Genomic DNA, 55,517 nt, shown 5'->3' on the forward strand with positions numbered 1-55,517 from the left:
CGGGCGCGCAGGCGGCGGCCAGCCTGCCGCCCTTGATGCGGCTGGCATGTTTGCGGATGGCGTTCATCACCCCGATCGGCGCGCCAGAGGCCAGCAGCGCCCGGTTCAGCGCCTGTTCCTCCGTCAGCGTCAGGCCGTCGGGCGGGGCGGGCAGCAGCGCCGAGCCGCCGCCGCAGACCAGCGCCACCACCAGATCACGCTCGGTCAGGCCCCGCACCGCGTCAAACAGCGCCTCTGACGCCGCCATCCCCGCCGCATCGGGCACCGGATGCGCGGCCTCCATCACCCGCAGCGTGGCACAGGGCGCGCCATAGCCGTAGCGCGTGACCACCACGCCCTCCAGCGGGCCGTCCCAGAGCTGTTCAAACGCCTGCGCCAGCTGCGCCGCCCCCTTGCCAAGGCCGATCACCACGGTGCGCCCCTCCGGACGCCCGGGCAGATGCGCCCGCAGCGCCTGCACCGGATCGGCAGCAGCCACCGCCGCGTCAAACAGCCCCGCCAGAAACTGCGTCTCCGTCACGGTCAGATCTCCAGATCGCAGACAAACACCCCCTCCGCGCCGCCATCCAGCCGCGCCACGATCTCGGCGCCAATGGCCTGATGCTCTGCATCAACCAGATAAGCGTCGCGCGCCGCCCGGTCGGCGAAGTCGATCCAGAACATGTCCAGAAAGCCCCGCACCAAGGGCAGCTCGACCGAAAGATTGCGCCTGCTCTGAAACGCCACCAGCCCGTCAAGACGTGAAGAAAGCCCTTCAAGCCGCTCATAAAGCGCGTGTTTTTCGCGTTCTGTCACCTCGTCGCGAAACCGCAGAAACACCATGTGCCGGATCATCGGCCTTCCTCCCTGTGACAGATCTCAGCCGCGGAAGCGCGGTGGATGTTTGCCGCGAAACCCGGCCAGCCCGGCCTGAAGCTCGGCGGACCCGGCGGCGATGCGCCCGGCCAGCGACTCCAGCACGCGTCCGTTTTCCTCGCCCTCGGCGGCATTGATCAGCATCTTGGCAAGCTCGGTCGCAAGCGGGCCGCGTGCCAGAACCCGCGCCGCAAGCGCCTGCCCCGCCGCAAGCCCGCCGCCCGTGGCGGCGACGGCATCGACCAGCCCCAGCGCCCGCGCTTCCTCGGCGGTGAACACCTCGCCAAACAGCGCCATGCGCCGCACGGTCTGCGCCCCGAACCGCCGGGTGCAGCGCTGCGTGCCGGACCAGCCCGGAATGATGCCCAGCCCGGTTTCCGGCAGCCCGATCTTCACATGCGCTTCGGCAATGCGGTAATCGGCGCAGGCCGCAAGCTCCAGCCCGCCCCCCAGCGCGGGGCCGTTCAGCACCGCGATCACCGGCTGGCGCAGCCGGGCCAGCGCGTCAAAGGCGCTATGCCCGTCGCGGATCCAGTGCCGCCCGAAATCCTGCGCGCTCTCTCCGCTCCAGGCGTCGATATCTCCGCCCGCGCAGAAGGCCCGCCCGCTGCCGGTCAGCAGCAGCACGTCCAGATCGTCGCGCCGTTCGATCTCGCGGCAGAGGGCTGCAAGCTCGTCCACCATCGCGGCATCCAGCGCGTTGCGCCGCGCCTCCCGGGTCAGCCGCAGCACACCCACCCGGTCCGCCACGCTGAGCGACAGCGCCCCGTTCATGCGCCCGCCGGGGTCAGCGACAGCCCCATCGGGCCGGGGCGGAACAGCCGCGCATCCATGGGCCGCAGATCCGCCGCCACCTCCAGCGCGCCGCTGCACTGATCCAGCACGTCGCGCTGCAGATCCAGCCCCGGCGCAAGCTCTGTCACCACCAGCCGCCCGCCGCGCAGACAGATCACGCAGCGTTCGGTCACATAGGTCACCTGCTGGCCCTGATCCGAAGCGCGGCTGCCGGAAAAGGACACCTGATCCACCGCATCGACAAATTTCGGAATCCGGCCCTCGCGGTCGATCACCAGCCGGCCATCGGTGATGCGCATCTTGGCCCCGGCGTTGAAATTTCCCGAAAAAACAATGCGTTTCGCCCGAGACGTAATGTCGACGAACCCGCCCGCGCCCGCTGTCCGGTGCGGCACCGCCGACAGCCGAGAGACATTGACCGACCCGTCACGGCCGACTTCCAGAAACGACAGCAGCGAAGCGTCGAAGCCGCCCGCCTGAAAATAGGCGAACTGATGCGGGGAGGCGACAAAGGCCTCGGCATTGGCGGCACAGCCGAATTTGAAATCCAGCAGCGGCACCCCGCCCACCGCGCCCTGTTCGATCATCCATGTGACGGCGCCGTGCTGGCCCTCCTCGACCAGAATGCGCGGCACATTGGCGGAAATCCCGAAGCCGATATTCACCGCCCATCCCGCCTGCAGCTCCTGCGCGACGCGGCGCGCGATGACCTTGCCCACGCCGAATTCCGGCAGGCTGAAGCTGTCAAGCGGGCGGATCAGCTCTCCGGAAATCGCCGGATCATAGGGGGTGGCCGTGGTCTGCAACTGCTCCGGGGCCTCGACCACCACATCGACAAGAATGCCCGGCACCCGCACGTCATGGGGCCGCAGCGAGCCGTTCATCGCGACGCGGCGCACCTGCGCGATGACGATGCCGCCGCTGTTGCGCGCGGCCAGCGCCAGTTCCATGGCACCAAGATAGGCGCCCTCCTGCTCGAAGCTGAGATTGCCGCGCTCGTCGGCGGTGCTGGCCCGGATGATCGCGACATCGGGCGCGATGGGTCGGAAATACAGCCAGTCCTCGCCCTCGAAATGGCGGCGCTGCACGATGGGCGCGGCGCGGGCGGCATCGTTCATCGCACCGCCTTCCAGATCCGGGTCTACAAAGGTCTGCATGCCGATCTTGGTCAGCACGCCCGGACGCCGGGCGGCACCTTCGCGCAGCATGTCGAAGATCACGCCCGAGGGCAGGTTGTAGGCGCGCAGGTCATTGGCAAGGATGCGCTGCCAGATCAGCGGCGGCTCGGCACTGCTGGGCCCCGATGGGTAGGATCCGCCGATGATGCAGGCGATCATGCCGGGCTGGGCCAGATGGTCCACGCCCTTGGTGCCGAACATGTCCCCGGCGGCGATGGGGTGCACCGTGGTCAGATCGCGCGGCGCGCCCTCGCGCGCAAACCGCGCGCCAAGCGCGGACAGAACCGCATCGGGGCAGCACAGCCCGCTCGACGAATTGACCGCCACAACGTCAGAATCCTTGACGAGCCGGACGGCCTCCTCCGCCGTCTTGACCTTGGACATCTGGCCTCCCCCCTCTTTCGCACTTCATGTAACTAACTGGTTATTTGTGACTATGGCGCGAAGGCCGCAGGGCTGCAAGTGTCTTTTCTTGCGTTAAATATAAGTAACTGTATGGTTACATTATTTGGCAAGGAGGACCAGAGATGACCATCTATTTCCAGAAGACCTACCAGCGCGGCTTCGGCACCTACCCGCTGCGCGCAGAGCCGCTGCGGCAGGCGATTCTTGCGGCCGCAGAGACCGGCTACCGCGCCTTTGACACCGCACAGATGTATGGCAACGAGGCCGAGACCGGTGCCGCCCTCGCGCAGACCGGCCTCGCGCGCGACGAATTCTGCCTGACCACCAAGGTGGATATCGCGAATTTTGGCGCGGACCGGTTCCTGCCCTCGGTGGAACAGAGCCTGCGGGATCTGCAGGTTGATGCGGTGGACGTGCTGCTGCTGCACTGGCCCGCGCCCGATGGCGATCTTGCGCCATCGCTGGATCTGCTGGAACAGGCGCGCGCGCGCGGGCTGACCCGGCATGTGGGCCTGTCGAATTTCACCGCCGCGATGATGCGCGAGGCACGGCAGCGGATGTCCTGCCCCATCGTGACCAATCAGGTCGAATTCCACCCGCTGCTGGACCAGAGCCGCCTGCTGGAGGCCGCGCGGGACACGGGGATCCCGCTGGCCTCCTACTGCTCGGTGGCGCGCGGCGAGGTGTTCAGGCACGCCATCTTTGCCGAGATCGGCGCGGCTTATGGCAAAAGCGCGGCACAGGTCGTGCTGCGCTGGATCCTGCAGACGGGCGTGTCCATCAACACCATGTCCACCAAACCCGAAAACATCGCCGCAAATTTCGACGTGATGGATTTTACCCTGTCCTCGGTCGACATGGCGCGGATCGGCGCGATGACCGCCACCGGCCACCGGGTCGTCAGCCGCGATCTTGTGCCCTATGCGCCGGAATTCGACTGACGCCACGCAAACGGGGGGCAGGCGCGCGGCCTGCCCCCCTGTCAATGCATGGGTCTTTGCCGCCGAAGGTCAGCGGTTGCCGCGGATCATGTCCGCCGCCTTTTCCGCGATCATGATGGTTGCGGCGTTGGTGTTGCTGCCCACAAGGCTGGGCATCACCGAACTGTCGCAGATGCGCAGCCCCGCCACCCCGCGCACCCGAAGCTGCGGATCGACCACCGCCATCTCGTCGCTGCCCATCTTGCAGGTGCAGGTCGGGTGATAGGAGGTCCGGCCATACCGCCGCGCATAGGCCTCGTAATCGGCCTGGCTCTGCACCGAGGCATCCGGAAAATGCACCGCGCGCAGGATCTTGCTGAGGCTCGGCTGGGCAAAGATCTCGCGGCTGATCTTCACGCCTTCGACCGAGACGCGCAGATCGTCCGGATCGCCAAGGAAATTCGGATCCACCAGCGGCTGATCCGCCGCAGTCCCCGACCGCAGCCGCACGCTGCCCCGCGACTTGGGCCGCAGCGTGTAGCTGTTCAGCGTCACGCCAGAGCTGCCTTTCGGCACGCTCGGCACCCCGGCCTCTGCCCCGGCCCCGGCAAGGAAATGGAACTGCAGGTCAGGCATGGGCGCGCTGCGGTCGGCATACCAGAAGGCGCCCCCCTCCACCACGTTGGAGGTGACAGGCCCGCTGCCGAACAGCAGGTATTGCAGCCCCGCCCAGACCATCCAGTGCGGCCTGTTGTATTTGTCCAGACTGTCATGCCCGGTCAGCTCCGCCACGATGTCGATGCCGAAATGATCCTGCAGGTTCTCGCCCACGCCGGGCAGATCCTGCACGACCGCGACCCCCGTCTCGCGCAGATGCGCGGCAGGACCAAGCCCCGAAAGCAGCATGAGCTTCGGCGATCCGATGGCCCCAGCCGCAAGGATCACCTCCTGCGTCGCGCGCGCCACGATCCGGGCGCCCTTGCGGTCATACTCCACCCCGGTGGCGCGGCCCTTCTCGATCACCACGCGATGCACGAGGCAGCCGGTCTCCACCGTCAGGTTCGCCCGCCCCAGCGCGGGCCGCAGATAACCCACCGCCGTGGAACAGCGCCGCCCGTTTCGGGTCGTGGTCTGATAGATCCCCGCGCCCTCCTGCGTCGCGCCGTTGAAATCCGGATTGTAGGGCAGGCCCAGTTCCTGACAGGCGCGGACAAAGGCGCGGGTGGTGGGCTGCGGCGTGGGCAGGTCGGACACGCCAAGTGGCCCATCGGTGCCGTGCCACGCGCCGGAAAAGCTGCCATTTCCTTCGGCGCGCAGGAAATATTTCTGGATCTCGGCAAAGGACCAGCCCTCGCAGCCCTCCTCGAAGGCCCAGCGGTCGAAATCGGCGGGCACGCCGCGCGTGAACACCTCGGCATTGATCGAACTGCCACCCCCCAGCACCCGCCCCTGCACATAGGGCAGGCTGCGGTTGTCGGCATGGATCTGCGGCGTGGTGACAAGCCCCCATGTATAGGGGCCGGAGGTCATCTTGGCGAAGCCCACCGGCATGTGGATCAGCGGATGACGGTCGCGCCCGCCCGCCTCCAGCAGCAGCACCTTTGCCGAAGGATCCTCGCTCAGCCGTGTGGCCAGCACGCAGCCCGCAGCCCCTCCTCCGACAATGATGTAGTCATATCCCTCCCGCAAGGTTCACTCCCCCCAATGCGTGCGTTTCCCGATCTCGACGTGAACGGACTTGATCTGCGTGTATTCTTCAACCCCGTAGACCCCGGCCTCCCGGCCCCAGCCCGACTGCCTGAAGCCCCCCAGCGGCAGTTCCGGCCCGCCCGCAAGCGTGGTGTTGACCCAGAACCGGCCCGCGCGCACCCGCCGGGTGACGGTCAGCGCCGTGTCGATGTTCTTGCTCCAGACGCTGGCCGCCAGCCCGTAGACGGTATCATTGGCGATCTCGATGGCCTCGTCGAGCGTGTCAAAGGGCAGGATGACCAGCACCGGGCCAAATACCTCGTCGCGGGCGATCGCCATGTCGCGGGTCACGTCGGTGAATACGGCGGGGGTGATGAACCGCCCCTCGCCGGTATCCAGCACCTCGCCGCCACAGATCAGCCGCGCGCCTTCCTTCTGACCGCTCTGGATATAGCCAAGGATGATGTCATGCTGCGCCGCCGTGGTGATCGCGCCCACCTGCGTCGTCTCGTCCAGCGGATCGCCGATGCGCAGCCTGGCCAGCTTGGCCTGCACCCGCTGCGCAAAGGCTTCGGCCACCGACCGCTCCACGATCAGCCGCGACCCGGACACGCAGCACTGCCCGGCATTGAAGGCGATGCCAAAGGCCACCCCGTCCGCCGCATCGTCAAGATCGGCGTCGGCGAACACGATCTGCGGGTTCTTGCCGCCCAGCTCCAGCCCCAGCTTCTTGAAATTGCTCCGCCCCGCCGCCTCGACGCAGCGCCGCCCGACGGCGGTCGATCCGGTGAAGGACAGCATGTCCACATCCATATGCTCGATCAGCGCCTGCCCGATGCTGCTGCCCGGCCCTGTGACCACGTTCATGCAGCCATCCGGCAGCCCCGCCTCGGTCAGGATCTCGGCCAGCAGCAGCGTGGTGGCGCTGGTGACCTCGGAGGGCTTGACCACCAGCGTGCAGCCGGAGGCAAGGATATAGGGCACGCGTTCGCACAGGATCAGGAAGGGGAAATTCCACGGCGTGATAAGCCCCACCACCCCCACCGGTTCGCGCGTGACAAGGCCGAATAGCCCGTCGCCCAGATTGTTGAAGCTGTCGCCATGCAGGCTGCGCGCCAGCCCGCTGGCATAGTCGAACATGTCGGCACAGCCCATCACCTCGCCGCGCGCCTGTGCAATGGGCTTGCCGTTCTCCAGCGTCTCGAAATAGGCGATCTCCTCGGCCCGGGCGCGGATCAGCGCGGCGGCGCGCAGCAGCACCGCCCCGCGCGCGGCCCCGTCCAGCCCCGACCAGCGCCGGTCCTCGAACGCGCGGCGCGCGGCGGCCACGGCGGTATCCAGATCCGCTGTGGTGCATTTCGGAATGCGGGTCACCGGCACGTCATGCGCGGGCGAGCGGCGTTCCGACAGATCCCGCGTGCCCGCAGGCACCACCTTGCCATCGACAAAAAAGCCGAACTCGCGCGGCACGGTCGGCAGAGAGAGGGGGGTCAGGGCTTGCGTCATCGGATGTCTCCGTTCTTTGGGACCGGCTCAGGCCATCACGATCTGTGTCTTCAGATCGGCGGGCCGGTCGGGACTGCTGTCAAAGGCCTGCTGGATCTGCTCCAGCGGATAGGCGGCGCGGGTGAAGGCGGAGGTGTCGAACCGGCCATGGCAGAGCAGGGTCAGCGCGTCATGCATGTCCTGCCCCATGCCCGCCACCGACCCCTTGACCGAGGTTTCATGCAGGATGGTGTCAAGGATACCCAGCGGCAGCACCGCGTCCGGTCCGGTCAGCCCGAAGGCCGCAAGATGCCCGCCGCGCCGCATCAGCGTCAGCGCCTCGGCATAAAGCGCCGGATGCCCGACGCTTTCGATCACCAGATCGACGCCGCGCCCTTCGGTCGCCTCCTGCACCGCCGCGCGCAGCAGGGCGGGATCGCTGATGCCCCGGTCCGCGCCGACAGCCACCGCCATGGCCACCCGGTCGGGCGACAGGTCGCTGACAAGGATCGGCGCCACGCCCAGCAGTCGCAGAAGCTGCACATGCAGGTTGCCCACCGGGCCCGCGCCGATCACCAGCGCCGACTGGCCCAGACCCACCTGCGCCTTGCGCGCGGCGCGCACCACACAGGCCACGGGCTCGGTCAGGGCCAGAACCGCATCGGGCACCCGCTCTGGCGCGGGCAGCACCAGCCGGGCGGGCACCAGCAGATATTCGGCAAAGGCGCCGTCCGCAGTGATGCCGATCTGGCGCATCTGGGGACAGTTGAGGATTTCGTTGCGGCGGCACCAGTAGCAATGGCCACAGCCGATGTTCATGTCGACCACCGCCTTGGCGCCCACTTCCAGCCCGGTGACCCCCGGCCCCAGTGCGGCGATGCGCCCGGCCAGTTCGTGCCCCGGCACCATGGGCAGGCTGTCCGCCGCGTAGCGCCCGTGGAAGATGTGCAGATCGGTGCCGCAGATCCCGACGCGGGTCACCCGGATCAGCGCCTCGCCGGGGCCGGGAACGGGAACCGGGCGGGTCTGCAGCGTGAAGCGGCCCGGCGCGGTCAGGACGGCGGCCTGCATGGTCTTGGTCATGCCCCGCCCCTCATTTCACGATCCGCATCTTGCTGCGGTCGATGGTGGCGGCGATGGCGACAATCAGGATGATGCCGAAGACCATCTGCTGCATGGTGGCATCCACCTCGAAATAAAGCATGGACGAGCGGATCACCGCCACGATCAGCGTGCCGATCAGGGTGTTGATCACGCCGCCCACCCCGCCGGTCAGCGGCGTGCCCCCGACCAGCACCGCGACGATGGCGGGCAGCAGGAAACCATTGGCCAGCGTCGGCGACCCGCCGGACAGCTTGGCCGAAAACAGCAGCCCCGCGATGGCGGCCAGCATCCCCGACAGCGCGAAGGCCAGCACCTTGATCCGGCGCACCGGCAGGCCGGAGGCGGCGGCGGCGGGCTCGCCCGCTCCCACCGCCTTCAGCGCGCGGCCAAAGACCGTGCGGCTTTGCAGGAACCATGTCAGCGCCAGCAGCGCGGCCCCCACCACGATCTCGTGCGGGATGCCGAAGCTGGACCCGATCATCCAGCCGAAGGAGGCGTCGCGCAGGGTCACATCCATATAGAGCGCCCGCTGCCCCGACAGATACTGCGCCACCGAATAGGCGATGCCCCCCACCGCAAGCGTGGAGACAAACGAGGGCACCAGCAGCCGGGTGGTGACAAAGCCGGAGACCGCCCCCATCGTCAGCCCCGCCAGAATGCAGACCAGCGCGGCGCCCAGCCCCAGCCCCGGCAGCGCGATGGTCGCCAGCACGGTGGTCATGTTGGCCACCGACTGCGACGACAGGTCGATCCCGCCGATATAGATGGCAAAGGTCATCCCCAGCGCCATGATGAACAGCGGCATGATGTCCGCAACCATGGAGATCAGGTTCGCGGGCAGCAGGAAATTCGGATGCGCCACGCCCACGACCGCCACCAGCGCCAGCAGGGTGATCCATGGGAAATGCGGTTTGAGTTGGTGGAGGGTCATCTGTCTGCCTCAGGTCATGTGATGCACGAGGTCGAAGAGCGAGGGCTTGCTGCCCGGCGCGCCGCGGAACAGATGCCGCGCCTCTCCGTCCTTCAGAACGAGGATCGTGTGCGAAAGGCCGATCGCTTCCTCCAGCGTGTCGGCCACCAGCAGGATGCCCGCGCCATCGGCGCACATCTCGCGCACCATGTCGTAGACATCTTCCTTGGCGCCGATGTCGAGCCCGCGCGTCGGATGGTCGAGCAGGATGATGTCCGACCCGCCGGAACGCCATTTGGCAAGAACCACCTTCTGCTGGTTGCCGCCCGACAGCCCGCCGCAATCCTTGAAAACATCGGGGGTCTTGATGCCAAGCCGCCGGATCCAGTCCCGCGCCAGCGCCCTTTCCTTGCCAAGATGCAGGATCCCTGCGGTGGAATAGCGCCCCATCTGGCTGAGCGTCATGTTTTCATAGACGTTCATGCCGCCCACGATGCCCTCGATCTTGCGCTCGCGCGGGACATAGCCCACCCCCGCCTCGACCGCCGCGCGGGCGCCAAAATCGCGCCGCGCCTGGCCCTTGATCCGCACCGTGCCCGAGTCCGGCTTTTCCAGCCCGAACACGGTGCGCAGGATGGCCTCGCGTCCCGCGCCTTCGGTGCCGACAAGGCACAGCACCTCGCCCGCGTGCAGATCAAAGGAAATGTCGCTGTAGCGGCCCGGCAGGCTGACGCGGTCAAGGCTGACCAGCACCCTGTCCGGATCATAGGGCTGCTGTTTCTGCTCGCGGTAATACTGCTTGTCGATGTCCCGCCCGACCATCTTGCGCTGGATGGCATCGACCCGGGCCTCGGCGCGGGGGACCATGTCCACCACCTCGCCATCTTTCATCACATAGACGCGGTCCGACAGTTCCAGCACCTCGTCCATGCGGTGCGAGACGAAGATGAACGAGGCGCGCGAGGTCAGCTCCCGCACCAGCGAGAACAGCAGCTCCACCTCGGTGCGGGACAGCACGCTGGTCGGCTCGTCAAGCAGGATCACCAGATCCCCCTCCACCCGCTCTTCCAGCGTCAGCACCTTGGCGAGTTCCACCAGCTGCCGCTGCGCGAAAGACAGCTTGGCGGTCACCGTGGCCGGATCGATGTCCAGCTTGACCTTGGCCAGCTGCTGCCGGGCCGCGCGGGCCATGGCGGTCCAGTCGATCACGCCGAAGCGGACGAACTGCCGCTCGTAACCCAGAAAGATGTTTTCCATCACCGTCAGGTTGGTGATGAGCGACTGCTCCTGAAACACCATGCCTATGCCGTGGTCCATCGCCTGTCGCGGAGACTGGAACCGCACCGGCTTGCCATCGATGGCGACGGTGCCGCCATCGGCCTGATAGGCGCCGTAGATCACCTTCATCAGCGTGGATTTGCCCGCGCCGTTTTCGCCGACAAGCCCCACGATCTCGCCGCGCTCGATCCGGAAATCCACCGCCTTCAGCGCGTGGACGCCGGGAAAGACCTTGTCGACCTTGGTCAGTTCATACATCTTGGGCGCCCTTTCACTTCACGATGCTGACGGAGCGGCGGTCGGTGGACAGCACGACCGCGATGATGACCAGCAGGCCAAGGATGCCGTCCTGCAGGTAGCCGGGCAGGCCGATCACCACCATGCCGTTGCCGATAACGCTGACGATCAGCACCCCGACCAGCGTGTTCCACACGCCGCCCGTGCCGCCCCAAAGCGCGGTGCCGCCAACCACCACTGCCGTGATGGAGGTGAACATGAACCCGTTGCCGGTGGCGGTTTCGGCAATCCCGATCCGGGCCACGGCCATCAGCGCCCCCACCGCGTAGAACACACCCGCCAGCATGAAGCCCATGATCCGCACCCGGGCGACATTCAGCCCCGAGCCATGCGCCAGATCCTCGCCGCCGCCCACGGCGTAAAGGTTGCGGCCCAGCGTAGTGCGCGACTGGATGAACCAGCCCAGCAGCAGGAACAGCCCCGCCACATAGATCATCACCGGAAAATCGAGCCAGCGCGTGGTCAGCAGCGCGCGAAAGGCCGGATCCTCGATACGGATGCGGTCGCCGCCGGTCATCAGCATGGCAAGCCCCGTGCCCACGAAGCCAAGCGCCAGCGAGGCCATGAAAGACGGGATCCGGAGCCGGACATGGACCAGCCCGTTGACCAGCCCCAGCACAGCCCCCGCCACCAGCGTCAGCGGCAGCGCCAGCCAGCCCCAGCCCCCAAGGCTACCGCCGAGCCACAGGAAGACGAAGGCGAAGGACACAGCACAGACCGACACCGCCCCCTCCATGGACAGGTCGATGGAGCCCATCAGGATGATGAAGGTCACGCCGACCGCCACCATCAGCGCGGGGGCTGCGGAAATCGCGATGCGGGCAAAGTTCCGGACCGAGAAGAAGCGGGGCTCCAGCGCGGTGAAGAACAGCATCAGGATAAGAAGGACGATCAGCGGGGCCCACCTAAGCAGGACCTCACGGTTCGGGAAGCCGGTCACGGGATCCTCCGGGCAATGTCAGTGATCTGAGGGGGCGGTGGGGGCGGTGGCCCCGGCCGACAGAACCGTCGGCCGGGGCAGATCTGTCCGTCAGTAGCGGATCGGCCCGTTGCTGGGCCCCCAGTAATCGGTCCAGTCATAGTCGGGCGCGGAGTCGAGATAGGTCGCCTTGAACTCCAGCGCGTCCTCCGGGGTGACAAGGATGGTCGGGCCGTAGAACTCGCGATGCTCGTTCGGCTCCTCCGAAGGCTTGAAGGCCCCGGTGGCGGCGTAATAGGCCAGCGCCGCCGAGATGCCGCCGCCCCAGTAGGGATTGGTGAAGACCGTGGCGAGGATCTTCTTCTCGGCCACCAACTGCACCGCCTGCGGATTGCCGTCATAGGACACGATGGGCATGTCCTCGATGCCCTCGGCCCGCAGCGCCTCAAGCACGCCATAAGCGATGGTGTCATTGGCGCAGTGCACGCCGGTGATCTCGTCCCCGAAGCGGGTCAGGAAGGCGGACATGACCTGATTGGCCTTCTGCGTGTCCCAGTCGGCGGGCTCTGCCGCCAGAAGCTCCACATCCGGGTAATCCTTCAGCGCGTTCTCCAGCCCCTGCCGCCGCTGGATCGCGGGGCTGTTGGAGGCGATGCCGCCCAGATGCACGACGCCGCCCTTGCCCCCCATCGCATCCAGCAGGATGCGCGCGGTGTCCTCGGCGGGTTTCACATCCGACCAGCTCATGTGGCTGACATAGTTGTCGCCAAAATCCCACGGATGCAGGTCGTCGGTCTTGTTCCAGATCGTCGCCACATAGGCCCCGGCCTCCGCCACCGCCTCGACCACGGGGCGGCAGTTCGGCGCGTCATTGGCATCGATGGCCAGCGCCAGATTGCCGCCCGTCTTGGCCAGCAGCGCCTTCACGTCCGACAGGCTTTTTTCCGAAGACCCCTCGTTGATGAGATGGGTCAGCGCGTCCCGCGGCAGGCCAAGGCTCTGCACGAAGCTTTCCCCGCCGGAGACGATCTCGTTCCAGTAGGGGTTGGTGCGGTTGCGGTAACCCCACGCGATGGTGGGATCGGTCAGCGCCGCCCGGGCCATGCCGGGGCCGAACAGACCGCCCGCCGCCACGCCACCCAGCCCCGCCGCCGACGCGAACAGGAAGTTCCGCCGGTTGAGGGTTTCACGCGCGATATAGTCCTTGATGAAACTCATGTGCTCCTCCCTAGAAAGCTGCCGTCGCGCCAGCGGACGGCTCTGATCCTGCTGCCGGGCCGACCCTGTCTCCTGCAGGGCTGGCCGGTGCTCCGGACCGCTAATGCACCATCTGGTTACTTCATTGATTTCGAGTTCGTCAAGTCTTTTTGCCGGTTGCGGGACAGGCCCGCTCCACGCCGCAAGTAACCAGCCTTTGACCTTGTGCCCAAAACCCGGCTATCACTGCGGGCAACATGTCTGTCCAACCGAGGAAACGAATGGCCGCCAAGGAAGCCCCCAAGCAGCGCGACGCGGAAGCGACAAAGGGCCGGATCCTGTCCGCCGCGAAGGTGGAGTTCGCAAAGAACGGCCTTGCCGGGGCGCGCGTGGACGAGATCGCCGACCGCGCCAAGGCGAACAAGCGGATGATCTACCACTATTTCGGCAACAAGGACGACCTGTTTCAGGCGGTGCTGGAAGAGGCCTATGTGGACATCCGGACCGCCGAACAGAAGCTGGAACTGGACCATCTGCCCCCGCGCGAGGCGCTGGAAAAGCTGGTGCGCTTCACATGGCAGTATTACCTGAAGAACCCGGAATTCATCACGCTGGTCAACAGCGCCAACCTGCACAAGGCGCGCCACCTGAAACATTCCAAGGTGATCGAGGTGGTAAGCCGCAAGTTCGTCACCATGGTCGGCGGGCTTTTGGACCGGGGCGTGGCCGAAGGCGTGTTCCGGCCCGGTATCGACCCCGTGCAGCTCAACATCACCATTGCGGCCATCGGCTATTACTACCTGACCAACCGCTTTACCGGCTCCATCGTCTTCGAGCGTGATCTGACCGCGCCGGAGGCGCTGGACGAGCGCCTGCAGTTCAACATCGACACGGTGCTGCGGCTGGTCTGCATCACCCCCTGAGCCGGATCAGCCCGGCGTCAGCCCCTGCGCGCGGATCGCGGTTTCGGCACAGAGGATGTCTTCGTCCTCCTGCGCGCCGGAGACCCCGAGCCCGCCGATGCAGATGCCATCCTCGAACACCGCGACCCCGCCGCCCCAAGTCATTAGCCGGGGCCGGTTGCCATGGCCCGCGCGCAGCGTGTCGCTGGCCAGCACCCGCGCGCCCCAGACGCGCGAGGATTTGCCCAGCGTCGCCGCCGTCCATGCCTTGTCACAGGCGAAATCCCCCGCCGGAGCGATGGCCCGGTCCATCCGGCGAAACGCGACCAGCTGGCCCGACGGATCGACCACCGCCGCCGCCACCTGCCAGCCGCTGTCGGCGGCATGGCGCAGGGCTGTGGCAATCAGCGCCGCCGCCGTGTCGGATGCGATGACGCGCAGTGTGATGCTGGACATGGAACTGCCTCCCGTGATGTAACCATACAGTTACACAACGGTTCCGGCATTCTGCGCGCCCTGTCAAGCGCGGCGGTGGGGTCACCCGTCGCGCAGCAGCCCGCCACCGCCACCGGTCAGCTTTGGGGACAGGCAGCGCCGGTGTCGATCCAGGCCTGAGTCAGCTGGCCAAAGATCTCCTGACTGCCCGGCGCGGGCTCGCGCCCTTCGCCCGGATGCCAGCCCCAGCCCACCAGACCATCTTCGGCATTGTGCTCGTGCAGATCGGCCAGCGTCTTGCCGCCATTGCGCTCCGGATCCTTGAGCTGCGCGCAGATCTCGGCGGCGCTCTTGCCGATCCAGCCCATGCTGATGGGGGCAAGCTGCCATGGGCTATGGCCGGGGATCGACCCTTCGCCGGTGCTGTAGGTCACGTTCTCGTCGCTGTGGCAGGTGATGCAGCGCATCCCCGGCGCACCAAAATCGGCATCGCCCCGCACCACCGGCGGCTGGTGCATCTGCATGTCCATGCCCTGACGCGGCGAGTTGTCGACCGGGTGGCAGTTCAGGCAGCGCGGATGTTCGATGACCACCAGCATCTCCTGAAACAGCGCGACCGAGCGGTCGCTTTCGCTGTCGATGCTGTCGAACTCGTCGACGGTGCGCAGCCCGTTCACGGTCTCGGCAAGGCCAAGGGCGGGGGCGGCGCAGATCAGCGCCGCCAGCAAGAAGGTCTTGGTCATGGCTCAGGCCTCCAGCGCTCTGGCAAAGGGAAGACGGGTGACATTGCGCCCGGTCAGCGCGCGCCACGCATTGGCGACGGCGGGCCCGATCGGCGGCACGCCCGGCTCGCCCACCCCGGTGGGATCGGCATCGGATTTCAGGATTTCCACCATCACCTCCGGCATCTCGTGGATGCGCAGCATGCGATAGGTGTCGAAATTGGCCTGCTCCACGGCGCCGCCTTCGGCCAGCGTGATCTCGTCATAAAGGACCGAGCCCAGCCCGAAGCCGATCCCGCCCTCCATCTGCGCGCGGATCACGTCGGGGTTCACCGCCACGCCGCAATCCACCGCGCACCAGACCCGGTGCACGCGGGGCATCCCGCCCTCGTCCGACACCTCGGCAATCTGTGCCACATAGGTGTTGAAGCTTTCATGCAGCGCCACGCCATAGGCCCGCCCCTCGCGCAGCTTGGTGCCATCCCAGCCCGCCATCTGCGCCACCTTTTCCAGCACGGCGCGGTCGCGGGCCGCATCGGCGCGCAACAGATCGAGCCGCCCCTGCACCGGATCCTTGCCCTGCGCCTCCAGCACCATGTCAAGGAACACCTCGGTGGCATAGCCGGTATGGGTATGCCCGACCGAGCGCCACCACAGCACCGGCACCGGGCTTTCCTGCGCCGCCCAGCCCACGCGCAGATCAGAGAGCGCATAGGGCATCCGGGTGGAGCCTTCATAGGCAGTGGGATCAAGCCCATCCTGCATCATCTGCGCCATGGGGCCCCCCGCCATGATCGACTGATTGACCACGACATTGTCCCAGCCGGTCAGCGCGCCCTCCACGTCCAGCCCGGCGCGCATCCGGTGCACGGTCAGCGGGCGGTAATAGCCGCCCTGCAGGTCATCCTCGCGCGTCCAGACCAGCTTGAAGGCGCCGGGGCCGCCCGCAGCCTTCGCCACCTCGGCCAGTTCGGCGGCAAAATGCGCGGTGTCCTGCGCGCGCCGCCCGAAGCTGCCGCCCGCCAGCATCACGTTCAGCTGCAGCTTCTCGGGCGCAACACCCAGCCCCTGCACCAGCGTCGGCTTGTCGAGCGCGGGAAACTGCGAGCCCATCCAGACCTCGGCCCCGTCCTCGCGCAGCTCGATCACGCCATCAAGCGGCTCCATCGGCGCATGGGCAAGATAGGGAAAGCGGAACTCCGCCTCGATCACCCGCGCCGCGCCGTCGATGCCGGAGGCCCCGCGCCCGGCCAGTTCCGCCTCCTGCCCGCCTTCGGCAGCGGCTTGGGAGAACTCTTCGAACATCTGCTCGGTGGAGCGGGTTTCGGCGCCGCTCTCGTCCCAGTCGACGGACAGCGCCGCGCGCCCCTTCAGCGCCGCATGGGTGGAGGTGGCATAGACCGCAACCCCCTGCGGGATCTGCCGCACCGCCACGACGCCCGGCACCTGCACCGCCGCGCTGTCATCAAACCCCGCGACCGTGGCGCCGAATTTGCGCGGATGGGCCACCACCACGGTCTGCATCCCCTCAAGGTAGAGATCCATGGTGAACTGCGCCGTACCATTGGATTTGGCGGCGGTGTCGAGCTTTGGCAGGTCGGTGCCGATCATGGTGAACTGGTCCGCGGATTTGACGGGCGGATCCTCGGGCGGGGTCAGCCCCGCCGCCCGCTCCGCCAGCGCCCCGAACCCCGAAGAGCGCGCGCCATGGCTGATCCGGCCCTTGGACACGGTGATCTCGGCCTCGGGCACGCCCCATTCTTGGGCGGCGGCGGCGACCAGCAGCGCGCGCGCCGCAGCGCCCGCCTTGCGCATCTGCATATAGGAATTGGCCATGGCGGTGGAGCCGCCCGTGCCCTGCATCCCGAAGGCGAGGTTCTTGTAAAGCTCGTCATTGGCGGGGGCATGTTCGGCCCGCATCTGGCTCCAGTCGGCATCCATCTCTTCGGCGACCAGCGTGGCAAGGCCGGTGAACGGCCCCTGCCCGAATTCGATATGCTTGATGAGCACGGTCACGGTGTCGTCGGGGGCGACCCGGATGAAAGCATTGGGCGCAAAGCCCGCGCTGCCGGTGGCCCCCGACTGCAGCGCAGCGGCAGCACCCGACTGCGCGCGGGCGGCCAGCGGCAGGGTCAGGCCGATGACAAGCCCGGCGGAGGAGCCCAGAAAGGCGCGGCGGGACAGGGAACGGGTCATGATCTACCCCTCCAGCTGGTCGGCGGCGTCATGGATCGCCTTGCGGATGCGGACATAGGTGGCGCAGCGGCAGATATTGCCCGCCATGGCATTGTCGATATCGGCATCGCTGGGCTGACGCACCTCCAGCAGCAGGGCGGTGGCGCTCATCACCTGACCGGACTGGCACCAGCCGCATTGCGGCACGTCAAGCGCCCCCCATGCCGCCTGCACCGCGTCATATTCCGGGCCTTCCATGCCCTCGATCGTGGTGACGAAACCGCCTTCGACCATGGACAGCGGCGTGACGCAGGACCGCCGCGTCATGCCGTTCAGCATCACCGTGCAGGCGCCGCATTGCGCCACGCCGCAGCCGAATTTGGTGCCGGTCAGGCGCAGATCGTCGCGCAGCACCCAGAGCAGCGGGGTGTCGTCGGGCAGATCGACCGTCACCTCCCGACCGTTGAGTTCGAATGACGCCATGATGGTCCTCCTCGGCTGCGACAACGTGGCTGGATGGGCGGCGCAGATGATAGCGCTGCCGCAGGCCCCGTCCATGGCTGGCCCGAGCATTCGGCACAAGAAATCCCGCAGGCCGGTTCTGCCCCGGCCCCCCTTTCGGGAAATTTTGCAGTTGACTGCGCAGACCGCCCCGCATTCGGGCTGAACCTTCTCGCTCAGATGCTTGACTTAAGATCATTTACGCCCGATTGCTGGATGATCCCGGCCGCGCGCCCGCCCCGCCTTACCGCATAATTTCCGGAAAGGGGAAATCTTGCACACTGTCTCAGAGGCCTTTTCGCTGGCGCTGGCGCTGATCCTGACCGGGGGTTCCGATCTTTACCAGATCGTCGGCCTGTCGCTGCAGGTCAGCCTTGGCGCCACGCTGGTCGCCTGTGCCCTTGGCCTGCCGCTGGGGGCGCTGGTCGCCATCGCGCGGTTCCGGGGCCGCAACCTGCTGCTGATCGTGATGAACGCGCTGATGGGCCTGCCGCCCGTGGTTGTCGGCCTGCTGGTCTATCTGCATCTGTCGCGCTCGGGGCCGCTGGGGTTTCTGGGGCTGCTTTACACCCCCACCGCCATGGTGATCGCGCAGACCATCCTGATCACGCCGATCATCGCGGCGCTGTCGCGGCAGGTGCTGGAGGATCTGCATGGCGAATATGCCGAACAGTTCCGCTCGCTCTGCCTGCGGCCCGCGCAGGTGATGGGCGCGCTCTTGTGGGACGGGCGCCATGCGCTGCTGACCGTGGGGCTCGCGGGTTTTGGCCGCGCCGTGGCCGAGGTGGGCGCGGTGATGATCGTGGGCGGCAATATCGACCATCTGACGCGGGTGATGACCACGGCCATCGCGCTCGAAACCTCCAAGGGCGATCTGCCGCTGGCGCTGGCGCTGGGGCTTGTGCTGCTGGGGCTGGCGCTGGTCATCAATGGCGCGGTGCAGGCGCTGCGCCCCGTGGCGCAAAGGCCGCTGCATGTCTGACCTGACCGCCTTCCGCATGCAGGCCGAGGAAGCCCACCCCGCGCTGCGCCCGCTGCTGCCTTTGGAGGTGCGCGGCCTGCGGCTGGCCTATGACGGCGTGCCGGTGCTGGACGGGCTGGATCTGCGGCTTGGCGCCTGCGGCTGCACCGTGGTGATGGGCCCCAATGGCGCGGGCAAAAGCCTGCTGCTGAAGCTGCTGCACGGGCTGATGGCGCCGGATGCGGGCAGCCTGTCGTGGAATGGCAGCCCCCCGGGTCAGGCGACGGTGCGGCAGGCGCTGGTGTTCCAGAAACCGGTGCTGCTGCGCCGCAGCGTCGTCGCCAACATGGATTTTGTGGTGCGGGCGCGCGGGGTGGATCCTGCCCGCCGCGACCAGCTGCTGCAGGAGGTGGGGCTGGCGCACAAGGCGCGGCAGCCCGCGCGGCAGCTGTCGGGCGGCGAGGCGCAGCGGCTGGCGCTGGCCCGCGCCCTGCTGACCGACCCCGAGGTGCTGCTGCTGGACGAACCCACCGCCAGCCTTGATCCCGCCTCGGTGCTGGTGATCGAACGCATCGTGGCCGCCGCGCGCGACCGGGGCACCCGCATCATCTTTGTCACCCATGACATCGGGCAGGCACGGCGCATGGCCGATGACGTGGTATTCCTGCATCGCGGGCGCGTCGCCGAACACAGCCGCGCCGCCGAATTCTTCCCCACCCCCGCCAGCGCGGCGGCGCAGGATTACCTGCACGGCAAGATCGTCGTCTGACCTGCCACAGATAGGAATTACTTCATGATTTCAAAAGGTCTTACCGCTTTCTTCATCCTGTGTCTGAGCAGTGGCGCCATGGCACAGGACCGGTCCATTCTGGTGCAGTCCACCACCTCCACCGCCAATTCGGGGCTTTATGACCATCTGCTGCCGATATTTACGGAAAAATCGGACATCCGGGTCAATGTGGTCGCCGTGGGCACCGGTCAGGCGATCCAGAACGCGCGGAACTGCGATGCCGATGTGCTGCTGGTCCATGCCAGGCCCGCGGAGGAGGAGTTTGTTGCCAAAGGATACGGAACGCAGCGCAATGACCTGATGTATAACGATTTTGTCGTGGTGGGGCCAAAGGCGGACCCGGCGGGCGTTGCGGGCATGACCGATGCCGGGGCAGCGCTGGCGCGGATCGCCAAGGCGGGCGCGCTCTTTGCCTCGCGCGGGGATCAGTCCGGCACCCATCAGAAGGAACAGGCGCTGTGGCAGGCGGCGGGGATCGATCCGGCCCCGGCTTCGGGTGAGTGGTATCGCGAAACCGGATCCGGCATGGGGGCCACGCTGAATGCTGGGATCGGCATGGGCGCCTATGTGCTGACCGACCGCGCCACATGGATCAGCTTTGACAACAAGCAGGATTATACCATCACCGTCGAAGGCGACGCCGCGCTGTTCAACCAGTATGGGGTGATCCCGGTGAACCCGGACCATTGCCCCTCTGCGCGGATCGAGGCGGCGCAGGAGTTCGCCGACTGGCTGGTTTCTGCCGAAGGTCAGGCCGCGATCGCCGCCTATACCATCGACGGCCAGCAGCTTTTCTTCCCCAATGCCCCGCAGTCCTGATAGCCCTGCGGGGGCGGCGCCCCGCCGCATCCCCTTGCGCAAGACAGACCCATGACCGCAGCCCCGATCCCACCGCATGACTATCTCACCGTCCGGGAACTGGCGGATCTGCTGCGCCTGAAAGAGCGCAAGGTCTATGACCTTGCCGCCTCGGGCGCGCTGCCCTGTTCGCGCGCCACCGGCAAGCTTCTGTTTCCGGCCGCCGAGATCCGCGACTGGATCGCCCGTGCGCAGTCGGGCGGCCTGCCCACCCAGCCCGACCGGCCCCGGGTGTTTCTGGGCAGCCATGATCCGCTGCTGGACTGGGCGATCCGGCAGTCCCGCTGCGGGCTTGCCACCTATTTCGACGGATCCGAACAGGGGCTTCGCCAGTTCTGCGCGCGCGAAGGCGTGGCGACCGGCCTGCACCTTCCGGACCCCTCCGGCGGCTGGAACCGCGCCGCCGCGCAGGACATCTGTGGCGGGCAGGACGCGGTGCTTTTGCGCTTTGCGACGCGCAGGCGCGGGCTGGTGCTGCGCCCCGACGGACCCGCACCGCAGCGGCTGGCTGATCTCGCGGGCCTGCGGATCGTGGCCCGGCAGGAAGGATCCGGCTCGCAGCGGCTGCTGCAGCAGCTGATCCGGCAGGAAGGGCTCGACCCCGCCGCGCTCAGCTTCACCGCCCCCGAACGGACCGAGGACGAGGCCGTGCAATGTGTCCGCCGTGGCGAGGCGGATGCCGCGCTGGGGCTCGACTGTGCCGCGCGCGCGGCAGGCCTGCCCTTCGTGCCGCTGGTCGAGGAAAGCTTTGATCTGCTCTGCGACCGCAAGGCGGTGTTCGACCCTCCGCTGCAGATCCTGCTGGAGTTCTGCCGCAGCCCCGCCTTCCATGACCGCGCGACAAGCCTTGGCGGCTATGACGTGACAGGGCTGGGCCGCGTGGTCTGGAACGGCTGACCGGCCCCGCCCGAAGACGGGGCCGCGCCCTGCCTCAGCTTTCGCCCGCGCCTTCGCTGCGGATGCGGAACGGCTGGGTGGTGCCGTCCTTCGCCTCGCCCAGATAGATGGTCTGATGCGGGAAGGGGATTTCGATGTTGCGGTCATCGAACACCCGCTTGAGCACGCCGTTATAGGCCCGGCCCACCCCCCATTGCGCACCCGGCACGCATTTGATCCGTGCCCGCACCACCACGGCGCTGTCCCCAAAGGCATTGATGCCGAACCATTCCAGATCGCCCATGATCGACTTGGCCTGCTCCGGATCACTGCGCAGTTCCTCGAACGCGTCGAGCATGGCCAGCTTCACCTCGTCGATGTTCTCGCGATAGGCCACGCCCATGTCGCAGACGAAATAGCCGAATTCGCGCACGAAATTGGTGACCATGTCGACCGAGGAGAACGGGATGACATGAAACGCCCCGCTGAGATCGCGCAGGCTGACCGACCGGATGGTCAGCCGTTCCACCACGCCGGTGGTGCCGCCCACCGTGACCACATCGCCCACGTTCATCGCATTCTCGAACTGGATGAAGATGCCGGTGATGATGTCCTGCACCAGCTTCTGCGCACCAAAACCGATGGCCAGACCCAGAACCCCCGCCGAGGCCAGCAGCGGCGCGATGTCGAGCCCCACCTCGGACAGCACGAACATCAGGGTGATGATGACGAGCGCGATAGTGGCGGCATTGCGCAGCAGCGTCAGCAGCGTGCGTTCCCGCGCCGTGGCGACCGACCCGAATTCCGGGTTCAGCCGGTAATCCACCCACGAGGTCATGGCCACCCAGACCACGAAGGCCACCAGCAGCACCGCCGCCACCGAAAAGATCGTGCTGGTCAGCTGCACGCCGATCTGGCTGGCCATCCACGCGCGCAGGTCGATCAGGCTGATCGCGTTCAGCGCAAAGACCACCACCAGCACGAAGATGGCAAAGCGCAGCACCACCAGCAGCTTCGGCACGAAGGTGTTGAGCCGCTTTTCCAGCAGCGGCAGCCGCGCGTTGACGGTGTCGGGCAGCTGCACCCCGCGCACCACGACGCGCGACAGCACCCCCGACAGCGTGATCCCCAGCAGCGCCACCACCAGCACCTGACCGGAATTCAGCAGCGAGCGGAAGGCGGCGTCAGCGGGCTGCACCAGCACCAGCACCAGCATCACCAGCAGATAAAGCAGCGCGGGCCAGTGCCAGTGCCGGGCAAGGAAATGCAGCGGGCCGCGCTTCTTGCGCGCGGGCTCCGGCGCGCCCATGGGGAATTCCTCGGGGGCGGCGGAGGCCGGCATCGCCCCGGCCTCGGCCTCGCGCACCAGACGCTGTTCCTCGGCGTGATGCTCGGGCGGCTGGCCGCCGCGTTCCAGCCAGTCGGCCACGGGGCGCCGGTTGCGCAGCACCAGCCAGATGGCCAGACCCACGACCAGCACCGCGATCAGCGCCGACACCGCGCGCCCCGCCGCGGCAGAGGCCTGCGCGTTGATGATCGGCACCACCAGAAGCTGGCCATAGCCCACCAGCCCCACCATCAGATTGAGCCGCCGCGCCAGATAGCGCGCCGCCGTGTCCGAGACCGGCAGAGGCCGCAGGTTGTGCGCAGAGGGCGACAGCACCAGCCGCACCGCCACCTTGGCCAGTTCCACGATCAGGAAGGCGTTGAGGTAAAGCGTCTGGCGGATGCCGATCTGGCCGAAATTGCCCAGTACCAGCGTGGCCAGCAGATAGCCCACCGCCCAGGAAACAGCGACGATCAGGATGTCGATCAGCCCGGAGGCGACAAACAGGAACAGCGTGCGCAGCCAGCCGCTGTCGCGCGCGGTGGCGCCCATGCGCGCATAGATGCCCTTGCCCAGACGGCGCAGCAGCAGGAACACCGCAAACGTGACCACGATCACCAGCGCCAGTTCCTGCAGGGCGCCAAGCAGCACCCCGGCTTCGGATCCGCTCAGCCCGTCAAACACCTGCGGCGCGCGCACAAGCTGCGCCCATGCGCCTTCCAGCGCGCCTGCCACATCCTGCGCCACCTCCTGCGTGATCAGCGCGATGCGGCGGCCAAAGGACATTTCTTCGGGCAGCGCCATGCCTTCGGGGGCCAGCGTCTCGACGATCTGTTCATCGACGGGGGCGGCCACCTCCTGCTGCGCGGCGCGCAGATCCTCGATCAGCGCGGCGCGGCTGGCATCATCCTCGATCACGTCCAGCAGCAGATCCAGATTGCTGCGCACGGGGTCAGAGGTGGCTTCGGCGTCCGGACTGGCGGTGTCCTGCGCAAGCACGGGGGTCGAAGGGAAGACGCCGAGCGCCACGGTTGCGAGGATCAGCAGAGCTGCGATCCGAAGTCCAAGTCGTTTCATGCCACCACGTTCGGTTACCAAAGTCACAGAGGCCCTGCCTGCGACAGCAGGGCCGGGATTGACACCGGCGGATCATCACAGTTCCGTGATGATCCGCCGCAGCATCTTCCTGTGGGGTATTTAGGCTCGTGCGCGCGCTTGGCCAGAAGAAGCTGACCCGCGCGGCGGTCAGTCGAGCCGCACGGCGGGGCTGGAATAGACCTCTGCCGAAGTCAGCCCGATCTGGTGCAGCCCATACCAGGCTGCGACCCCGATGATGATGATTGCGGCGAAACCGCTCAGCATGGCTTTCATGGAATGGTCTCTTTCACGTCCGTGCCGGTTGTGGCGTCATTCCGCCGGGGTGGCGGATTTGCCCTTGGGGGTCTCGCCGCGCGCCTTCAGCTCGTCATACCAGATGGAATGGTGCTGATGCGCCCAGTTCTCGTCCACCTCGCCCGATCCCATCGCGTCATAGGCGCCTTCCATGCCCACGGTGCCGATATAGATATGGCCGATGATGACCGCCATCAGCCCGAAGGCGACGATGGAATGCCAGAGCTGCGCGAACTGCATCTCTTCCTGCGGGGCAAGATCGACGGGCAGCGGATCCATGCCCACCCAGCCCGGCGCGCCCAGATCGTTGAGAAACTGGAAGCTGTGCGCAAAAAGCGGCATGTCGAAGGGAAAGAGCAGCGACAGCCCCGAGACGGAGATCGACGCGCCCAGCAGGATCACCGACCAGAAGATGATCTTCTGGCCCGCGTTGAATTTCTTCGCGGGGGGGTGGTTCTTGCCGATGATGCCGCCCGCCTGCGCGAACCATGTGAGGTCGGTGCGGTTGGGAATGTTGTGCCAGACCCACATGAAAAACACCATGACCAGCGCCAGCATGAAGGCCCAGCTGACATTGTTGTGGATGAATTTCGACGCGGTCAGCAGCACGCTGTTGGCCTCGTGCCCCAGGATCGGGATCAGATACATCCGGCCGAACAGGGTGAATAGGCCGGTCAGACCCAGCAGGATGAAGGATCCGGCCAGCATCCAATGCGCGAAACGTTCGATCCACTGAAACCGCAGCACCGTGGTGCCCGCCTTGCCGCCTTCGATGCGGACCCGCCCGCGCAGCAGGTAGAACACCGCCAGCACCGCGATGGTGACCAGAAGCAGCAGCCCGCCGTAATGGGCCAGCGGCCCTTCCCGGAATTCCAGCCACCACATGCCGCCGTCCTGAATCAGCACACGGCCATTGGGGTTGAGCGTGGAGCTGCGCACATCCGCCTCGTCATAGCGCAGCGCGCGCCAGAGATCGGCATCGGAGGCCGCGCCGCGCGGACCCAGCCCGCCGGGGGGCGTGCCCGCCGCCTCGGCCCGTTCTGCGGCGCGCTCCAGACTGTTGCGGCGGAAGTCGTCATCCACCTTCAGCCCTTCCTGCCGCCGCAGGATGTCGTCAAGCGTCTGCGCGCCGCCGGTGGCGGAGCGGTCGATCTGGGCGGGCGCGTCGGCATCCTGTGCCGCCACGCCCATGGGGGCGGCGGTCAGCAGGACCAGCGCAAGAAAGGCCATGACATGGCGCAGCATGGGAAACTCCCGGAAAACGGGCCGGACGGCGCGCGCGGCAGTGCCACGCCCCCCGCCCGACCGGCGTTGAAAGGCCAAGAACGGGCCCGCGCGGGGCCCGTCCGTCCGGTTCCGTATCAGGGCGTCGGGTTCTTCGACTCGTAGGCCGTGCCCCAGCCCCATGCGCCCGAGCCGAAGCCGCGGGCCACGACGCGCTCGCGGTAGATCTCGGACACCATGTCGCCATCCCCGGCCAGCAGCGCCTTGGTGGAGCACATCTCGGCGCAGATCGGCAGCTTGCCCTCGGCGATCCGGTTGCGGCCGTATTTCTGGAACTCGGCCTGAGAGCCGTTTTCCTCGGGGCCACCGGCGCAGAAGGTGCATTTGTCCATCTTGCCGCGGGATCCGAAATTGCCCGCCTGCGGATATTGCGGCGCGCCGAACGGGCACGCGTAGAAGCAGTAGCCGCAGCCGATGCACAGATCCTTGGAATGCAGGACGATGCCTTCTTCGGTCTGGTAGAAGCAGTCCACCGGGCAGACCGCCATGCAGGGCGCATCCGAACAGTGCATGCAGGCCACCGAGATCGAGCGTTCGCCCGGCTCGCCGTCCTGAATGGTCACCACCCGGCGGCGGTTGATGCCCCACGGCACCTCGTGCTCGTTTTTGCACGCGGTGACGCAGGCGTTACATTCGATGCAGCGCTCGGCATCGCACAGAAATTTGGCTCGTGCCATGATGTGGTATCCTTATGCCGGCATGATCTTGCAGAGAGTGGCCTTGGTCTCCTGCATCTGGGTGACGCTGTCATAGCCATAGGTCTGCGCGGTGTTGGTCGACTCGCCCAGAACGTAGGGATCGGCGCCGTCGGGATATTTCGACCGCTGGTCGACCCCTTCGAAATGCCCGCCGAAGTGGAAGGGCATGAAGGCCACGCCCTCGCCCACCCGCGGTGTCACCTGCGCCATGACCTTGACCTTGCCGCCCTCGGGGCCTTCGACCCAGACCTGCGCCCCGTCGCGCACGCCCAGATTGTTGGCGTCCCGCGGGTTGATCTCGACGAACATGTTCTGCTGCAGTTCGGCCAGCCACGGGTTCGACCGCGTCTCGTCGCCGCCGCCCTCGTATTCGACCAGCCGCCCGGAGGTGAGGATGATCGGATAGTCGCGCGAGAAGTCGTTCTTCTGGATCGAGGCGTAAAGCGTCGGCACCCGCCAGAACGACTTGTCCTCGTAGGTCGGGTAATCCGCCACCAGATCGCGCCGGTTGGTGTAAAGCGGCTCGCGATGCACGGGGATTGGGTCGGGGAAGGTCCAGACCACGCAGCGCGCCTTGGCGTTGCCATAGGGCGCGCAGCCATGCAGGATCGCGACGCGCTGGATGCCGCCCGACAGGTCGGTCTTCCAGTTGACGCCGCCGACCTTTTCCACCCATTCCGAAGGGTAGGGCCCGGTCTGCGACTGTTCGCCCACCACCGTTTCGGTTTCGGGCCGCGCCTCCAGATAGCCCGACACCCATTCGATCATGCCCCGCTCATAGGGGGTCAGGTCGCTGTCCCAGCCCAGATCGATGAGCATCTGCATGGTGAATTCGGGATAGCCGTCCTGAATTTCCGACCCCACCGTATAGGTGCCTTCGGCCAGCAGGTTGTCGCCATTGTATTCCACGCCATAGCGCGCGCGGAACGGCAGGCCGCCCTGCGCCACCGGGATCGACTGGTCGTAAAGGTTGGCCGAACCGGGGTGGTTCATTTCGGCGGTGCCCCAGCAGGGCCACGGCATCCCGTAGAAATCGCCATCGCAGGGCCCGCCATTGGCGCGCAGCGTGGTGCGGTCAAAGGTGTGCTGGTTGGCCATGTGCTTTTTCAGCCGCTCCGGCGACTGGCCGGTATAGCCGACGGTCCACATGCCGCGATTGAACTCGCGGGTCAGATCCTCGATGTTGGGCTCGTCCTCGCTGTCCATGGAAATGTTGCGCAGCATCTGGTCGGCAAAGCCGAACTTGCGCGCGAATTTCGTCATGATGACGTGGTCGGGCAGGCTTTCGAACAGCGGATCCACCACCTGATCGCGCCACTGCAGCGAGCGGTTGGAGGCGGTGACCGATCCGCGGGTTTCGAACTGCGTGGTGGCGGGCAGCAGATAGGTGTTGTCCGTCCGGTCATGCAGGATCGCCGACACGGTGGGGAACGGATCCACCACCACCAGCAGGTCGAGCTTTTCCATCGCCGTCTTCATTTCCTTCAGACGGGTCTGGGAGTTGGGCGCATGGCCCCAGAACACCATGGCGCGGGTGTTGTCGGGCTGTTCAAGGTTGTCCTTGGCTTCCAGCACGCCATCGATCCAGCGGGAGACGGGGATGCCGGTCAGGCCCATCATCTCCTTGTCCTTGCCGTCCTTGCCCTTCATCGTGACGAAACGCGATTTGAGGTAATCCAGATCCTCGCCCCAGACGCGGGCCCAATGCGCCCATGCCCCGGCGGTAAGGCCGTAATAGCCCGGCAGCGTGTCAGCCAGAACGCCAAGGTCGGTGGCGCCCTGCACGTTGTCATGGCCGCGGAAGATGTTGGTGCCGCCGCCGGCCACGCCCATGTTCCCCAGCGCCAGCTGCAGGATGCAATAGGCGCGGGTGTTGTTGTTGCCGTTGCTGTGCTGCGTGCCGCCCATGCACCAGATCACGGTGCCGGGACGGTTGTTGGCCAGCGTGCGCGCCACGCGCTCCAGCTGGGTGCCGGGCACGCCGGTCACACGCTCCACCTCTTCGGGGGTCCAGCGGGCGACTTCGGTGCGGATCTGGTCCATGCCCCAGACGCGGGTGCGGATGAATTCCTGATCTTCCCAGCCGTTTTCAAAGATGTGCCACAGCAGGCCCCAGACCAGCGCCACGTCGCTGCCCGGACGGAAGCGGACGAATTCGTCGGCATGGGCGGCGGTGCGGGTGAAACGCGGATCACAGACGATCAGCGGCGCGTTGTTCTGTTCCTTCGCCTTCAGCACGTGCTGCAGCGAGACGGGATGCGCCTCGGCGGGGTTGCCGCCGATGATGAAGATCGCCTTGGAATTGTGGATGTCGTTGTAGCTGTTGGTCATGGCGCCGTAGCCCCATGTGTTGGCCACGCCCGCCACGGTGGTCGAATGGCAGATGCGCGCCTGATGGTCCACGTTGTTCGTGCCCCAGTAGGCGGCGAACTTGCGGAACAGATACGCCTGTTCGTTGGAATGCTTGGCCGAGCCCAGCCAGTAGACGCTGTCGGGGCCAGAGCTTTCGCGGATCGACAGAAGCTGGTCGCCGACCTCGTTGATCGCCTGCTCCCACGAGATCCGCTGCCATTCGCCGCCGACCTTCTTCATGGGGTATTTCAGCCGCCGTTCGCCATGCGCATGTTCCCGCACCGAAGCACCCTTGGCGCAATGCGCACCGAGGTTGAACGGGCTGTCCCAGCCCGGCTCCTGCCCGACCCAGACGCCGCCCTGCACTTCGGCGATGACGGTGCAGCCCACCGAACAATGCGTGCAGACGGTCTTGCGGGTTTCGATGGCGCCGCTGGCCACGGCGGTGGCCGCATCGGCGCGGCTGACGGTGCCGCCGGTGGCGGCGATGGCCGCAAGCCCGCCGATGGCGAGCCCCGATCCGCGCAGGAAGGCGCGCCGGTCAACCGAGGTTCGCCCCACCTCGGCAAGGAGACTTGTCCGCTGGGAGCGTCGCGCAACCCCGTTGGTCTTTTTCCTCAACATGTGTCTTACTCCCTAGCGTGCTCGGCCCCCCATGGTGCGTCGCTTGCTTGGTTACGGGTTCGGTGCCTTGGACAGTCGGGCGTCACGCAACCAGTCGTCCTTGGCGGTGGATCCAGCGTCCGGTCAGAACCGGGCGGAGGCGTAATAGGCGCGGGTATGCGCGGTATCCTGCATCTTGGTCTGCGACAGGTCGGGTTCGGCGGCCTGCGCTTCGGTTCCGTCCGTGGTCACCACCGCCACCACCGCAAGCGGTGCCGCCGTGGAGGCCAGTTTCAGAAAGCCGCGGCGGCTGGTGGCCGTCTCGTCGGTCCGGGTCATCACAATCCTCCTGTTCCTCTAGGGTGGCGGTTGCCCGCCGGGGTGCGGATCACTCCGCGCTCATCCGAAAGGCTTCGGCCTCGATCTCCATGAACGCCCGGCCCAGACGGCCGACCGGCGCATAGAAGACAGAGTTCTTCGCCCCTTCGAGATCGGTGAAAAAATGCCCCGCCCATGGTCCGATATGGCGGTTGAAAAAGGCTTTCTGCTGGGCCAGCGTCGCGGGCGCGCCAAAACGGCCCACGATCATCGCGCCCATCATCTCCATCAGGCTGGCGATGTTGTCTTCGGGTTCGAACACCGTCTCGGCCCGGGCCAGCCCGCGCAGCGCCATGTCCTGCCGCAGCAGCGCCAGCGGTTTTTCGTTCAGAAAGCCGGTCAGGTAATAGGAGGCATAGGGCAGCAGTTCGCCCCGCCCCAGCCCGATGAACAGGCGGTTGTATTCGCTGGTCACGGCGGCGGGCTTGGTCAGCCGCGCCATCTTGGCCAGCGTCCCCACCGCCTCGCCGATGGCGCCGTCGCTGCCCTGCAGCCCGGCGGTCTGGTCCAGCAGCATCTGGTCGGGCGGCTGCGCCAGCAGCACGCCCAGATAGTTGTAAAGATCGGCGCGCAGACGGTCTTCTTCGTCGATGCGCAGGTCGGGAGCGGCGGTCATGGGATCATCCGTCATGTCTGGTCCTCGAAGCGGAACTGCATGCGCCGGAAACTCGGCGGCAGGGCGGCGTCTTCGGGATCGGTCTCGGGGGCGGGATCGGGCTCGGGGTGGTGCGCCGGGGTCACGGCCAGCGTCGGGCCGGGCGTGTCAGGCAGGCGGACCGGATCCAGCGGTTCGGGTTCGGGCACGGGCTCGGGCGCGTCATCGGCCTGCGCCGCGGCCAGCCGCTCGGGGGCCGTGGCCAGATGTTCCAGATGCGCCAGCAGGCCGCGCCCCACCTCATAGGTGGTGCCAAAGCCCGGGGCGCAGGGCACGATCTTGGTGTAATCGTCGGCGTAATCCACCAGCCCGTCGAGATTGGCGAGCAGCGGGTTGCTGCGCCACAGCGCGCGCAGGGCGCGCGTCTTCAGCCGCTGCGGCAGGGCGGAGCGCAGGAATTTCTGCACCATCTCGCCCGAAGCCACATCCTCGGGCAGCGGCAGCCCCGCCTCGGCCAGCAGGTCGTCATCGCTGCGCGCGGCCTGCGCGGCCTCAGCCTCGGCGCGTTCGGTCTCGCGCAGCGCTGCCACCTCGGCGCGGCTTTCGGCATCCACGGCAGCTTTGCGGCGGGCCCAGAAATCGCTCATGTCAGCCGCCCCCGTTTCAGCGCGGGCGAGGCATAGACATCGCCTTCGGTGCTGATGCGCGGATCGCCGATGCCATCCTGACGGCCATCGGTCTTGGCCCGGTCGCGGCGGCGCTTCACGAACTCTTCCTCGTGGTGGAAGCGTTCGACAAAATCCCCGACCCAGGCCAGCAGACCCGGCGGCATCGGGATTTTCTCCACCACATCCTCGCCATTGTCGTTGTAATCCTGCGCCTCGTAGGGGGAGGCGGTGACCAGCACCATGTCGAAGGGATGCGGCCCCAAGACCGGGCGCATAATGACGTAAACGCTGGGCTCGCGGGCGGTGATGCCGTGCAGATAGGCCTCGGTCTCGGCCTTGTAGAGTTCCAGCGTCAGCGTGGTGGCGTGGTAATCCACCGCGTCGCCCTCGCGCCGAAGCTCGCGCCAGTCGGCAGGACCAGCGCCGGGCAGGATCGCCACCGCGCGCCACGCCCATTTTGCCCAGCGGGTGACACCGGGAGTGCGGCGCATCACCACGCCGATCGGCATGTGCTGGTCAAAACTGGGATATGCTGACACGAGTATTCCTTCCTCCGTCCCCTATTGGAACAGCAAGCCGCAGAAAAGAAAGACACAATCGGCGTGACCCTGCGTTTTTGCCGCATTTTCGGACAAAAAATCCTGTCCGCCCGGGGCGGACAGGCCCTTGGCCCCGGAAAAGCAAAATCCGAGTTTTTCGCTTGGATTTTTTGCTGCGGGGCAGCACACGAATCACGGAGCCGTGCTCTGGCAGCCGGTGGTTGCCTTCTGCGGAAATCCGCCACAGGAAAGGGGACGGTCGGACAGGCGAATCACCGCGCCACCCCGATCCCACCCACTGCGGACATCCCGGCGCCCCGGGGTTGGACAGAAGGCACACCATGACCAAGACCTTGATACCGTGCGATTGTCTGGGCACTCAGGCGCTTGATGCCAAGGCGCTGTCCAAGGCCACCGGCCTGCAGGTGATGCCGGTCTGTTCGGCGCTCTGCACCGCCGATCTGTCCCGCGCCGCCGAGGCGCTGACGCAAGGGAATGCCGTAATCTGCTGCACGCAGGAATCCCGCGTGTTCGAAGCGCTGGCCGCCGATCTGGATCTGCCGCCCCCTGCCCTGCTGGATCTGCGCGACCGCGCCGGATGGAGCGCCGATCCCCGTTCCAAACTGCCCAAGATGGCCGCGCTGACCGCCGAGGCGATGCTGCCCGCCGCCCCCGAAAAGGCGCTGGACGTGATCTCCGAAGGGCTGTGCCTTGTGCTGGGTGCCGCCGATGTGGCGCTGGCGGCAGCCGAACAGCTTGCCCCGCATCTGGGGGTGACCGTGCTGCTGGAGGAGGCGGAGGATCTGCCCGACAGCCGCGCCTATGAGGTCATCACCGGCAGGCTGCGCCGGGCGCAGGGCGCGCTTGGCCAGTTCCGCGTCACCATCGATGCGCTGCGGCAGGTCCAGCCCGGGGGGCGCGGCAGCCTGACCCTGACCGAGCCGCGCGACGGCGGCATTTCCGACTGCGACATCGTGCTGGATCTGCGCCGCGCGCCGCCGCTGTTCCCCGCCCCCGAAAAGCGCGAGGGCTATCTGCGCGCCGATCCGGGCAATCCGCTGGCGGTGGCGGCGGCGGTCATGGCCGCCTCGCATCTGACCGGCACGTTCGAAAAGCCGCTGCATGTGCGCACCGATGCGCTGCTCTGCGCCCATTCCCGCGCCGGACAGACCGGCTGCACCCGCTGTCTGGATCTGTGCCCCACCGGCGCGATCGTGCCCGACGGCGATCATGTCACCGTCGATCCGATGATCTGCGCGGGCTGCGGCGCCTGTTCCGCCGTCTGCCCCTCGGGCGCGATCAGCTTTGACGCGCCGCCGGTCGATCTGATCCTGCGCCGGGTGCAGGTTCTGGCGCAGAGCTATCTGGCGGCGGGCGGCTTCGTGCCCCGGCTGCTGGTGCATGACGCCGCGGGGGCCGAGATGATCCGCCTTGCCGCGCGCCATGGCGACGGCCTGCCCGCCGATGTGCTGCCGCTGGACCTGCCCAGCATCGGCGTCTTCGGCCATGCCGAAATGCTGGCGGCGCTGGCGGCGGGCTTTGCCGCGGTCACGCTGCTGCCCGGCCCGGGCAGCGACCGCGCGGCACTTGAGGCGCAGATCACGCTGGCCCGCGCGCTGGCAGGCGCCGACCGCATCGACCTGCTCGACACCCCCGATCCCGAGGTGCTGACCGCCACGCTTTATGACGCAAGCGCCCCCGCTCCGGTCGCCACGCCGGTGCGCCCCATGGGCACGCGGCGGCAGGTGACGCGGCAGGCGGCGCGGGCGCTGAACCCCGGCACCGACGCCCTGCCCCTGCCGCAGGGGGCACCCTATGGCGCGGTGCTGGTCGATACCGATGCCTGCACGCTGTGCCTGTCCTGCGTGTCGCTCTGCCCCTCGGGCGCGCTTGGCGACAATCCCGACCTGCCGCAGCTGCGCTTTCAGGAAGATGCCTGCCTGCAATGCGGCATCTGCGCGACCGCCTGCCCCGAGGATGCCATCACCTATGAACCGCGCCTGCTGCTCGCCGAAGAGGCGCTGAGCCAGCGCGTGCTGCACGAGGAAGAGCCCTTTGCCTGCATCGACTGCGGCACGCTCTTCGGGGTGAAATCCACCATCGAGCGGATCACCGAAAAACTTTCCGGTCACGCGATGTTCAGCGGTGACAAGCTGCGGATGATCCAGATGTGTGACAACTGCCGCGTGAACGCGCAGTATCACACGCAGGACAATCCCTTTGCCGGACGCGACAGACCCCGCCCGCGCACCACCGAGGATTACCTGTCAAAGCGCCGCGATCACTAGGCGGCCCAACCAACGGAGCAGGCGATGAGCGACGATTTCAACATGTCGATGCGGAAATTCCTCAAGCAGGTGGGCGTCACCTCGCAGCAAGCGATCGAAGAAGCGATGCGCGGCGCCGACACCGCGGGCAAGACCTACAAGGTGCGCGCCGTGCTCACCATCGAAGAGCTGGACCTTCACCACGAGGTCACCGGCGAGATCAAGGGACAGGAGTAAACCTTGCCAGCCAGCAGAGAGACGGTTCAGGCCGTCCTGAAAACCATCGCCGACCCGGTGCGGGGCGGCGACATCCTGTCCAGCGGCGTCGTGCGCGCGCTGAATGTCGACGCGGCGGGCGCCGTGCGTTTTGTCATGGAAATTCCCGGCAATGCCGGCACCGCCTATGGCGCCGCCCGGACCGAGGCCGAGACCGCGCTGCGCGCCACCGAAGGTGTCACGGCGGTGTCGGTGGTGCTGACCGCGCATTCCGAAAAGGCGCCGCCGCCCGATCTGCGCGGCCCGCGTGCCGCCGCCGAACCGCAGGGGCCGCAGGGCATTCCGGGGGTGGCGCATATCATCGCCATCGCCTCCGGCAAGGGCGGCGTGGGCAAGTCCACCGTCGCTTCCAACCTTGCCTGCGCGCTGGCGCAGCAGGGCCGCCGCGTCGGTCTGCTGGATGCCGATGTCTATGGGCCCTCGCAGCCGCGCATGCTGGGGGTGTCGGGCCGTCCCGCCTCGCCCGATGGCAAGACGATCCTGCCGCTGCGCAACCATGGCGTTACGCTGATGTCCATCGGGCTGATGACCAACGAGGATCAGGCGGTGGTCTGGCGCGGCCCGATGCTGATGGGCGCGCTGCAGCAGATGCTGATGCAGGTGCAGTGGGGCGCGCTTGACGTGCTGCTGGTCGATCTGCCGCCCGGCACCGGCGACGTGCAGATGACGCTGGCGCAGAAGGCGCGGGTCGATGGCGCCATCGTGGTCAGCANCAGTGGGGCGCGCTTGACGTGCTGCTGGTCGATCTGCCGCCCGGCACCGGCGACGTGCAGATGACGCTGGCGCAGAAGGCGCGGGTCGATGGCGCCATCGTGGTCAGCACGCCGCAGGATGTGGCCCTGCTGGACGCGCGCAAGGGCATCGACATGTTCCGCCAGATGAACGTGCCGCTGCTTGGCATGATCGAAAACATGTCCACCCATGTCTGTTCCGCCTGCGGGCATGAAGAACATGTCTTCGGCCATGGCGGTGTCGCGGCAGAGGCGGCAAAGCTCGGCGTGCCGCTTCTGGCAGAGGTGCCGCTGGATCTGCAGATCCGGCTCGCCTCTGACGGCGGGGCCCCCATCGTGGTCAGCGCGCCCGACAGCGCGCAGGCGCAGGCCTTTCACGCCGTGGCCTCGGCGCTGGTTGCACGGGGTCTGGCATGACCTCCAGCGCCGATCTGGTCTTTCCGCCGCTGCTCTGGGGCGAGGAGGTCACGACCGATGCCTTTGACCATGCCTGCCGCCGCGCGCTTCTGGGCTGCGATGCGGGGCTGGTGGCATGGCGCGCCACGCCCGACCTGCTGGAGGGCGCGCTGGTGCTGGCCCCGGACGTGCCGCTCAGCCGCGCCATGACCATGCTGCCGCTCTGCGGTGTGGGGTTCCAGAACGCGCTTGGCGCGCTGGCCCCGCCCGAAGTGGCGGTGCATCTGGACTGGGATGGCGGGCTGCGGGTCAATGGTGCCTCCTGCGGGCGGTTCCGCTGCATGGCCGCCAGCGCCGATCCCGACGCGGTGCCCGACTGGCTGGTGATCGGCTTCACCCTGCCGCTGCTGCCGGAAAACGACGCGCCCGGCACCACGCCCGACCGCACCTCGCTTTACGCCGAAGGCTGCGCCGAGGTCTTTCCCCCCGCCCTGCTGGAGGCATGGGCCCGGCACACACTGGGCTGGATCAGCCGCTGGGAACAGGACGGATCGCGCGGGCTGCATGCCGAATGGCGCGGGCTCGCGCATGGTCTGGGCGAGCCTGCCCGCCAGAACGGCCAGACCGGGCTGTTTGTCGGCGTGGACGAGGATTTTGGCATGCTGCTGCGCGACGATCACGGCACCACCCATCTGATCCCCCTGACCACCCTGCTGGAGCCCGCGCCATGAAACTTGCCCGCGCCATCCATTTTGATGAAAGCGACCAGCGCGTCTACGCCTCGCCCGCGCGCACCGGCGAATGGTGCATCGCGGGCGGATTCGAGTTTTCCGACTGGACCGAGGGCGACCTGACCGGCAAGGCGCGGCAGGCCTTTGCCAACGGCTTTCTCGGGCTCGAAACCTTTGGCCGCGTGACCTTCGTGGCGGTGACGGTGGTGGAGCCCGCCGAACTGGCGCAGCTGACCGAAACGCTGGCCGGACATTTTGTCGACTGGTATGGCGCACCCTCGCGGGATCTGGCGCGGCCCGTCGCGGCAGAGGAACTGGCGCAGATGCGGGATCTTTGCGAGGATCACGCCCCCAACACCCTGCTGACCGTCGCGCGCGAGCTGACCTCGGCAGGCGTGCGCGAGATGTTCCGCGCGCTTGATCCGCGCGAAGCCGGGCTGGACCAGTTCGCGCTGCATGGCAGTCTGGACGAGGATCACTGAGATGGACGATGGCAAGACCCGGGCGGCATGGGATCAGGATCTGGATGCGCAGGGCCTGCTCTGCCCGCTGCCGGTGCTGAAGGCGCGCAAGCGGCTGGCGGGCATGGCCCCGGGTCAGGTACTGCGGATGCTGGCCACCGATCCCGCCGCCGTCATCGACGTGCCGCATTTCTGCGCCGAGGCCGGGCACGACCTGCTGGGATCCGAAGATCAGGACGGCGTGCAGATCTATCTGATCCGCAAGGGCTAGGGCTCAGATCCCGAAGGCGCTGTAGGGGATGTAGCGCACCGGGGTGCCGGGGGTGACGTCAAGCGCCGCATCGGGCAGTTCCACCAGCCCGTCGGCCCATGACAGCCCGCTGATCCGCCCCGACCCTTCGGATCCGAACACCTCTGCCGTGCCTTCGGCGGTCAGCCGGGCCCGCAGATATTCGCGCCGCCCCGGCTTCTTGGATTTGGAAAACCCGGCGGGCACGGTGAAGCCCACCGGCTCCACCCAGCCTGCACCCGCCAGCAGCGACAGCGCCGGGCGGGCAAAGACCAGCGCGCAGACCAGCGCCGCCACCGGGTTGCCGGGCAGGCCGAAGACCGGCACCCCCTGCCACAGCGCCAGCGCCAGCGGGCGCCCCGGCTTCAGCGCGATGCGCCAGCTTGACAGCGTGCCCTGCGCGCGCAGCAGCGCCGAGACGTGATCCTCGTCCCCGGCGGACGCCCCGCCAGAGGTGAGGATGACATCGACCTGCCCCGCCGCCTCGTCCAGCCGGTCGCGGATCAGCGCGCGGTCATCGCGCACATGGCCCAGATCCACCGGCGCGCAGTGCCAGCCCGCCGCCAACGCCAGCAGCATGGGCCGGTTGGCATCCCAGATCTGATGCGGCAGCGCGGGATCGGCAGGGTCGGGCACGATCTCGTCGCCGGTGGACAGCACCCCCACCCGCAGCCTGCTCCGCACCGGCAGATCCGCCAGCCCCAGCGCCGACAGCAGCGCCAGATCGGGGGCGCGCAGGCGGTGACCGGCGGGCAGGGCCTGCGTGCCTTCGGTCACGTCTTCGCCCGCGCGGCGGGTGTTGGCGCGGGCGCGCACCGGCCCGTCAAAAGCCACCACCGCGCCATCCGTGGCGGTGTCCTCTTCCAGCACCACGGTATCGACCCCTTGGGGCAGCGTGGCACCGGTGAGGATGCGCAGCGCGTGGCCCTGCGGCACCGGCTGATCATAAGGCTGGCCCGCCGCCGCCCGCCCCGCCAGCAGCGGCAGCCGGTTCACCCCCGCCCCGGTGGCGGCAAAGGCGAAACCATAGCCATCAACGGCGGAATTGGGCAGCGGCGGGTTGGACCGGCGCGCCATCACCGGCTCTGCCAGAATGCGGCCCACCGCCTCTGCCGTGCGCAGCTGCTCCACCCCCGTCACCGGATGCAGGGCGGCGCGCAGCCGTGCCAGCGCCTCGTCCACCGGCACCCATGCCACGCCCTGCGGCATGGCGAAACAGTCGTCGCGCAGACGCGGCGGCAGCAGCGGGGCGCAGGCCCGCCGCGCGGCCCGTTCCAGCAGAGCCTCATGGCCCAGCCCGAGGATCCATCCCTCCACCGCGTCGCCTTCGCGGCTCAGCGCGTCGAGCTTGCCCGGCTCCAGCGCGCGCAGCGCCGAGGCCAGCACGCGGACCTGCGCCCGGTCCTTGATCTCGGCCTCTTCCGCCAGATCGGCGACGGTTCCGGCGATCAGCGAGGGGAACAGTTCCACCAGCGTCACGGGCGTGTCCTGCGTCTCGAACGGTCGCACCGAAATGTCGGCGCCAAAGCGCTTCCGCAGGGACTGCAGCCGGGGGATGCCAAGCAGCGCCTGCGACCCGACCGAACCCGCCCCCGCCAGCTTCCAGACCGGCTGCGCGCCGGGAGTGGTATCGCAGCGGCGCCTGTCGGCAAAGGGACTGGCATAGCCCGCCCTGGTGCGCGGCAGATCGGCAATGTCGCGGCCAAGCCCGTTGCCCCAGAACGGACCGGTGCCGGGGAACAGCCGGTTGATCGCCGCTGCCGCGTCCAGCCGGTTGTTGGCATTGTCGGGGCCATCGGTGATCCGCGCGGCAAGCTCGGCCCAAAGCGCCAGCGGATCGTCGGTGCCGGTCAGCGCGCGGGCAAAGCCGCGCGGATAGGCGAAGGGGAAATCGAACCCCGCCAGCACCCGGCGCCCGGCGGCGATTTCGGTCTGGAACAGATCGGCCAAGGCTACGGTCGCGGCGTGGCGGGTGCGGTGATACTGCGCCTCGGTGCCGGTGTCGCGGGCGATGCCGAGCCAGATCGCATCCTTCGCGGGCCGGGCGGGAGAGGGCGAGGCCGCCCCCGACCAGTCCACCACCACCACCGTATCGAACCGGCTCACAGCCCCAGATCCCGCAGGATAAAATCCGCAATGCCGCGTGTGTCATCCAGATCGAAGCACGGCAGGTCGGTGGCAAGCACGCTGTCGCAGGCCAGCGCGCGCACGGTCGGATTGTCCTGCGCCAGCGGCGGCTTGGCGTTTTCGGCGCGATGCGCCTCGATCTTGGGATGGGCGCCCTGCTTGTAGCCTTCGACCAGCACCAGATCGACCGGCGCCAGCTGCGCCAGCAGGTCGGCCAGCGACGGCTCCGGCGCGCCGCGCAGTTCATGCATCACCGCCCAGCGTCGCGGCGTGGCCAGCAGCACCTGCCGCGCCCCCGCCTCCCGGTGGCGGTAACTGTCGCGGCCCGGCTGGTCGATGTCGGTGTCGTGATGCGCGTGCTTGACGGTGGACACAGCCAGACCGCGCGTGGTGAATTCACTCACCAGCCGCTCCATCAGCCCGGTCTTGCCGGAGTTTTTCCAGCCGGTGACGCCATAGACCTTCATGCAATCAGCGCCTCGGCGCGGGCCAGATCCTCGGGCGTGTTGACGTTGAAGAAGGGATCAAAGGGGGTGGCGGGAAACAGCGCCTCACCGGCCTCGTGGCGGTCGGTCCACAGCACCACCTTGCGCAGCCCGTCATTGAGTGCTGCGCGCAGATCCTCGCGCAGGGCCACCGGCCAAAGGCCAAAGGTCGGGTGCCGGTTCAGCCGCCCGCCGGATTTCAGCCCGGCCCCCGGATCGCGCGGCGTGCAGGCCAGCGCCAGCAGATGCGGGCGCCCCTCGGCGGCCAGCAGCAGCCACGGCACCAGATCGCAGGGAAAGAACGGCGTGTCGGCGGCCACGGTCACGATGCTGTCCGCGCCCTGTTCCGCCGCCCAGTCAAGCCCCGCCAGCACCCCCGCCAGCGGCCCGGGATGGCCGGGCACCGAATCCGCCAGCACCGGCAGGCGGGTGCGGGCAAAGCGCGCCGGATCGCCATTGGCGTTCAGCGCCAGCCCCGCCACCTGCGGCTCCAGCCGTTCGATCACCCGGTCCAGCAGCGTCCGCCCGGCAAGCGGCAGCAGCGCCTTGTCCCCGCCGCCCATGCGCGTGGCAAGCCCGCCCGCAAGGATCACACCCAAGGGCTGCTTCATGCGCGCAGCCCCCTGATAGCCGGATCAGTCCGCATCGGATCCCTTTCGCCGCTGCGCGCGGTCCTCGTCCGGCACCAGGGCCGGGTCCACGTCGCGGATCAGCCGCGCCTCACCGGACAGGCAGACAAAGCGCTGCCCGCGCATCCGCCCGATCAGCGTGAGGCCCACCTGCCGCGCGATTTCCACCCCCCACGCGGTGAAGCCGGAGCGCGAGGCAAGCACCGGAATGCCCATCAGCGCCGTCTTGATGACCATCTCGGAGGTCAGCCGCCCGGTGGTATACAGGATCTTGTCACCAGCGGGCAGGCCGTGGCGGAACATGAAGCCCGCGATCTTGTCCACCGCGTTGTGACGGCCCACATCCTCCATATAGACCAGCGGGCGGTCCTGCTGGCAGAGCACGGTGCCATGGATCGCCCCCGCCTCCAGATAGAGCGAGGGCGTGGTGTTGATCTGCCGCGCCAGCGCGTAAAGCCACGAGGCGCGCAGCTCTGCCTGCGGCAGCACCAGCCCGTCGAGCCCCTCCATCATGTCGCCAAAGACGGTGCCGACAGCGCAGCCCGAGGTGCGGGTCTTTTTCTGCACCTTCGCCTCATACGAGGTCTCGCGCGCGGTGCGCACCACCACCGTGTCGATCTCTTCGTCGTAATCGAGGCCGGTCACCACGTCATTGTCGCGCAGCATGCCCTGATTGCGCAGGAATCCCAACGCAAGGTAATCGGGATGGTCCCCGATGGTCATGGCGGTGACGATTTCCTGCCGGTTGAGGTAGATGGTCAGCGGACGTTCCTCGACCACGGCGATCTCGGTGGGCTGGCCGGTCTGGTCGGTGCCGGTGACACGGCGCGTCAGACGCGGGTCACGGGGATCCGGCAGCAGCGGCAAATCGGGCATGGATGGGATGATCTTGCCTCCTCTGGCCTCGGCCCGGCGCATCTTGTAGCCTGCGCGCCAGAGTTTCAAGGGGGTGGGCATGCTGGGCTATGTGACTGGACAGGCAAGCGGATCGCTGGACCGGCTGATCCGCGAGGTGGCGCAGCAGCTGCGCACGCAGGGCATTCCGCTGGCAGGCGCGGTGCAGATCAACGTCGAGAGGGGCGAAGGCGCCAAATGCCACATGGATCTGCATGTGCTGACCGGCACCGAGGTGGTGCGCATCAGCCAGAACCTTGGCCCGCTCTCCAGCGGCTGCAGGCTGGATCCCGCCGGGCTGGAGCGAGCGGTGGGGCTGGCGGGCGCGGGGCTGGGACAGGGCGCGCGGCTGCTGGTCGTCAACAAGTTCGGCAAGCAGGAAGCCGAGGGCCGCGGCTTCCGCCCGCTGATCGCCGAGGCGCTGGCCCGCGGCATCCCGGTGCTGACCGGGGTCAATGCGGGCAATCTTGCCGCCTTCCTGTACTGGGCCGAGGATCTGGCGCAGCCCCTGCCCTGCGACGCGGCGGGGGTGCTGGGCTGGTGTCAGGCGCAGATCGCCGAGGCGAGCGCCGCCTGACCGCTCGCGCTAGGGTTCGCTGGTCTCGATACGGCTCAGGATGTCCTCGCGGCCCTTGTGGACCAGCTGCAGCATCTCGTGGCGGCTGCGCACCGGATCCCCCGCCGCGATGGCATCGGCGATGGCGCGGTGATAGGGCAGCGTGATCCGCATGTTTTCCGGCCGCAGCACCTCGGGCGACAGCATCGCGTCGAAGAAATTGTCCAGCATCGGCTGCATGTGCAGGATGAACTGGTTGTCGGTGCCGCGCAGGATATGGCGGTGAAAGGCCAGATCTGCCGCGAACCAGTCGCCCCGGCCTTCCAGCGCCGCCGCCATCTCGTCGCAGCAGGCATGCAGCACCGAGGCGTCGAATTCGGGCCGCGCCGCGCAGATTTCCACCGCGATGGTCTCGATGGCGGCGCGAAACCGGGTCATGTCGTCGACAAAGGTGGCGTCGCGGCTGTAGCGGAACCGCCATGCCAGCACTTCGGGGTCAAACAGGCTCCAGTCCGACACCGGCAGCACGATGGTGCCGGTCTTGCGCCGCACCTGCAGCATTCCCTTGGCGACCAGCGTGCGCACCGCCTCGCGCACCACGGTGCGCGAGATTTCCAGCTCTTCGCCGATCTCGGTCTCGGTGGGCAGCACCGCGCCCACCGGATACCGTCCGATCATCAGCCATTTGGCAATGGCCTCGACCGCGTCGCGGTGCAGCGACTTCACGGGCGCCCGGGTCTGCTGGTCTGTGGCGTGCATGCGGGTCTTTCTGCTGGAAGCCGCCGTCACCCGGCGGGTTTGGAGGTGTCGGGCTCCATTATCGCGGAGTCGAAGCCATAGACAACGCCCGGGTTCTCGCAAAGGATGCGGTGGCGGGTCGCGGCGTCCGGCGCCCAGTCCTGCAGCAGATCCAGCATCCGGCGGTCATCGGGGCGCGGCGTGGTCAGGATATGCGGCCAGTTGGAGGCCCAGAGCATACGTTCCGGCGCGTGAGCGACCAGCGCCCGCGCCAGAACCGACACATCCTCGTAATCCGGCGCGCCGTCGCGCGACACCTCGTAGGGGGCGGACAGCTTGACCCAGACGCGCCCGCTGTCGATCAGCCGCAGCAGGCAGCGAAAGGAGGGATGGTCGGGGCGGACCGGATCAAGGAACTTGCCGATATGGTCGATCACCACCTGCCCGGGCCATGACAGGATCTGCGCCTCGCGCTCGGGCAGCAGGCGGCCATCCATCTGCAGCTGCACATGCCAGTCCCAGCCCCCCACCCGGTCGGCGATGCGGTCGACCTGATCCCACGGGATGATGCCCCCCGGCAGCATCTGCATGCGCGCACCGCAGAACCCCGCCTCGGTCAGCGCGCGCAGACCGGCCTCTGACACCATCTCGTCCACCACGGCCACGCCGCGCGTCTCGGCGCGGCCCAGTTCCGCGATCCCTTCGGCGGTGACGCGGTTGTCGGTGCCATAGGCCGTGGGCTGCACGATGACCGCCCGGGAAAGCCCGAGCCCGTCGCGCATCGCGCGGTAGCGGCCCACCTCTTCGGTCTCGGGCGCGGCAAGGGCGCCGGGCACGGTGGGCGTGCCGGGGCGGTAGACATGCAGATGGGTGTCACAGGCGCCCGGCGGCGGCAGAAGATGGGTCATGTCAGGCTCCTGTCGGGGAAATAAAAGCGGCGCCGCGCGCCCTGAGCCGGGTCGCGGCCCCGGCATTCACCGCCTCGGACGGCAGCAGCCCCTGCGCCAGCAGCGCCACCTGAGAGGCGACGTGCAGCGCCTGCCCCTCGCTGGCCTGCGGGGTCTGGCCGCCGATATGGGGCGTCGCGATCACATCGGGGCGGCCCGCCAGACGCGAGGGCGGGCGCTGGTCGGGCCCGCTGCCCACATCCAGCGCGGCGCAGGCGATCTGCCCGGAGTCGAGCGCCGCCTCCAGCGCGGGTTCGTCGACCAGCGCCGCGCGGGCAAGGTTCAGGAACAGCGCGCCGGGTTTCATGCGGGCAAAGGCGCTGGCGCCGAACAGCCCCACGGTCTGCGGCGTGGCGGGGGCAAGGCAGACCACCACATCGGCCCGGGCCAGCATCTGATCGAAGGGCAGAGCCTCGATCCCCGGTGGCAGCGCGCCCGGGGCGGGATCGGTGATCAGCACCCGCATCCCCAGCGCCTGCGCCAGCCCCGCCAGATGCCGCCCGATCACGCCATAGCCGCAGAGGCCCAGCGTGCTGCCCTGCAGCTGCAGGCCCATGGCCACGCCCGGCTCCTGCCCGGCGCGATAGGCGGTGACCGCCCGGCTGATGCCGCGCGCGGCGTCGATCATCAGCCCCAGCGCCAGTTCCGACACCGAAGCCGCGAAAGTGGGGATGGAGCGGGTGACCAGCACCCCCTGCGCCGAGGCCGCCGCCACGTCGATGGTGCTGATGTCCACCGCGCAGCGCATCACCGCCAGCACATCCTCTGCCGCGTCGAAAAACGCCGCATCAAGGCCGGTCTGCCGGTCGGCGATGACCAGATCGCAGCCCGCCGCCGCCCGGGCGAGTGCCGCCCCGCCCAGCACATCCGGTCCGGGGTTCAGCACCAGCGTGCCATGACGCGCGAGGTCCGCGCGGGCCGAGGGCGGGAAAAGCAGCTCCAGCGCCTCGGGCGTGTGGGTGAGAAACATGCGAAACATCAGGGTCTTTCCGGGGTCGAAACGTGGCGCTTAGTTGCCGAAGACATAGGAGGGGATGGCCACGGTCAGCGGCTCGAAGAAGATGACCAGCAGCAGGGCCGCGATTTCCGCCGCGATGAAGCTCCACGAATAGCGCACCGTCTCGCTATAGGGGCATTTGGCGATGCTGGAGGCGACGAACAGCAGCACGGCCACCGGCGGCGTGGTCGATCCGATCTGCGTGGCCATGACCAGCGCCAGACCCAGCTGCAGGTCGTTGATGCCCACGGCATTGCCGATATGCACCGCGATCGGCACGGTGATGATCAGCACCGCCATGCTGTCGACGAACATGGTCAGCACCAGCATGACCGCCACCAGCAGCAGGAAGACGGCGGTGGGATCCTGCGTCGTCGCCATGATCAGCGACAGGATCATCTGGTTGAAGTTGAGATAGGACAGCAGCCAGCCGAAGCCGCTGGCGATGCCGACGATGCCCAGCACCATGGCCGTGGTGATCGCCGCCTGCACGAAGATCTGCGGCAGGTCGCGCAGCGTGATGGTGCGATACAGGAAAAAGCTCACCAGAAAGGCGAAGACGCAGGCGACCACGCCGGATTCCGTTGCGGTGAACACGCCGCCAAGGATGCCCGCCACGATGATGACCGGGGCCACCAGCGCCGCCCAGACATCGACCAGCGAGCGCAGGCAGCGCCCCAGCGAAAACCTCTGGCCGGATTTCTGCAGTTCGGGGTGGCGCGAGACCGACAGCGACTGCAGATAGACCACCGACATCAGCGCAAGCCCGACAAGGATGCCGGGGATGATCCCGGCCAGAAACAGCCCGCCCACCGACACGCTGGCCAGCGCGCCATAGACGATCATCGTCATGCTGGGCGGGATAATCGCGCCGATGGTGCTGCTGGTGGCGGTGATCGCCGCCGCATAGCCTGCGGGATAGCCCTTTTCCTTCATGGCGGGGATCAGCACCGACCCCACCGCCGAGGTGTCCGCCGTGGAGGATCCCGACACGCCCGCAAAGATCATCGACGAGACGATATTGGCCTGCGCCAGCCCGCCGCGCATGTGCCCGACGATGGTTTCGGCAAAATCCACCAGCTTGCGGCTGATCCCGCCGCGCGACATCAGCTCGCCCGCAAGGATGAAATAGGGCATCGCCAGCAGGCTGAAACTGTCAAGGCTGGAGAACATCTTCTGCGGGTAAAGCGGCAGCGCCAGATCGGGCACGATCAAGATCCCCGCCAGCCCGACAAGGCCCAGCGACAGGATCACCGGGACCCCGAGGAAGATCATCACAAGCAGCGCTGCAAAAAGTCCGACAAGCATGGGGGGTCTGCCTCTTTGGGGTCACAGGGTCGGGGCGGGGCGCCAGAAGGCGACGAGACGGCGCAGCGCGATGATGATCATGTAGGCGGAGCCCAGCGGAATGGCGCCATAGACCAGATGCATCGGCAGGCCGAGCCCGGGGCTTTTCTGGAACTGCAGGAACTGCGCCAGCCGCGCGGTGCCAAGGATCAGCGCCACGGCCAGCACGATCCACAGCAGATCGACAAGGGCGAAAAAGATGGCGCGGCCACGGTCGACCAGCCGGTCGGTCAGCATCTCCATGCCGATATGCACGCTGTGGCGATAGGCGACGGGGATGCCCAGAAAGACGATCCAGATCTGCCCGTAACGCTGCAGCTCCTCGCTCCAGCTCAGCGACAGGTTCAGGAAGAAACGGTTGCACACCTGCATCGTGCCGACGATCACGATGCCAAGGAAGATGACGAAGATCAGCATTTCGATCGCTCGGTCGAAGACCGCCCAAAACCGTGTCATGTGGCTGGACCCTTTTGAGATGAAGATGCGCTCCGGCCCGCGCGCGGGGGGCCGGAGCGCGCGGGGTTACTGGGCGTCGCGGATCAGCTGCAGCAGGGCTGTCGCGTCCAGATCGGCGGCCAGTTCGTCCTGCAGCGGTGCTGCGCCTTCGCGGAAGGCGGAGGTGTCGATCTCGGTGATCGTCATGCCCACCTCTTCAAGCTGCGCCAGCGCCTTCTGCTCGCGCAGGGGGGCAAGGGCGCGGTTGATCTCGATGGCCAGATCCGCAGCTTCGGTCAGAACCTGCTGTTCCGCCTCGGACAGCTGGTTCCAGAGCGGCAGCGAATAGGTGATGACGGTCGGCCCGAACAGGTGCCGGGTCAGGGCCACATGGTCGCTGACTTCGTAAAGCTTGCTGGAATAGACCATGGAGGCGGCGTGTTCGAAGCCGTCAAGCACCCCGGTCTGCAGCGCGGTATAGACCTCGCCAAAGGCCATCGGCGTGGCATTCGCCCCCATCGCGTTCAGCGCCGCCACATAGACCGGCGACTGGATCGTGCGGATCTTCAGCCCCTGCAGATCGTCGGGCGTGGTCAGCGCGGCACCATTGGTGACCACGTTGCGGTAGCCCCAGCTGTAGCCCCAGCCCAGCACCTTGAAGCCGGACTGTTCGAATTTCGTCTCCAGCTCGGTGCCCAGATCGCCATCAAGCGCGCGGCCCACATGGTCGAAATCCTGCCAGAGGAAGGGCAGATCCAGCACCCCGCCCGCAGGCACGAAGCTGTTATAGACCGCCGTGCCGCCCACATGCATGGTGGCACCCGATCCAAGCTGCATCGCCTGCAGCACGTCCTGATCGCCGCCAAGCGCGCTGGAGCCGTAGACCTCGAAGGTCAGGCTGTCGGAATGGCTGTTGACGTAATTCTGCATGACCCATGCGGTCATGCCGTTGTCGTTCTGCTGATCGGCCACCGAAGACATCGCCATCTTGATGGTGGTCTGGGCGGTGGCGGTTCCGGCAAGCGCAAGGCTTGCGCAGCCGATCAGGCATGCTCCGGCAAAATGCCGGGCAGGTGTAAGACGTGTCATGGTAAATCCTCCCCTTCCCCGATCCCGTCGGGGGTAGCCTCGTTGAATGTGCCGCAGCTGCGGACGCGAAGGTGTGTCGGCGCGTCGGGCTCTCCTACCCGGCTTCGGCGACTCTTCTTCATCCGCGACATTATTAGGTAATATGTATGATGTAAATAGAGGTGCAGGATCCGCGTCAGTTTGGCAATGAACCCGCAGCCAGATCCTCTGGAACCCCTGCGCGTCCCGACAGTTATAGGCCAAGGGCCAGCAACAGGGGGACGCGTCTTGGACGAGCCAAAAGAGCTTCGGCAGCGGGACGATACCGTCCGCTACGACCACCCCGCAGGTGGCTGGGGGTCGCTTCGCGGCATCGCCCAGGTCATCGGCGAGGCCCGCCCAAGCCCCGGCGCGCTGGACACCCTGATGCGGCAGAACAAGCCGGGCGGGCATATGTGCACCTCCTGCGCATGGACCAAACCCGCCAAGCCCCATGCCTTTGAGTTCTGCGAAAACGGGGCCAAGGCCACCCTCTGGGATCTGACCCGCGACCGCTGCGACCCCGAGTTTTTCGAACGGCACACGCTGACCGAACTGCGCGGCTGGACCGACCACGCGCTGGAAATGGCCGGGCGGCTGACCCATCCGCTGCGTTACGATGCGGCCCGCGACCGCTATCTGCCCTGCAGCTGGGACGAGGCGTTCGAGGGCATCGCCGCCGAACTGCACCGCCTGCCCCCCGAGCAGACGGTGTTTTATACCTCGGGCCGCGCCAGTCTGGAGGCGGCGTTCCTGTTCCAGCTTTACGCGCGGCTTTACGGGCATAACAACCTGCCCGACAGTTCCAACATGTGCCACGAAACCACCAGCGTCGGGCTGAAAAAGGTCATCGGATCGTCGGTCGGCACCTGCGTGCTGTCGGATTTCGACCATTGCGACCTGATCCTGTTCTTCGGCCAGAACACCGGCAGCAACAGCCCGCGCTTCCTGCATCCGCTGAAATCCGCCGTGGATCGCGGCTGCCGGATCATCACCTTCAACCCGCTGCGCGAAAAGGGGCTGGTGGATTTTGCCGATCCACAGAACCCTGCGCAGATGACCGTAGCCGATCCGACCCGCATTTCGCAGAAATACCTGCAGGTGCGCCCCGGTGGCGACATCGCCGCGATGGCTGGCCTGTGCAAACGACTGTTCGAGCTTGAAGACACGCGCGGCGGCGTGCTGGATCACGAGTTTCTGCAGCAGCACTGCACCGGGATGGATGCGTTCGCCACCGCCATGCGCGAAGCGTCATGGGACGAGATCGAAAAGGTCTCCGGCCTGCGCCGCGTGGATCTGGAGGAGGTGGCGGAGATCTATGCCACCTCCGAACGGGTGGTCGGCATTTATGGCATGGGCCTGACCCAGCATGTGCATGGCTGGCTGAATGTCGCGATGCTGGTGAACCTGCTGCTGCTGCGCGGCAATATCGGGCGCGAGGGTGCGGGTGTGTCGCCGGTGCGGGGCCATTCCAACGTGCAGGGCCAGCGCACCGTCGGGATCAGCGAAAAGCCGGAACTTGTGCCGCTCGACAAGCTGGCGGAGATGTTCGATTTCACCCCCCCGCGCGAAACCGGGCGCACCACGGTCGAGGCGGTGGAAGGGCTGCTTGACAGGTCGGTGAAGGGATTTGTCAGCCTTGGCGGCAATTTCGCCCGCGCCATCCCCGATCAGGGCCGCAGCGACAGCGCATGGTCGGGGCTCGATCTAAGCGTGAACGTGGCGACAAAGCTGAACCGCTCGCATGTGCTGGTGGGCAGATCGGCATGGCTGCTGCCCTGCCTGGTCCGGTCGGAACTTGATGGCGACACCTCGCCGCGCCGCGCGGTGTCGATGGAGGACAGTCTGAGCCATGTGCATGGCTCGGTCGGGCGCCGGGCGCCCGCAGCACCCGACCTGCGGTCGGAAATCGCCATCATCGGCGGGCTTGCCAAGGCGACGCTGGCGGCCAATCCCAAACTCCGCTGGGACGACTGGACCGACGATCATCGCCTGATCCGCGACCTGATCGCCGAGGCCTTCCCCGACATGTTCCACGATTTCAACGCCCGGCTGTTCACCCCCGGCGGGTTTTACCGGGGCAATCCCGCGCGCGACCGTGAGTGGAAAACCGAAAGCGGCCGCGCCGAGCTGACCACGCCCGAGTTCCTGTGTGCCTTGGGCGAGACGCCGGAGCCGGGCGGGCTGACGCTGGTCACGCTGCGGTCCAACGACCAGTTCAACACCACGATCTACGGCTTCAGCGACCGTCTGCGCGGCATCGAAGGCGGGCGCGACGTGGTGCTGATCAACCCCGAGGACATGCAGCGTCTGGGGCTTGCCGCCGACCAGCGCGTGACGCTGGAAAGCACGGTAGAGGATGGCACCGCCCGCCGCATCGGCGGCCTGCGCGTGGTGCCCTATGATCTGCCCGATGGCTGCGTTGCCGCCTATTACCCGGAGGTCAATCCGCTTGTCCCGCTGAGTTATCATGACAAACTGTCCAAGACGCCCGCCTACAAGGGCGTGCCCGTGCGGATCGTGACCTGACGGAGATGGCATGTTCGAAGCGCTGAACGACATTTACTGCGGCCCCGCCCCGGCCCCCGGCGCGCTCTGGACGCGGTGGAACCTTGACCCGGTGGTGCTGTGCGGGCTTGCGGTGCTGGCCTTCGTGATCGGTCGCAGCCGCCCCGGTGCGGCGGCGGTGGTGACGCTGGCCATCGTCTTTGTCTCGCCGCTCTGCGCGCTGTCCTCGGCGCTGTTTTCCGCCCGCACCGTGCATCACGTGCTGCTGGTCGCCGTGGCGGCGCCGCTTCTGGCGCAGGCGCTGCCGCAATGGCGGCGCGGCGGCGGGACGGCGTTTTTTGCGCTGTCGACGGTGGCGCTCTGGGGCTGGCACGCGCCTGCCGCCTATGATCTCGCGCTGTCCAATGTGGCGGCCTACTGGCTGATGCAGGCGACGCTGTTCCTTCCGGCGCTGTTTTTCTGGCGCGCCGTGCTGTCCGAGGACGCGCCCACCCCCGGCGCGCTGCTGCTGGTCACGGCGGCCTATATCCAGATGGCCCTGCTGGGCGCGGTGCTGACCTTTGCCCCCGCGCCGCTTTACGAGATCCACCAGACCGCCCCCATGGCTTGGGGCCTGCTGCCGCTGGCCGACCAGCAGCTTGCCGGGCTGCTGATGTGGGTTCCGGCGGGGCTGCCCTATGCGATCTTCGCCGCCCTTGTCGCGCGCCGCGGCTGGGTTCAACTCAGGGCACCCGCATGACCATTGCGGACATCGTGCCCCATCTCAAGGCGCTGCACATCACCGGGCTGCTGATTTGGTGCGGCGCGCTGTTTGCGCTGCCCAACATGATGGCGCGGCACGACCCGGCCATCGGCATTGCCGATTACCAGCGCATCCGCCGCGTCAGCCATTACACTTACACCTTTGTCGCGACCCCTGCGGCGGTGATTGCGGTGATCGCGGGCACATGGCTGATCCTGATCCGCGAGGTCTATGAGCCGTGGCTGTATCTCAAGCTGCTGTTCGTGGCGGTGCTGGTCGCGTTTCACGCATGGGTCGGGCGCACCATCGTGGCCGTGGCGGAATCCTCCGGCATGCACCGCCCGCCTGCGCCGGGCCTGCCGACAGGGGTGCTTTGCGGCACCATCCTCGTGATCCTGACGCTGGTGCTGGCCAAGCCCGAACTGCGCGGGCTTGGCATTCCTGACTGGCTGGCCGAACCGCAGGGGCGTCAGCTGCCCTTCGACGTGCCCAGCCGATAATCGAAAACGAGCTTGCCCCCATGCCAACCCGTTGCCGCCACCACGACCGCCGACAGCCCCGACAGGAGCAGCCCGTAAGGCAGCACCGCCGCCTCGTAGCCGTCAAGCCGGTGCCCCCAGTTGGCGCCAAGCAGCGACAGCAGGGTGACGGCGATGATGAAATGCGTCCAGGCCGAGGCGCGGCTGCGGATGCCCGGCACCAGCAGCAGTTCCGCCGTGCCGGAGATGCCCGCCAGCATGCCGAACAGAAAGCTGGTCCCCGCCGCCCAGAGGGCCGCGCGTGCCCAGAAGGCGTCGCCCGTCCACCAGTAAAGCAGATCGCCGCCAAGCGTGCAGAAGGTCAGCGCCACCGGAAAGGCGACGGCCATGGCGTGGATGGGATGGCCGAGGATCGCGATGCGCGATTCCGTCTCGTCAAACCCCACGCGCTGCGCGATCGGATCGATCAGTTCCTCCGCGCCTTCGATTTTCTCCCGTTCCGCCATTCTGGGCTCCTCTTTCGCCGCTGTGTCGCAGGCTCAACGCCTGTGCTGCTTGTCGGTTGCGCAGAGGATCTGTCAACGCTGCATCCGGCGGGTCCGGTGGCCGCGGCGGTGGCGGATCTGTGGTGGGGGATGCTGGTCGGCGGCACCGTGATCTTTGTCTTCGTGATGGCGCTGCTGGCCGCCGCCTTTCGCCGGGGCGGCCATGGCCGCGACGGACAGCGGGTCTGGCTGGCGGGGCTTGGGCTGGCCTTTCCGCTGACGGTGCTGGCCGCGCTGCTGGTCTGGGGCCTGATGCTGGGCGAGCGGTTCCTTGTGGCAGGCAAGCCCGAGGCCACGCGGGTGCAGGCCGAGGCGCGTCAATGGGCATGGACCTTCCGCTATCCCGGCACCGACCGGGCGCCGACGGAGGATGTGCTGTTCATCCCCGCAGGCCAGCCGGTGGAGATCGAGATCACCTCCATCGACGTGATCCACAGCTTCTGGGTGCCGCGCCTTGCCGGAAAGCTGGACGCGATCCCGGGGCGCACCAACATTCTGGGCCTGCAGGCGGACAGCGCCGGGGAGTATCGCGGCCTTGGCGCGGAATTCAGCGGCATCGGCTATCTGGGCCACCGCTTCACCCTGCGCGCGCTTGACCCGGCCGACTGGACCACATTCCTTGCGGGAGACACCCCATGAACGCCCTACGCCGACACCGCGAGCTGAGCCGGATCTGGGCCTCGGACCGGGGCTGGCGCCGTCCGTTCACGACGGTGAACCATTCCGATCTGGGCCGCATGTTCATGCTGGCGGCGTTCTTCTTTTTCGGCGTCGGCGGCATCCTTGCCATGATGATCCGCGCGCAGCTGGCCACGCCGCATTCCGCCTTCATGGAGGCCGAGGTCTACAACCAGATCTTCACGATGCATGGCACCGTGATGATGTTCCTCTTCGCCATCCCGCTGTTCGAGGGGCTGGCGGTCTATCTGCTGCCAAAACTTCTGGGCACGCGCGATCTCGCCTTTCCCCGGCTGACCGCCTACGGCTTCTGGTGCTACGTCTTTGGCGGCACCATGCTGCTGCTGTCGCTGCTGGCGGGGGTGGCGCCCGATGGCGGCTGGTTCATGTATCCGCCGCTCTCCTCCACGCTGGGCTCGCCGGGCATCAACCCGGATTTCTGGCTGCTTGGCATTACCTTTGTCGAGATCTCGGCCATGGCCGCCGCGGTGGAGCTGACGGTCAGCATCCTGAAGATCCGCGCGCCCGGCATGAGCCTTGACCGCATGCCGATCTTTGCGTGGTATGCGCTGGTCACCTCGCTGATGATCCTGACCGGCTTTCCGCCGCTGATCCTCGGCTCCATCCTGCTGGAACTGGAACGCGCCTTCGGCCTGCCGTTCTTTCAGGCCGATCTGGGCGGGGACAGCCTGCTCTGGCAGCATCTGTTCTGGCTCTTCGGCCATCCGGAGGTCTATATCATCTTCCTGCCCGCCGCCGGGGTGATCTCCACCATCCTGCCGGTGATGGCCCGCACGCCGCTTCTGGGCTATGGCTGGGTGGTCGCGGGCGCGGTGGCGCTTGGCTTTCTCAGCTTCGGGCTCTGGGTGCATCACATGTTCACCACGGGGATCCCGCATCTGGGCCTTGCGCTGTTTTCCGCAGCCTCCACGCTGGTGGCGGTGCCGACCGCCATTCAGGTCTTTGCGTGGATCGGCACGCTCTGGAAAGGGCGGCCAGAGATGCACATGCCCATGCTCTGGATCGTCGCCTTTTTCGCCACGTTCGTGATCGGCGGGCTGACCGGGGTCATGGTGGCCATCGTGCCCTTCAACTGGCAGGCGCATGACACCACCTTCATCGTGGCACACCTGCATTACGTGCTGGTCGGGGGCTTCGTCTTTCCGATGCTGGCGGCGCTTTATTACTGGCTGCCGCAGGTCGGCGGGCGCAAGCGGTTCTTCAAGCTGGGCAAGACGGCGTTCTGGCTGATCTTTCTGGGCTTCCACGGCACCTTCCTGCTGCTGCACTGGTCGGGCCTGATGGGGCAGCGGCGGCGCATCCCCACCTATGATGCGGGCAGCGGCTGGGAGCTGATCAACCTCGCCTCCTCGATCAGCGCCTTTGTCATGGCGATCGGCTTTGCGCTGGTGGTGATCGACATCGCGACCAACCTGCTGGTGTCGGTGCGCGGATCGCGCAACCCGTGGGGCGCCGCCAGCCTTGAATGGGCGATGCCGACCCCGCCGCCCTCCTACAACTTCGCCAGCCTGCCGCTGATCCACGGGCGCGATCCGCTCTGGAGCGATCCCAAGATCGGCGTGGCCATCGCCAAGGGCGAGGGATTTCTGGGCGCCCCCCGCGGCAACCAGCGCGAGATCCTGACGGTCAGCACCGCCCGCGGCACGCCCGAGGCCATGGTGATCCTGCCCGGCAATACCGCGCTGCCGGTGGTGATGTCCGCCGTCACCGGGCTTTTCTTCGCGGGTTTCCTGTTCAAGCTTTACTGGCTGCCGCCCATCGCCGTGGTGCTGGTGGCGTCCCTTGCGCTGAAATGGGCATGGAGCCTTGGCCACCGCGCCGATCAGGGACCGCAGCCGGTGGGGCGCGACACCATGCTGCCGCTTGCCGCCGAACGTCCGGGCGCCCCGGCATGGTGGGGATCGGTGTTCCTGCTGCTGGCCAATGCGACGCTCTTTGGCTCGCTGCTGTTCGGCTACGCCTTTCTGTGGACCATCGCGCCGGGATGGCCACCGCCGCGCTATCTGGACTGGATGCCGCTGCTGCCGCTGCTGGTGCTGGCCGGGGCCGGGCTTGCCTCCCCCGCCATCCGGCTGGCGGAACGCCGCGCCGCACCCCATGTCGGGCTTGGCGTGGCGGCGGTGGGGCAGATGCTGCTGCTTGCCTCGGCGCTGTGGCTGCTGGCCGCCGCCCCCGATCCGACCGGCCATGCCTATGGCGCCACCGTCGCCGTCATCGCGGGCTATGCGGCGCTGCATGCGGCGCTGGCGCTGCTGCTGACCGGCTACTGCCTTGCGCGGCTGCGGTCCGGCTTCGTGTCGCAGGCGCGCTGCACCGAGATCCGCATCGCGCGGCTCTGGATCGACTACGCGGGCTTTGTCGGCATCGTCGCCATGGCGGCCTGTCTGGCGCCGGGGCTGCTGCAATGACCGAGGTAGCCCGCATCTTTGCGCCGATCCTGATCTGGCTGGGGCTGTTCACCGGGGTCTATGCCCTGCACGGGCTGGGCTGCGGCCTTGGCTGGCCGCAGCAGGATTTTGGCCCGGCCTCGCTACACCGGGTGGCGCTGATCGCGGCTTGGGGGGTGGCGATCCTGCTGCAGGCGGCGGTGCTGTATCTGGTCGCCCGCCCATGGGCGAGCCGCAGCCCGCTTATCCAGCAGGTCACCGTGACGCTGGCCATCTCCGCCGTCGTGGCGATGGTCTGGACGCTGTTCCCCGTGGCCTTCGCCTCTTCCTGCGGCTAAGCCGGGCGCGGCGCCCGGCCCTTGGGCGGCCTCAGATCTGGCAGGCGAAGCTTTCAAAGGGGGCAAGGTCAAGCTGCCCCGGCACCTCGTCGCGCCGCGCATGGCTGTGCACCAGCGCCTCGCCCCTGCCCGTCACGTCTTCGGGCAGATCGCGCCGCTGCGGATGCGGGGTGAAGTTCGCAAAGACCACGATCCGGCGCCCGCCCAGCCTGCGTTCAAAGGCCAGAACCCCGGCATCTGCGGCCAGAAGCTGGCGGGTATGGCCGAAGGCCACGATGTCGTTCTGCTGGCGCAGCGCGATCAGCCGCCGGTAATGCGTGAAGATGCTGTCGGGATCGCCCAGATCCTGCGCCACGTTGATGTCGCAGAAATTCGGATTGACCTCGATCCACGGCGTGCCGGTGGTGAAGCCGCCATTGGGCGCGTCGCTCCATTGCATCGGGGTGCGGGAATGGTCGCGGCTGTTGCGGTTGGCGCCGGTGATGAACACCTCCGGCTCCACGCCAAGCGCGATCTGCTCCTCGAAATGGTTGAGCGTTTCAAGGTCGCGATACTGGTCGATGCGGTCAAAGCGGGCATTGGTCATGCCGATCTCTTCGCCCTGATAGACAAAGGGCGTGCCCTTGAGCAGGTGCAGCACGGTGGCCAGCATCTTGGCCCCGGCGCGGCGGAACTGCTGGTCATCGGCGTAGAACGACACCTGCCGCGGCAGATCGTGGTTGGACAGGAACAGCGCGTGCCAGCCATCTTCGCGCGTCAGATCCTGCCACGAGAACAGCGCCCGCTTGAAAGCCACCAGATCAAAGGGCTTGGGCGCGAACTTGCCCAGCTCGGGGTGCCAGCCTTCGCGGATATGGCTGAATTCGAACACCATATCCAGCTCGTCCCGGTCGCGCCCGCAGTAAAGCAGCCCCGTCTCGGTCGAGACCGACCAGCTTTCGCCGATGGTCAGCACGTCGCGCCCGGCCAGAACCTCACGGTGCATCTCCTGCAGGAAGGGGTGCAGATGCGGGCCTTCCTCGTAAAGACGGGCATCCACATCCTTGCCGATCAGGCTGATCACATCCATGCGGAAGCCCGCGATGCCCCGGTCCAGCCACCAGCGCATCATGTCATGGATCTCGGCGCGCAGGGCGGGGTTCTGCCAGTTGAGATCGGGCTGGGCCGGGCTGAAATAGTGGAAATAATACTGCCCGACCTCCGGCACATAGGTCCAGGCCGGGCCGCCGAACGCGGCGCGGGCATCGTCGGGCGGGCCGCCCTCGGGGCCGGGATCGCGCCAGATGTAATAGTCATGCTCGGGGCAGTCGCGCGCGGC

The 55,517-nt window shown here is 67.4% G+C and carries 54 protein-coding genes and 2 pseudogenes (1 of these 56 running past the window's edge); 20 read left to right on the forward strand and 36 right to left on the reverse strand.

Going from position 1 to position 55,517, the window contains the following annotated elements; all coding sequences use genetic code 11:
- From VK682_RS22250 to VK682_RS22265, 4 genes are all read right to left on the reverse strand, one after another.
- Positions 1-520: DUF4147 domain-containing protein (locus VK682_RS22250; protein WP_324782563.1), on the reverse strand; the 520-nt coding region annotated here is incomplete at its 3' end.
- 2 nt (positions 521-522) lie between these two features.
- The gene (locus VK682_RS22255; protein WP_324782564.1) at positions 523-834 is read right to left on the reverse strand and encodes a Dabb family protein; all 312 of its coding nucleotides are present in this window, start codon (positions 832-834) and stop codon (positions 523-525) included.
- A 24-nt stretch (positions 835-858) separates the two neighbouring features.
- Entirely contained in the window at positions 859-1,629 is a 771-nt protein-coding gene (locus tag VK682_RS22260; protein WP_324782565.1) for an enoyl-CoA hydratase/isomerase family protein, read from the reverse strand.
- The gene (locus VK682_RS22265; protein ID WP_324782566.1) at positions 1,626-3,212 is read right to left on the reverse strand and encodes an acyl CoA:acetate/3-ketoacid CoA transferase; all 1,587 of its coding nucleotides are present in this window, start codon (positions 3,210-3,212) and stop codon (positions 1,626-1,628) included. The genes VK682_RS22260 and VK682_RS22265 overlap by 4 nt, the downstream gene beginning before the upstream one ends.
- A gap of 143 nt (positions 3,213-3,355) precedes the next feature.
- Between VK682_RS22265 and VK682_RS22270 the strand changes: the two genes are divergently transcribed.
- On the forward strand, positions 3,356-4,174 hold the full coding sequence (locus tag VK682_RS22270; protein ID WP_230795802.1) for an aldo/keto reductase: 819 nt from the start codon (positions 3,356-3,358) through the stop codon (positions 4,172-4,174).
- 69 nt (positions 4,175-4,243) lie between these two features.
- Here the strand turns inward: VK682_RS22270 and VK682_RS22275 are convergent, their stop codons facing one another.
- The 7 genes from VK682_RS22275 to VK682_RS22305 all read right to left on the reverse strand — a co-directional run bounded on the left by VK682_RS22275 (position 4,244) and on the right by VK682_RS22305 (position 13,053).
- On the reverse strand, positions 4,244-5,842 hold the full coding sequence (locus VK682_RS22275) for a GMC family oxidoreductase (RefSeq protein WP_089845636.1): 1,599 nt from the start codon (positions 5,840-5,842) through the stop codon (positions 4,244-4,246).
- Positions 5,843-5,845: 3 nt separating this feature from the next.
- Entirely contained in the window at positions 5,846-7,348 is a 1,503-nt protein-coding gene (locus VK682_RS22280; RefSeq protein ID WP_324782567.1) for an aldehyde dehydrogenase family protein, read from the reverse strand.
- A 27-nt stretch (positions 7,349-7,375) separates the two neighbouring features.
- Positions 7,376-8,410, reverse strand: a complete 1,035-nt coding sequence (locus tag VK682_RS22285) for a zinc-dependent alcohol dehydrogenase (protein ID WP_230795799.1) — start codon at positions 8,408-8,410, stop codon at positions 7,376-7,378.
- A 10-nt stretch (positions 8,411-8,420) separates the two neighbouring features.
- A complete protein-coding gene (locus VK682_RS22290) occupies positions 8,421-9,362 on the reverse strand; it encodes an ABC transporter permease (RefSeq protein ID WP_089845633.1) in 942 nt (313 codons plus the stop codon).
- A gap of 9 nt (positions 9,363-9,371) precedes the next feature.
- Positions 9,372-10,877: a sugar ABC transporter ATP-binding protein gene (locus VK682_RS22295; protein ID WP_230795798.1), complete on the reverse strand. Its 1,506-nt coding sequence runs from the start codon at positions 10,875-10,877 to the stop codon at positions 9,372-9,374.
- A 13-nt stretch (positions 10,878-10,890) separates the two neighbouring features.
- Positions 10,891-11,856 (reverse strand): ABC transporter permease, encoded by a 966-nt coding sequence (locus tag VK682_RS22300; protein ID WP_089845629.1) that lies wholly within the window; start codon positions 11,854-11,856, stop codon positions 10,891-10,893.
- A gap of 90 nt (positions 11,857-11,946) precedes the next feature.
- Positions 11,947-13,053, reverse strand: a complete 1,107-nt coding sequence (locus VK682_RS22305; RefSeq protein ID WP_089845627.1) for a sugar ABC transporter substrate-binding protein — start codon at positions 13,051-13,053, stop codon at positions 11,947-11,949.
- Positions 13,054-13,313: 260 nt separating this feature from the next.
- Between VK682_RS22305 and VK682_RS22310 the strand changes: the two genes are divergently transcribed.
- Positions 13,314-13,955 carry a TetR/AcrR family transcriptional regulator gene (locus tag VK682_RS22310; RefSeq protein WP_230795795.1) on the forward strand — a complete coding sequence of 214 codons (642 nt, stop codon included), beginning with the start codon at positions 13,314-13,316 and terminating at the stop codon, positions 13,953-13,955.
- Between the two features lie 6 nt (positions 13,956-13,961).
- Here VK682_RS22310 and VK682_RS22315 read toward each other — a convergent pair whose 3' ends face one another.
- The 4 genes from VK682_RS22315 to VK682_RS22330 all read right to left on the reverse strand — a co-directional run bounded on the left by VK682_RS22315 (position 13,962) and on the right by VK682_RS22330 (position 17,749).
- Entirely contained in the window at positions 13,962-14,390 is a 429-nt protein-coding gene (locus tag VK682_RS22315) for a GlcG/HbpS family heme-binding protein (protein ID WP_230795793.1), read from the reverse strand.
- Positions 14,391-14,506: 116 nt separating this feature from the next.
- Positions 14,507-15,112: an Isoquinoline 1-oxidoreductase subunit gene (locus VK682_RS22320; RefSeq protein ID WP_089845621.1), complete on the reverse strand. Its 606-nt coding sequence runs from the start codon at positions 15,110-15,112 to the stop codon at positions 14,507-14,509.
- Between the two features lie 3 nt (positions 15,113-15,115).
- Positions 15,116-17,287, reverse strand: coding sequence for a xanthine dehydrogenase family protein molybdopterin-binding subunit (locus VK682_RS22325; RefSeq protein WP_324782568.1), 2,172 nt, complete (start codon positions 17,285-17,287; stop codon positions 15,116-15,118).
- A 3-nt stretch (positions 17,288-17,290) separates the two neighbouring features.
- The gene (locus VK682_RS22330) at positions 17,291-17,749 is read right to left on the reverse strand and encodes a (2Fe-2S)-binding protein (protein WP_089845619.1); all 459 of its coding nucleotides are present in this window, start codon (positions 17,747-17,749) and stop codon (positions 17,291-17,293) included.
- A 292-nt stretch (positions 17,750-18,041) separates the two neighbouring features.
- Between VK682_RS22330 and VK682_RS22335 the strand changes: the two genes are divergently transcribed.
- The 4 genes from VK682_RS22335 (at position 18,042) to VK682_RS22350 (ending at position 21,273) form a co-directional block, all read left to right on the forward strand.
- Complete coding sequence (locus VK682_RS22335; protein WP_230795790.1) at positions 18,042-18,749, forward strand: ABC transporter permease; 708 nt, start codon at positions 18,042-18,044, stop codon at positions 18,747-18,749.
- Positions 18,742-19,497, forward strand: a complete 756-nt coding sequence (locus VK682_RS22340) for an ATP-binding cassette domain-containing protein (RefSeq protein WP_230795789.1) — start codon at positions 18,742-18,744, stop codon at positions 19,495-19,497. Before VK682_RS22335 ends, VK682_RS22340 begins: the two co-directional genes overlap by 8 nt.
- Positions 19,498-19,575: 78 nt before the next feature.
- Positions 19,576-20,337, forward strand: a complete 762-nt coding sequence (locus VK682_RS22345; protein WP_324782569.1) for an ABC transporter substrate-binding protein — start codon at positions 19,576-19,578, stop codon at positions 20,335-20,337.
- 51 nt (positions 20,338-20,388) lie between these two features.
- Positions 20,389-21,273, forward strand: a complete 885-nt coding sequence (locus VK682_RS22350; RefSeq protein ID WP_230795785.1) for a substrate-binding domain-containing protein — start codon at positions 20,389-20,391, stop codon at positions 21,271-21,273.
- Between the two features lie 34 nt (positions 21,274-21,307).
- On the opposite strand, the gene VK682_RS22355 is transcribed toward VK682_RS22350, so the two are convergent.
- From VK682_RS22355 to VK682_RS22395, 9 genes are all read right to left on the reverse strand, one after another.
- The gene (locus VK682_RS22355) at positions 21,308-23,656 is read right to left on the reverse strand and encodes a mechanosensitive ion channel domain-containing protein (protein WP_230795783.1); all 2,349 of its coding nucleotides are present in this window, start codon (positions 23,654-23,656) and stop codon (positions 21,308-21,310) included.
- 168 nt (positions 23,657-23,824) lie between these two features.
- The gene (locus VK682_RS22360; protein ID WP_269061956.1) at positions 23,825-23,950 is read right to left on the reverse strand and encodes a hypothetical protein; all 126 of its coding nucleotides are present in this window, start codon (positions 23,948-23,950) and stop codon (positions 23,825-23,827) included.
- Between the two features lie 36 nt (positions 23,951-23,986).
- On the reverse strand, positions 23,987-25,216 hold the full coding sequence (locus VK682_RS22365; protein WP_230795781.1) for a formate dehydrogenase subunit gamma: 1,230 nt from the start codon (positions 25,214-25,216) through the stop codon (positions 23,987-23,989).
- 116 nt (positions 25,217-25,332) lie between these two features.
- A complete protein-coding gene (fdh3B, locus tag VK682_RS22370; protein WP_089845602.1) occupies positions 25,333-25,932 on the reverse strand; it encodes a formate dehydrogenase FDH3 subunit beta in 600 nt (199 codons plus the stop codon).
- Positions 25,933-25,944: 12 nt separating this feature from the next.
- Positions 25,945-28,929 carry a formate dehydrogenase subunit alpha gene (locus tag VK682_RS22375; RefSeq protein ID WP_230795779.1) on the reverse strand — a complete coding sequence of 995 codons (2,985 nt, stop codon included), beginning with the start codon at positions 28,927-28,929 and terminating at the stop codon, positions 25,945-25,947.
- A gap of 123 nt (positions 28,930-29,052) precedes the next feature.
- Positions 29,053-29,247 (reverse strand): twin-arginine translocation signal domain-containing protein, encoded by a 195-nt coding sequence (locus VK682_RS22380; protein WP_089845598.1) that lies wholly within the window; start codon positions 29,245-29,247, stop codon positions 29,053-29,055.
- A gap of 49 nt (positions 29,248-29,296) precedes the next feature.
- Complete coding sequence (locus VK682_RS22385) at positions 29,297-29,917, reverse strand: TorD/DmsD family molecular chaperone (RefSeq protein WP_089845595.1); 621 nt, start codon at positions 29,915-29,917, stop codon at positions 29,297-29,299.
- Complete coding sequence (locus VK682_RS22390; protein WP_230795778.1) at positions 29,914-30,528, reverse strand: DUF3306 domain-containing protein; 615 nt, start codon at positions 30,526-30,528, stop codon at positions 29,914-29,916. The genes VK682_RS22385 and VK682_RS22390 overlap by 4 nt, the downstream gene beginning before the upstream one ends.
- Positions 30,525-31,058 carry a DUF3305 domain-containing protein gene (locus VK682_RS22395; protein ID WP_089845690.1) on the reverse strand — a complete coding sequence of 178 codons (534 nt, stop codon included), beginning with the start codon at positions 31,056-31,058 and terminating at the stop codon, positions 30,525-30,527. Before VK682_RS22395 ends, VK682_RS22390 begins: the two co-directional genes overlap by 4 nt.
- Before the next feature lie 371 nt (positions 31,059-31,429).
- Here VK682_RS22395 and VK682_RS22400 point away from each other — a divergent pair, with 371 nt between their 5' ends.
- The 7 genes and pseudogenes from VK682_RS22400 to VK682_RS22430 all read left to right on the forward strand — a co-directional run bounded on the left by VK682_RS22400 (position 31,430) and on the right by VK682_RS22430 (position 36,221).
- The gene (locus VK682_RS22400) at positions 31,430-33,376 is read left to right on the forward strand and encodes a 4Fe-4S binding protein (protein WP_230795777.1); all 1,947 of its coding nucleotides are present in this window, start codon (positions 31,430-31,432) and stop codon (positions 33,374-33,376) included.
- 24 nt (positions 33,377-33,400) lie between these two features.
- On the forward strand, positions 33,401-33,592 hold the full coding sequence (locus tag VK682_RS22405) for a DUF6494 family protein (RefSeq protein ID WP_230795776.1): 192 nt from the start codon (positions 33,401-33,403) through the stop codon (positions 33,590-33,592).
- Positions 33,593-33,595: 3 nt separating this feature from the next.
- Positions 33,596-34,318: pseudogene (locus VK682_RS22410) on the forward strand (P-loop NTPase); the annotation flags it as partial.
- Positions 34,319-34,338: 20 nt separating this feature from the next.
- Positions 34,339-34,779 (forward strand): annotated as a pseudogene (locus VK682_RS22415) (P-loop NTPase); the annotation flags it as partial.
- The gene (locus VK682_RS22420) at positions 34,776-35,489 is read left to right on the forward strand and encodes a biotin/lipoate--protein ligase family protein (RefSeq protein ID WP_230795774.1); all 714 of its coding nucleotides are present in this window, start codon (positions 34,776-34,778) and stop codon (positions 35,487-35,489) included. The pseudogene VK682_RS22415 and the gene VK682_RS22420, both read left to right, overlap by 4 nt.
- Positions 35,486-35,971: a DUF6505 family protein gene (locus VK682_RS22425; RefSeq protein ID WP_324782571.1), complete on the forward strand. Its 486-nt coding sequence runs from the start codon at positions 35,486-35,488 to the stop codon at positions 35,969-35,971. The genes VK682_RS22420 and VK682_RS22425 overlap by 4 nt, the downstream gene beginning before the upstream one ends.
- 1 nt (position 35,972) lies before the next feature.
- Positions 35,973-36,221, forward strand: a complete 249-nt coding sequence (locus VK682_RS22430; protein ID WP_324782572.1) for a sulfurtransferase TusA family protein — start codon at positions 35,973-35,975, stop codon at positions 36,219-36,221.
- A 3-nt stretch (positions 36,222-36,224) separates the two neighbouring features.
- On the opposite strand, the gene VK682_RS22435 is transcribed toward VK682_RS22430, so the two are convergent.
- The 4 genes from VK682_RS22435 to VK682_RS22450 are packed head-to-tail and all read right to left on the reverse strand — an operon-like array spanning position 36,225 to position 40,356.
- Positions 36,225-38,345 carry a molybdopterin-binding protein gene (locus VK682_RS22435; RefSeq protein ID WP_324782573.1) on the reverse strand — a complete coding sequence of 707 codons (2,121 nt, stop codon included), beginning with the start codon at positions 38,343-38,345 and terminating at the stop codon, positions 36,225-36,227.
- Positions 38,342-38,833 carry a molybdopterin-guanine dinucleotide biosynthesis protein B gene (mobB, locus tag VK682_RS22440; RefSeq protein WP_324782574.1) on the reverse strand — a complete coding sequence of 164 codons (492 nt, stop codon included), beginning with the start codon at positions 38,831-38,833 and terminating at the stop codon, positions 38,342-38,344. The genes VK682_RS22435 and mobB overlap by 4 nt, the downstream gene beginning before the upstream one ends.
- Positions 38,830-39,462, reverse strand: a complete 633-nt coding sequence (mobA, locus tag VK682_RS22445; RefSeq protein WP_324782575.1) for a molybdenum cofactor guanylyltransferase MobA — start codon at positions 39,460-39,462, stop codon at positions 38,830-38,832. Before mobA ends, mobB begins: the two co-directional genes overlap by 4 nt.
- A gap of 24 nt (positions 39,463-39,486) precedes the next feature.
- On the reverse strand, positions 39,487-40,356 hold the full coding sequence (locus VK682_RS22450; protein ID WP_230795767.1) for a formate dehydrogenase accessory sulfurtransferase FdhD: 870 nt from the start codon (positions 40,354-40,356) through the stop codon (positions 39,487-39,489).
- A 79-nt stretch (positions 40,357-40,435) separates the two neighbouring features.
- Here VK682_RS22450 and VK682_RS22455 point away from each other — a divergent pair, with 79 nt between their 5' ends.
- A complete protein-coding gene (locus VK682_RS22455; protein WP_230795765.1) occupies positions 40,436-40,951 on the forward strand; it encodes a DUF2478 domain-containing protein in 516 nt (171 codons plus the stop codon).
- Positions 40,952-40,960: 9 nt separating this feature from the next.
- Here VK682_RS22455 and VK682_RS22460 read toward each other — a convergent pair whose 3' ends face one another.
- The 6 genes from VK682_RS22460 to VK682_RS22485 all read right to left on the reverse strand — a co-directional run bounded on the left by VK682_RS22460 (position 40,961) and on the right by VK682_RS22485 (position 46,483).
- A complete protein-coding gene (locus VK682_RS22460; protein WP_230795764.1) occupies positions 40,961-41,689 on the reverse strand; it encodes a FadR/GntR family transcriptional regulator in 729 nt (242 codons plus the stop codon).
- Between the two features lie 26 nt (positions 41,690-41,715).
- Positions 41,716-42,576: an amidohydrolase family protein gene (locus tag VK682_RS22465; protein ID WP_230795762.1), complete on the reverse strand. Its 861-nt coding sequence runs from the start codon at positions 42,574-42,576 to the stop codon at positions 41,716-41,718.
- 1 nt (position 42,577) lies between these two features.
- Positions 42,578-43,594 carry an NAD(P)-dependent oxidoreductase gene (locus VK682_RS22470; RefSeq protein WP_230795761.1) on the reverse strand — a complete coding sequence of 339 codons (1,017 nt, stop codon included), beginning with the start codon at positions 43,592-43,594 and terminating at the stop codon, positions 42,578-42,580.
- Between the two features lie 30 nt (positions 43,595-43,624).
- On the reverse strand, positions 43,625-44,920 hold the full coding sequence (locus tag VK682_RS22475; RefSeq protein ID WP_230795760.1) for a TRAP transporter large permease: 1,296 nt from the start codon (positions 44,918-44,920) through the stop codon (positions 43,625-43,627).
- Positions 44,921-44,941: 21 nt separating this feature from the next.
- Entirely contained in the window at positions 44,942-45,415 is a 474-nt protein-coding gene (locus VK682_RS22480) for a TRAP transporter small permease (protein ID WP_324782576.1), read from the reverse strand.
- 66 nt (positions 45,416-45,481) lie between these two features.
- Entirely contained in the window at positions 45,482-46,483 is a 1,002-nt protein-coding gene (locus tag VK682_RS22485; RefSeq protein ID WP_089845559.1) for a TRAP transporter substrate-binding protein, read from the reverse strand.
- A 267-nt stretch (positions 46,484-46,750) separates the two neighbouring features.
- Here VK682_RS22485 and VK682_RS22490 point away from each other — a divergent pair, with 267 nt between their 5' ends.
- Genes VK682_RS22490 through VK682_RS22500 form a run of 3 tightly spaced genes read left to right on the forward strand, consistent with a single transcriptional unit; the run spans position 46,751 to position 50,251 of the window.
- Positions 46,751-49,030, forward strand: a complete 2,280-nt coding sequence (locus VK682_RS22490; protein ID WP_324782577.1) for an FdhF/YdeP family oxidoreductase — start codon at positions 46,751-46,753, stop codon at positions 49,028-49,030.
- A gap of 10 nt (positions 49,031-49,040) precedes the next feature.
- On the forward strand, positions 49,041-49,748 hold the full coding sequence (locus VK682_RS22495) for a cytochrome c oxidase assembly protein (protein ID WP_089845554.1): 708 nt from the start codon (positions 49,041-49,043) through the stop codon (positions 49,746-49,748).
- On the forward strand, positions 49,745-50,251 hold the full coding sequence (locus VK682_RS22500; protein WP_324782578.1) for a CopD family protein: 507 nt from the start codon (positions 49,745-49,747) through the stop codon (positions 50,249-50,251). The genes VK682_RS22495 and VK682_RS22500 overlap by 4 nt, the downstream gene beginning before the upstream one ends.
- On the opposite strand, the gene VK682_RS22505 is transcribed toward VK682_RS22500, so the two are convergent.
- The gene (locus VK682_RS22505) at positions 50,221-50,736 is read right to left on the reverse strand and encodes a DUF2231 domain-containing protein (RefSeq protein ID WP_089845687.1); all 516 of its coding nucleotides are present in this window, start codon (positions 50,734-50,736) and stop codon (positions 50,221-50,223) included. The genes VK682_RS22500 and VK682_RS22505 overlap by 31 nt on opposite strands.
- Positions 50,737-50,778: 42 nt before the next feature.
- On the opposite strand from VK682_RS22505, the gene VK682_RS22510 reads away from it, so the two are divergent.
- The 3 genes from VK682_RS22510 to VK682_RS22520 are packed head-to-tail and all read left to right on the forward strand — an operon-like array spanning position 50,779 to position 54,199.
- Complete coding sequence (locus VK682_RS22510; protein WP_230795757.1) at positions 50,779-51,414, forward strand: cytochrome c oxidase subunit II; 636 nt, start codon at positions 50,779-50,781, stop codon at positions 51,412-51,414.
- Positions 51,411-53,882 (forward strand): cytochrome c oxidase subunit I, encoded by a 2,472-nt coding sequence (ctaD, locus tag VK682_RS22515; RefSeq protein WP_230795756.1) that lies wholly within the window; start codon positions 51,411-51,413, stop codon positions 53,880-53,882. The genes VK682_RS22510 and ctaD overlap by 4 nt, the downstream gene beginning before the upstream one ends.
- Entirely contained in the window at positions 53,879-54,199 is a 321-nt protein-coding gene (locus VK682_RS22520; protein ID WP_230795755.1) for a hypothetical protein, read from the forward strand. The genes ctaD and VK682_RS22520 overlap by 4 nt, the downstream gene beginning before the upstream one ends.
- Positions 54,200-54,230: 31 nt before the next feature.
- Here the strand turns inward: VK682_RS22520 and VK682_RS22525 are convergent, their stop codons facing one another.
- Positions 54,231-55,517, reverse strand: the 3' portion of a protein-coding gene (locus tag VK682_RS22525) for an alpha-glucosidase (protein WP_324782579.1). It continues 396 nt past the right edge of the window; the window shows 1,287 of its 1,683 coding nt (coding positions 397-1,683); the start codon falls outside the window, past its right edge; its stop codon occupies positions 54,231-54,233.

The organism is Salipiger marinus, from assembly GCF_035481585.1.
In the GTDB taxonomy this organism is placed as follows: domain Bacteria; phylum Pseudomonadota; class Alphaproteobacteria; order Rhodobacterales; family Rhodobacteraceae; genus Salipiger; species Salipiger marinus.

Excerpts from the sequence above, each read along its gene's own strand:
- VK682_RS22365 (WP_230795781.1), bottom strand. The coding sequence starts at position 25,216 with ATGCTGCGCCATGTCATGGCCTTTCTTGCGCTGGTCCTGCTGACCGCC.
- VK682_RS22260 (WP_324782565.1), bottom strand. The coding sequence starts at position 1,629 with ATGAACGGGGCGCTGTCGCTCAGCGTGGCGGACCGGGTGGGTGTGCTG.
- VK682_RS22455 (WP_230795765.1), top strand. The coding sequence starts at position 40,436 with ATGCTGGGCTATGTGACTGGACAGGCAAGCGGATCGCTGGACCGGCTG.
- VK682_RS22430 (WP_324782572.1), top strand. The coding sequence starts at position 35,973 with ATGGACGATGGCAAGACCCGGGCGGCATGGGATCAGGATCTGGATGCG.
- ctaD (WP_230795756.1), top strand. The coding sequence starts at position 51,411 with ATGAACGCCCTACGCCGACACCGCGAGCTGAGCCGGATCTGGGCCTCG.
- mobA (WP_324782575.1), bottom strand. The coding sequence starts at position 39,462 with ATGAAGCAGCCCTTGGGTGTGATCCTTGCGGGCGGGCTTGCCACGCGC.
- VK682_RS22505 (WP_089845687.1), bottom strand. The coding sequence starts at position 50,736 with ATGGCGGAACGGGAGAAAATCGAAGGCGCGGAGGAACTGATCGATCCG.
- VK682_RS22480 (WP_324782576.1), bottom strand. The coding sequence starts at position 45,415 with ATGACACGGTTTTGGGCGGTCTTCGACCGAGCGATCGAAATGCTGATC.
- VK682_RS22465 (WP_230795762.1), bottom strand. The coding sequence starts at position 42,576 with ATGACCCATCTTCTGCCGCCGCCGGGCGCCTGTGACACCCATCTGCAT.
- VK682_RS22295 (WP_230795798.1), bottom strand. The coding sequence starts at position 10,877 with ATGTATGAACTGACCAAGGTCGACAAGGTCTTTCCCGGCGTCCACGCG.
- VK682_RS22380 (WP_089845598.1), bottom strand. The coding sequence starts at position 29,247 with ATGACCCGGACCGACGAGACGGCCACCAGCCGCCGCGGCTTTCTGAAA.
- VK682_RS22265 (WP_324782566.1), bottom strand. The coding sequence starts at position 3,212 with ATGTCCAAGGTCAAGACGGCGGAGGAGGCCGTCCGGCTCGTCAAGGAT.
- VK682_RS22425 (WP_324782571.1), top strand. The coding sequence starts at position 35,486 with ATGAAACTTGCCCGCGCCATCCATTTTGATGAAAGCGACCAGCGCGTC.
- fdh3B (WP_089845602.1), bottom strand. The coding sequence starts at position 25,932 with ATGGCACGAGCCAAATTTCTGTGCGATGCCGAGCGCTGCATCGAATGT.
- VK682_RS22395 (WP_089845690.1), bottom strand. The coding sequence starts at position 31,058 with ATGCCGATCGGCGTGGTGATGCGCCGCACTCCCGGTGTCACCCGCTGG.
- VK682_RS22420 (WP_230795774.1), top strand. The coding sequence starts at position 34,776 with ATGACCTCCAGCGCCGATCTGGTCTTTCCGCCGCTGCTCTGGGGCGAG.
- mobB (WP_324782574.1), bottom strand. The coding sequence starts at position 38,833 with ATGAAGGTCTATGGCGTCACCGGCTGGAAAAACTCCGGCAAGACCGGG.
- VK682_RS22285 (WP_230795799.1), bottom strand. The coding sequence starts at position 8,410 with ATGACCAAGACCATGCAGGCCGCCGTCCTGACCGCGCCGGGCCGCTTC.
- VK682_RS22320 (WP_089845621.1), bottom strand. The coding sequence starts at position 15,112 with ATGACCAAGACCTTCTTGCTGGCGGCGCTGATCTGCGCCGCCCCCGCC.
- VK682_RS22400 (WP_230795777.1), top strand. The coding sequence starts at position 31,430 with ATGACCAAGACCTTGATACCGTGCGATTGTCTGGGCACTCAGGCGCTT.
- VK682_RS22350 (WP_230795785.1), top strand. The coding sequence starts at position 20,389 with ATGACCGCAGCCCCGATCCCACCGCATGACTATCTCACCGTCCGGGAA.
- VK682_RS22390 (WP_230795778.1), bottom strand. The coding sequence starts at position 30,528 with ATGAGCGATTTCTGGGCCCGCCGCAAAGCTGCCGTGGATGCCGAAAGC.
- VK682_RS22495 (WP_089845554.1), top strand. The coding sequence starts at position 49,041 with ATGTTCGAAGCGCTGAACGACATTTACTGCGGCCCCGCCCCGGCCCCC.
- VK682_RS22360 (WP_269061956.1), bottom strand. The coding sequence starts at position 23,950 with ATGAAAGCCATGCTGAGCGGTTTCGCCGCAATCATCATCATCGGGGTC.
- VK682_RS22450 (WP_230795767.1), bottom strand. The coding sequence starts at position 40,356 with ATGCCCGATTTGCCGCTGCTGCCGGATCCCCGTGACCCGCGTCTGACG.
- VK682_RS22470 (WP_230795761.1), bottom strand. The coding sequence starts at position 43,594 with ATGTTTCGCATGTTTCTCACCCACACGCCCGAGGCGCTGGAGCTGCTT.
- VK682_RS22255 (WP_324782564.1), bottom strand. The coding sequence starts at position 834 with ATGATCCGGCACATGGTGTTTCTGCGGTTTCGCGACGAGGTGACAGAA.
- VK682_RS22460 (WP_230795764.1), bottom strand. The coding sequence starts at position 41,689 with ATGCACGCCACAGACCAGCAGACCCGGGCGCCCGTGAAGTCGCTGCAC.
- VK682_RS22355 (WP_230795783.1), bottom strand. The coding sequence starts at position 23,656 with ATGAAACGACTTGGACTTCGGATCGCAGCTCTGCTGATCCTCGCAACC.
- VK682_RS22385 (WP_089845595.1), bottom strand. The coding sequence starts at position 29,917 with ATGACGGATGATCCCATGACCGCCGCTCCCGACCTGCGCATCGACGAA.
- VK682_RS22315 (WP_230795793.1), bottom strand. The coding sequence starts at position 14,390 with ATGTCCAGCATCACACTGCGCGTCATCGCATCCGACACGGCGGCGGCG.
- VK682_RS22375 (WP_230795779.1), bottom strand. The coding sequence starts at position 28,929 with ATGTTGAGGAAAAAGACCAACGGGGTTGCGCGACGCTCCCAGCGGACA.
- VK682_RS22520 (WP_230795755.1), top strand. The coding sequence starts at position 53,879 with ATGACCGAGGTAGCCCGCATCTTTGCGCCGATCCTGATCTGGCTGGGG.
- VK682_RS22325 (WP_324782568.1), bottom strand. The coding sequence starts at position 17,287 with ATGACCCGTTCCCTGTCCCGCCGCGCCTTTCTGGGCTCCTCCGCCGGG.
- VK682_RS22405 (WP_230795776.1), top strand. The coding sequence starts at position 33,401 with ATGAGCGACGATTTCAACATGTCGATGCGGAAATTCCTCAAGCAGGTG.
- VK682_RS22305 (WP_089845627.1), bottom strand. The coding sequence starts at position 13,053 with ATGAGTTTCATCAAGGACTATATCGCGCGTGAAACCCTCAACCGGCGG.
- VK682_RS22500 (WP_324782578.1), top strand. The coding sequence starts at position 49,745 with ATGACCATTGCGGACATCGTGCCCCATCTCAAGGCGCTGCACATCACC.
- VK682_RS22475 (WP_230795760.1), bottom strand. The coding sequence starts at position 44,920 with ATGCTTGTCGGACTTTTTGCAGCGCTGCTTGTGATGATCTTCCTCGGG.
- VK682_RS22330 (WP_089845619.1), bottom strand. The coding sequence starts at position 17,749 with ATGGCGTCATTCGAACTCAACGGTCGGGAGGTGACGGTCGATCTGCCC.
- VK682_RS22290 (WP_089845633.1), bottom strand. The coding sequence starts at position 9,362 with ATGACCCTCCACCAACTCAAACCGCATTTCCCATGGATCACCCTGCTG.
- VK682_RS22310 (WP_230795795.1), top strand. The coding sequence starts at position 13,314 with ATGGCCGCCAAGGAAGCCCCCAAGCAGCGCGACGCGGAAGCGACAAAG.
- VK682_RS22340 (WP_230795789.1), top strand. The coding sequence starts at position 18,742 with ATGTCTGACCTGACCGCCTTCCGCATGCAGGCCGAGGAAGCCCACCCC.
- VK682_RS22270 (WP_230795802.1), top strand. The coding sequence starts at position 3,356 with ATGACCATCTATTTCCAGAAGACCTACCAGCGCGGCTTCGGCACCTAC.
- VK682_RS22345 (WP_324782569.1), top strand. The coding sequence starts at position 19,576 with ATGGCACAGGACCGGTCCATTCTGGTGCAGTCCACCACCTCCACCGCC.
- VK682_RS22485 (WP_089845559.1), bottom strand. The coding sequence starts at position 46,483 with ATGACACGTCTTACACCTGCCCGGCATTTTGCCGGAGCATGCCTGATC.
- VK682_RS22280 (WP_324782567.1), bottom strand. The coding sequence starts at position 7,348 with ATGACGCAAGCCCTGACCCCCCTCTCTCTGCCGACCGTGCCGCGCGAG.